We start from the raw sequence: 57,671 nt of genomic DNA on the forward strand, positions 1-57,671 counted from the left end.
CTTCTTTTAACAAATTCATTTTTGCCAATTCTAAATTTTGTATAAGATGTTCTAAAATAGCCTTATTAGTTTCAGCAGAGAATTGAGATTTTTGGGAAGGTACTAGCCTTTGTGCCTGCCGTGTAGGATTTAAGTTTGGTGTAGCATCAATGATTATTGCCGTTGTTGCTATATTCCCATTCATCACTGCCCTGACAGAATCGGTCTTGTGTTGTAAAATTGCAATATTATTAAGGGATTTTTTTGTTTTCGTCTTAATATAAAAATCGTTAACTTCTTTTACTAAACCTTCGTTAAACTCTTTTGCAAAAATTTCATCATTAAACTTAACGTCTACTTTTATGATAGAAAGCTTCTTGTCTGGCTTTACAACACTTAAATATTTTCGATTGATTCTGGATACAGCCTCCAGTACAATAGAATCTTTAGCCCTCTCTCCTGCAGCTGATTTTTTTTCTGAACTCCATTTCCCCAAGTCCTTCTCATTATCTATAAACCTATCCATCAACAATTTAGAAGTATCAGAAGTAGAAGGTAGCATTAAAGCTGCTTCGATCATTTTACGAGATTTATATAATTCAATAATATTATCTCCTTGAAAAATTCCTCCACCTGAACCGCCTAAATCAACTCCGACCATAGAGGCTATTCCCGCGTATTGCGAAAGTCCCATGCCGCTATTTTCTGATGATTCTAAAACAAAGGTGGTTGTTGCCAAATAAGTGATTTGTTTGGATTGAGCATAAAAAAAACCACAAGCTGACCCCAAAATACCCAATCCCAATAATAGATACCAATGCCTCATTAAATACCTACTCCAAATTATCGTTCTTTTTAAAAATTCCTTGAACGTTACTTCTTTCGTCATGCGATTACTTAAATAAACTTATGATAATTGCTAAAGTAGATGCGATACCTGTCCCTATTCCAATCCATGCTTGGGAGCTTAGTTTTTCTCTTGGGGCTCTTTTAGGCACTATGATTTCTGCTCCCGGTTTAATGTCTGGATAACCACTATCTTTTCCTTTGACGGCTCCATTGGCATATTGTACAAATACACGTTTTTTTAACGCATTATCAGTAAATCCGCCAGCCTGATTTATATAATATTTTAGGTTTTTGCCTTTTATATAGACCACATTATTAGGATTCAATACTTCACCAACGACTTTAACTGTTTCTAATTCCTTTGGTACTATAATAATATCGCCATCCAAAACCAATAAATCTCCGCGCTGGTAAGGTTTTTCGAGTATTTTGTTTAGCTCAATCCCTACAAGATCGCTGGGCTCAACATCGGCTGCCGACACTCCCTGCTGCGAAACCTTCGCGAGCGCTTTATTTTTTGCTTTGGAATTGTCCCCATTTTCATCATCAAATTCCTGATCTTGCTGATTTTTTTGCTTATTACGGCCATCATCCTCTAGGCTATCCTTCTCCAGTTCTCTTTTCAGACGCTCTTTCTCTTTCTTCTCCTCCGCCTTCAGCTTAGACATTCCAGTGCGTTTTAACGATGCTCCTTCCGTATACGCATAGGGTGTCAAACCTCCAGCTCGTTTGACAATATCTGAAATACGTTCATCTTCCCTAGTAATGGTATAAAAGCCTGGGTAAAGTACTTCACCTTCAACTTTCACTTGACGTTGAGTCCGAAAACCAGCATCCCCTAAAATGGAAATAACATCATAAGGTTCCAATATGATAGCTGGATCAGTCAAAACACCATCTCTAACGTCTATTAAAATAGTTGTTGATGAGCGATGATCCGCGGCATCAAGATTTTTTAATCTTCTAGCAATCTCAACACGAGCATTTTTCGCCGCCTCTGTAAATCCACCCGCTTTCTGAATAATATCACCTAATGTAGCATTGCTTGCAAAAGGAAAATCACCTGGAAAACGAACCTCTCCCTGAACCGTAAACTTATATTCCTCTCTTAAATCAAAGATCGAAGCAATCTCAATTTTGTCTTCTCTCTTTAAAACAATATCAGGTGCCATACTGCTTAATATCTCACGAACATTGAAATTGATCAATTCGGAGGTATTATCAGCTTTCAGCCGATTGATCAAACCACGTTCCAAAAAAGCATCTTCACGCACACCATCAGCCATTTCTAAAACTTGCTTCAGTGTCATGCCTGGTTCTAGGCCGAAGATTCCTGGTCTAAATACTGCCCCCAAAACACTCACTCGATTCGAAAACCGTTCCAAGATAGGCTCAACTATATATCGATCGCCACCTTTTGGCACATAGTTTGCAAATTGATCGGCGTAGATATCTTGCACGCTACGTTCACGGCCTGTTGTTTGTAAAACTTTGATCTTAGCATTATAGGCATTCTCCGTAAAATCACCCGCGTAACGTAATATATCGGTGAGCGATTCCCCTGTTACGGTTTCGAAGATTGCTGGTCGCTTTACTTCCCCCTCAAATTGCACACGTGCTCCATATACAGGAATATGAATAATATCTTGATCCTGAAGACGTATATTGCCTTTCTGTATACCATTGGCCAGGAAATCATAAATATCAATGGTACTGACAATACGATTTCCCCGGATTACTTGGATTTGACGGTAAGTACCATTTTTATTGGGCCCTCCAGATGCATAAAGCGCATTGAATACGGTTGCTAGAGATGGTAGACTATAAGTTCCCGGTTTTGTGACAGCACCCGTTAAAGTAACACGTATGGTGCGAATATTGCCTATGGTAACACTAACCTGCGTTCTTCCTGAATGAATTGCCGTATAAGTTCCACTCAAGCGTTGTTCAATTTTACTCTTCGCAGCGGCAATCGATAACCCAGATACAGTAATTGGTCCTACATATTCAACTTTGATCGTCCCATCTGGACTTACTGGAAGCTTATACGATGCTTCATTGTCACCACTTATGTCCAATAGTATTTCATCATCCGGCCCAATTATATAATTACTCGGCGTTGCCATTCGAAGATCTGGTTCGAAGGTGATTGTATTATTTTTAAAGAGATCCGAACCGAAAATCTTAAGTTCTTTTTCATCGATAGATAAAGAGTCTCGCAGATCCTTCTTTTTGTCTAAGGAATCCGCTTGATACCCCCCTTTCACATTTCTTGAATTCGAAAAGTTGTTATTCTTTTGATTATTTGATCCCGAAGACTTCTGTTTATCTTTTTTGATCTTTTGAAGGCGATCTTTAAGCTTTTGGACTTCAACTGCTGACACGCCTTGAGCTCGAGCAAACCCATCTAACTGATTTTCTGAATATCCCATCAGCTCAGCTCTCTTAACATATTGTTCTATTTGAGAATCAGTTAGTTCATCAATCTTAATATTAGTAGGATTGATCTGTGCTTGCAAGTTGCCAATAAGGCCTACTATCCAGATCAGCATAAAGATTTTCTTCATTATTATTTGATATTTCTAACAAAAATAGCGAAAACTATTTAATTAAACAGGAATCCTATTGTACCGGAGAACCTAATTATATGAATTAAAATTTGTCTTTGACCTCATTATACACGCTCCGCAAGCCATCAGCCAAAGAAATATTTGCGCACCACCCAAGCGCATTTAGTTTTGAGACATCCATTAATTTTCTAGGAGTACCATCTGGTTTTGAACGATCTAAGACAATTTCACCGTCATAACCAACCACTTCTTTAACTAGATGGGCTAGATCTAAAATGGAGATATCTTTTCCTACACCTATATTTATAACACCGGCTTCGTCATAGGTTTCCATAAGATATACACATGCATTTGCCAAATCGTCAGCATGGAGAAATTCTCGCAAAGGCGTACCAGTACCCCAAATAGTAACTTCAGGCAATTTATTTTTCTTCGCATGAATAAACTTTCTTAACATAGCTGGTAATACATGCGAATTATTTAAATCATAATTATCATGTGGCCCGTATAAATTCGTTGGCATCACAGAGATGAAATTACAACCATATTGTGCTCTATATGCATCACACATTTTTATTCCTGCTATTTTTGCAATTGCATAGGGCTCATTTGTCGGCTCTAGAAGACCTGTCATCAAATATTCTTCTTTAAGAGGTTGGGGGGCCAATTTAGGATATATACAAGATGACCCTAAAAACATTAATTTTTTGACGCCAGATCTATATGACTGTTGTATAACATTACTCTGTATCATTATATTATCATATATAAAATCTGCGCGTTGATTGTTATTTGCAACAATTCCCCCCACCTTGGCCGCAGCCAAAAAAACATAATCAGGACCTTCTGTTTCAAAAAATTCGGCAACTTTAGAACTATCTCTCAGATCTAATTCAGCAGAACTTCTTAAAAGAAAATTATTAAAACCTTTGCTCTTAAGCTCGCGAACAATTGCAGAACCAACCATGCCACGATGTCCAGCAACATAAATTTTACTTGTTTTATTCATGTTGATTTTTAATAGTGAATCCTGCGCTTTTCAACAAAATTTCCTTTTGAAATAACGTTAAATCAGCTTCAACCATCTCCTTAATAAGTCCTTGCAAATTATATTTAGGTTCCCAACCTAATTTTTTCTTGGATTTAGATGGATCTCCAATTAATAGATCTACTTCCGTTGGTCTAAAGTAATTAGCGTCGATAGCCACAACGACCTGTCCGCAAGGCACACAATATTCTTCCTGCTCACAGGAGACAACGTATCCTTCCTCTTGAATTCCTTCTCCCCTAAATTCCACTTTTATCCCGACTTCAGCAAAAGCCATCTTTACAAAATCCCTTACAGTAGTCGTTATGCCGGTTGCTATCACAAAATCCTCAGGATATTCCTGTTGAAGAATAAGCCACATAGCCTCAACATAATCCTTAGCATGCCCCCAGTCTCTTTTAGCATCCAGATTTCCCAGATACACCTTGTTTTGCAGCCCCAATGCTATCTTTGCAACAGCACGGGTAATTTTCCTCGTAACAAAAGTTTCGCCTCTCAATGGGCTTTCATGGTTAAAAAGAATTCCATTGCAAGCGAAAATACCATAAGCTTCTCTATAATTCACCGTAATCCAATACGCATAGAGTTTAGCCACAGCATAAGGCGAACGAGGATAAAATGGAGTAGTCTCACTTTGAGGAACGGCTTGTACTAAACCGTATAATTCCGATGTAGATGCCTGATAAATTCGAGTCTTTTCCTTCAGTCCTAAAATCCTTAAAGCTTCCAATAGACGTAAGGTGCCGATTCCATCTGCATTGGCAGTATACTCAGGTGTATCAAAACTCACTTTTACGTGGCTCATCGCCCCCAAATTGTAAATCTCATCAGGTTGAACTTCCTGTATTATTCGTATGAGGTTCGTCGAATCACTTAAATCTCCGTAATGTAATTTGAACATCACTTCATCCTCGTGAGGATCTTGATAAAGGTGATCTATCCTGTCTGTATTGAATGATGAACTACGTCGCTTTAGTCCATGAACTTCATAACCTTTGCTTAATAAAAAATCGGCTAAATAGGCTCCATCTTGACCTGTTATTCCTGTAATTAGTGCTCTCTTCATAAATTATAAATGCTATTCCATAAAATTACTTTCAATACTTTTTATATTAGAGGTAATTTATATCTTTCTCTTTCTGAAAACATACATATTTCTTTAAAAAGCTTTTTTTGTTAATTCTAACCAAAACACTAAATAGAAGCTAGCAATCAAATTATTGGGGCATCTTTTTAATTAGACATTTAAAGTAGAGAAATTTAAGCGCAAAACTAGGCAGAATTTTCTTTTAACACAAAAAAAAAAGGAAAACAAATAAATACCATTAAAAAAACAAGTTAAAACACATACAATAACTCAATCTTCACACGAAAATTATTTATCGACTGTTAAAGAAACTAGCCACTACTTACAGATGACACTTTTCGCATGAAAAATTAAAAATGGAAAAATAATAGTAAAAAAAACATTTACTATATTGCATTCGAATTTGTATTATTTTTTGACCTTATTTTATATCGGAATATTAATTCTATGAAAAATGCTACGATTGCACTTTTATTATTCTTAAGCGTGATTATACTTTTCAATTGTTCCTGTAAAGACAATACAAAAGGAAAACAGAAAAACAACCTGGCACACCAAAGCGAAAAATCGCTAAGCGCTGCAGATAGCACTTTGTTCCATTTTTGGGATAAATTTGATATGCAGGATACTGCTCAAGTTAAAAATCCGGAAAAAGGAGAACAACAGCTTGCCGATTTTATTCAACTGCTATCACAAAATCCTGATTCAACCACAAGGGATAAAGCAGTTGACCTTATGTTGGACAAGGCAAAAGTCAATCGAACAAGCTTTGATTATTTCATCAAACAATATGAGCATTATCTATACGACGGCAATTCGCCCATGCGTAATGATATTGTGTACGAATCGATTTTGCGCTACCTAATCAAAACAGATTTGCTTTCAGACCTTGAAAAAGAAGCCTACAGACCAACTTATAAATTAGTCCTTCGAAATAAAGAGGGAAAAACTGCCGAAGACTTTACTTATGAACTGGCGAATGGCAAAAAGCAAAAGTTATCGGATACAAAATCAAAATATACCTTCTTGATCTTTTACGATCCGGATTGCTCGCATTGCAAAGAAACTATTCATCAGCTCCGCGATACTCCTCAGTTGGTACAGCTCTTTTCCCAGCTACAAGTACAGGTACTCGCTATTGACCCATGGGGAGATCGCACAAAGTGGAAAAACTATCAATCTGAATTGGCGGATCAATGGATCAACGGTTTTGACGGCGAAAGCAAAATATTGTCTTTCAACTTATACGACCTCAAGGCTTCGCCAACGATTTATCTTTTGGATGAAAACAAAAAAGTAGTATTAAAAGACACCTATTTACAACAAGTCATTGCGTATTTTGTTAAAACCAATTCCTAGCTGATGTCTGAAAACACGAGCGCAAACAAAACACGGGTTATTTCAAACGAAGACTATTTTGCCGAGGTACAACGCATTCTTAATGAAGGAAAGGAAGTCCGCATACGAGTCAAGGGAAAAAGCATGCGTCCGTTTATCCAAGACGGAGACACCGTATTACTGCGGGCATATCAGGGAGAACCCTTAGTTTTGGGCTGTAATATACTCGCCAAGGACAACGATAAATTTGTGTTCCACAGGCTTGTAGGCAAGAAAAAGAACCAATATGTATTGGCGGGAGATGGCAATCTTTTGCTCCGCGAATATGTAGGAGCAAAAGACATCATCGCTATCGGTTATATGCACTATCCGCAAACCGGAGGAGAGGCCGTCGACATCAACCGCAACTGGACAAGATTACGGGGTTTAGGCTGGTACCATCTCCGTCTGCTTCGCCGCATTGTCGCAAAATTGAAACGCTGAGACAAAAAAATCATTAACTTTGACTTAAAAGAACAAAAAGAGCATACAAATTCGTTTATATAGTTGAAAGAATATGCTTTACTTTATGCATAACAATTACAATATGGAGCATCCAACTTTAAAGCATACGCAAGTTTTAAATTCCTTGAATACTTCTTTTAACGATTAAAAAACACATTATTTACATATGAAATTAAGATCGGATTTAGTTTTGAGAACAATTGGTTCAGATCATTTGATTGTGGACCCTAGCCAAGATATGGTTGACCTATCAACAGTATATACCTTGAATAGCTCTGCAGCATGGTTGTGGGAACAGCTCAAAGGAAAAGATTTCACGATTGACACTATCGTTGATTTACTTTGTGAAAATTATGACGTGGACATCGAACAGGCAAAATCTGATGCAGAAATTCTTCTTCAAGACTTCCAAAAACAGGGCCTATTGGAAAAATAACCATTATTTCAAACCGAGACTTTAAATGAAGAGCGTCTGGATATTCCATATAGCAATTAATAAACAAATTGATTGTATGAAATGAATAACAATAGCTTGAAGCAACACTTGCGCTGGGCTTTGTCAATCAGCCAGGGATACCGAAGCCAACTGTTCCTTTATTTCATACTGGAACTGATATGCATTGGCCTTTCCCTCGCTTTTGTGTTTCTGTCAAAAAAGGCTGTAGACACGGCCACATCTCATGGGGATTTACCACTGAAATGGCTGCTTATTGGCATCGTGGGAAGTATTGCCTTAAATGTAGGCATCAAGGGGTATTCGGGTCGCATGATGGAGCAGATCAAATTGAAGCTTACGATCCAGCTCCAACGAACGATGCTCGACGCGCAAATGCTCTCCATATGGCAATTAGTCAAAAACTGGCATACTGGCGATATTCAGATCCGCATCCAGACGGACTGTGAGGAAGTCGCCAATACCATCGCCAATACCTTCTTGTCTTTTATATTAACCACGATCCAGCTATTGGCCTCAGTCGGTTTTCTTTGGTATATGGACCCGATGCTGGCACTGATGATCCTGGCCATATCCCCTCTTTTTGTGTTTTCAAAATTGTATTTCCGCAAGATGCGTAAGCTTAGCAAGGAAGTCAAGGAAGAGGAAAGCAACTTTTCAAAGGTACTGCAGGAAAATCTTCGTTTTCGACTCCTCATTCGGGCCATGGGCATCTTCCCAAAAAGAAGAGAGAAACTCTTAGCGAGTCAGCATCAATTATTATTGTTGAAAATACGCCAGCTCAACTTCTCCACATACACTCAGGGAGCCATGAAAGTAGCGATGAATGCAGGTTATTTAATCGCTTTTATCTGGGGGATCTATCGGTTACAAGCGGGGCAGATTTCATTCGGAACAATGACCGCTTTTCTACAATTGGTTGCACGGATACAATCGCCTATCCTCGCATTGATTGCTTATATACCAGGCTTTGTACGCTTCCGGGTATCTGCAGATCGGCTATTGGAGTTGCAGGCAGGAGAAATCGAACCCCAGGTAACACAACAGCGTCTCCATGAGACACAGGAGCTTCGGATCAGCGACCTCTCCTTCCGTTATGAAGATAAATGGGTGTTACAAAATTTAAATCTTTCCCTAAAGATGGGTGAGCCCACCGCTATTATCGGACCGAGTGGAAAAGGAAAAACAACATTGATCCGTTTGCTGCTTGCACTGCTTAAAGCAGAAAAAGGACAAATTACGCTTTTAGATAAGGATGGTGAAAGAGAGTTAACGGCCAGCCATCGGATCAACCTTGCTTATATTCCGCAGGGAAATTCACTATTCAGTGGTACCATTCGTGAGAATTTACTCCTTCATGTGAAAGAAAAAGGGGCAATGGATATGCAAAAAGCACTTTGGCTTGCTTGTGCGGAATTTGTATTTGACCTACCCGACGGAATCGATACGGTCGTCGGTGAATCTGGCATCGGCCTATCGGAAGGGCAGGCACAACGCGTTGCTATTGCACGCGCACTCATGCACGACGGTGACATATGGCTCTTCGATGAGGTTACTTCCGCATTGGATAAGACGACATCGGATACGTTAATTCAACGATTATTGGAACATGGAAAGCACAAAATCTGCTTGTTTGTAACACATGACCTACACCTGGCCGAAAAATGTCAGCAACGTATTTATCTAGATTAAGTATTGGACGGACAAACATAGTAGATCAATAAAACGCATATCGGCACAATAGACAAATGAAAAGAAGTAGCTGACAACAGCTATGAAATAAAAAGAAATGACCGGCCAATACTTAAGTCTGAATTTCTAACAAGTTTTTAAAAGACAAATCGGGCGAGCCCACGAAATAATTATTTAAACATGAATTTGACGACATCATCCGAATTATCCCAGACACGCTACCGCATCGCGGAATTAATACTGGAGTTTAATCATCCTCCAGATTATCCGCTAACCAAACTTCTTCCTTCGTTTCGCGACTTCCAATGGCTAGCCCCCACCGACAAAACAGACATTAGTATCACTGTCAGTGTAGCAAAAGCACCGATACCTGAGGATATGGGTATACTTCGGACAGACGAATCTATTGCATGGGGAGATCGATTTCGCTTTTATGAAAAAGAGGATACTTTCATCACAACAATCAGCAACGAACAAGGCAATGGACTTTGGTACCTCCAAAGTGACCGCAACTTTGAACGTTCTTTACTTTATGTCCCTGCAAGCACAGCGGATGAACAGAGTGGCGTTATTACCTGGATGGCGATGATGATCTTTGGGCAAGCCAGCCTATTGCATAACACCATCATGATCCATGCTTCTGTTGCAAACCACGCAGGCAGAGGTGTAGCATTTTTAGGCAAGAGCGGTACCGGTAAGAGTACACATAGCCGCCTTTGGTTAAAACATATCCCAAACACCTCTTTACTCAACGACGATAATCCAGCTATTCAAATAACCGATGATGGCGTATTAATTTATGGAACACCTTGGAGCGGCAAGACGCCTTGTTATAAAAATGAACGACTACCATTGCAGGGGTTTGTTCGCTTACAGCAGGCACCTAAGAATGAGTTCGAATGGCAAACTGGACTTAAAGGCTTTATCGCGGTATTGCCAAGCTGTACTTCGATACGTTGGAACAAGGAATTATTTTCCAACATGAATACCATTTTGGAAAAAATCATCGCTCAGGTTTCTGTTGGCTACTTAAAATGTTTGCCTGATGCTGCCGCGGCAGAACTGTGCCATTCTTATCTTTTTTCGAACGAATAAAAGGGATCAGATTCGTACTTTGTTCGTACCTGCTTCGGATGCGGACAGACTTTGACCCAATATGCAACAGACCTTGACCAGATCCTGAACAGGAATTATCTGGTCAGGATCTGCACAAAGTTACTACACGTATTGATCAGCTCCGAACGTTGTCCGAACAAAGTACGAACACAAGGCGAATAAAGTTATAAAAAAATCCCCCAAAGGTCTTGATGACAGATGGGGGATTTTTTTATAGCTTTTTTTGGTTAGCGTTTCTTGAACATGCCCCGCTCGGGACGGGGATTGACCAGCCCTTGGCTAATGCTTCGGCGGCTTTTGCTGCTCACAGTACTTAATGCAGCCTTAGTTGTGATACCGGGCAAAGCATCATTCAATGCCGTAGCCAGCATCGTCTCCTTCTTATCACCAAAGTCGACAAAAACATAATCATCAACATTACTTTTATCGGGACTAAGTCCGTCCCAATACTCAGATACGCCTTTTGAATTGCGGAGCATAAAGGATACTGGCCAAAAGGAGACTTTATTACGAATCACTTCTTCAAAAAATCCTACAGGCTTACCGTAGGTTCGGGTACCCGAAGCGATCACCTCGACGGTCAGATGTGGTTTGAGCACATTGATCAACATCTCTGCCGCTGAGGCAGTACCTTCGCTCACAAGAAAGTAAACCTTAGTCAGATTGAGACTACTGCTCCCGCTGAAATAGGTATTTGCAAATTCCTTGCTGAGCTGTGCATCATTTTTTATGTAATCATTTACATCATAGGTCAACATCAATCGCTTATCCGCGCCGATGGTTCCAGCGATTTTATCGGCAACATAAACGGAGGATTCGACGTAACCGCCACCATTGTAACGCAGATCAACAATCAGGCTCTTGATACCAGCAGTTTGAAACTTCGCAAAGGCATCGTCCATATTCTTTTTGTTGGTCGCACTGCTGCCAATCTCTTCAAACGAAGACAGGGCCAAATACCCGACACTAATGCCATTGTAGGTGTAGACCTCATCTTTATAAATTGGATTGATCGTATAACCATTAGCGTAAGTAAGATCTTCGCTCTTCGTTGTCCCGTCCTGATGTTTCACTTGCAGTTTAAGTGTACCTGCATCCAAGGCGGCATTTAGTTTATTCATCATTTTGTCCCGGGCACTTGCATCATTAATCGAACAACCAGTCGTCGTACAGGTAACAGCAATCGAGTAATCAGAATCGCCGTTGACAGCAGTAATAAAATCGGAGCGTTTGAAACCTGCTTTTTGGGCAGGAGATCCGCCCTCGACAAAATAAATAATAGGTTGTGCTGTTTTTCCATCTTCTGTACCCAGTTGCACATAGATGCCATACCCATCATTCGTATCCATTTTCAGTCTGCCAGATGCAGTTACACCGGTGTTATAACCGTCGAGTCCAACCATATAGGAAAACCGGTCCAATACACCACTTGAATAAGAAGCATGTGCTGGGGTCATCTTCTTCAATGCGTCAAGCACCAAATCTGCTGAGCCATATTTATCGGTGAATTGAGAAGGATCACTGGTATAATCAGGAATGGATTTGTCCCAAAGTGAATATAACTTATAATACTTGTAGATATCATCCTTGATCAGCTGCGCTTCGGTACGCTCCACTGGTTCGGGTTCGGGTTCAGGCTCCGGTTCAGGGCTATCCTTTTTACAAGAGAAAACTAAAAGTCCAGTCAGTGCTAGGATAGCCAAACGTCCTGTTTGTTTTAATGGCGCTAAGTTCATAGTTGAAACATTTGTAAAACAAACATAAATAATTTAAGTTGATATACAATAAAAAAACACGCTGGCCTTGGGGTAGTGCCAGCGTATTTACTACTTATTGAAAAACGTTGTGATAACAATCGACAGATAAAAAAGTTTTAAAAACCATTAATCTATTGCTATTTTAATTTATTGATGTGATAAACCTGCGTAACCCCAGGATCTATTTCAGCTCCTTTTTTAACACTATTATTTTTAATATTGTATTCATAGATAAACCATTTCGCTGCTGGAGTTTTCACCGCGGTATAGAGATTGCCGTCTTGAATCAGGTTGATGGTAGTCGTTGGATCTCCACCAGTCAATTCTGCTAAGTTTGCAACAATTTTTTTATTCGCTACATCAATAACATATGGTCTGATGTAAGCTTTTCCATCACCCAACCAGGCTAAATCTCCTCCTTTGACAGCATAGTCTTTAAGATCATATAAATAGCTCTTATCAAATTCGGTCTGGCCATTGTTCACGCGCAAAATCGCGTAAGTACCATCTGTTTTACCACGTGTCAAGAGGTAAAGATTGTTGTTGTCATCCAGGAAAGAATAATTTTCTCTCTGCCAGTGCCCCGCAACGTAGCTCGCTCTATCGTCACTCATAATATGACCATTTGCCATACTTGGGTAATCACAGATGTAGGCATAAGCTTTTGTATTGACAGGTTTATAATCGAAAGTGTAATAATAAAAGCCAAAATAAGCTTTACCCCCACCCACACGCATACTAGTAACATTAAGTATAGTCGGATCGACAGTACCATCAGCTTTGTAAACTGTGTAATCCAAGGTCGGGATCTGCGCTTTTAAGGTTTTATTGAGTGTCATATCCTTGGTATTCATAAAGTAAATATCTTTTTCAAATACCTTTTTCTCTAGGTTTGCATCACTCGCTCCTGTTGATGTAAATACGATTTCGTCTGTTGTACTAAATTGGCTCGCCACCTTCCCAAGATAGAAGTACCCAGGGAACGCATAGTTATCAACTTCTTTAAACTCCCCTGCATCTGTCAATTGATGCTTGCTAAAACGCGTACCGTCATTGGAAAGATAATAATTACCATTAAAGACATAGGCATAGCCTGCATAACGGGCTTGAGGTAAAAAGGCAGTAATATCTGTACCTTTATTATTCGCAGGCGATAACAACGTATCTTTCATGATCTGGTCAGTTGTTAACAAATACGATCCATTTGCTGTTGCAACCCAAACAGCGTATTTTGATTCAACAGGCTCCGTGACATCAGGAACATTAGGGCTATCTTTGCAAGAAGATATCAACAGTGCAGCTAATGCACAATAGCCAAATAGTCTATTTTTTTTCATGATTATTGATGATGTTTGATTAATTATAGTAAGGAAACTCTAAATTTTATATAAAATGCACGTCCAGGTTTTTGGAGACGAAAATTATCGTAGGCGCGTTCATCAAAGATATTTCTCGCCTCGCCTGAAATATTATAGCGATTGTGATTCCAAGAGTAGCTTAAAAGCAAGGAATGGACAAGTTGTGTCGGAATGTAGCTTTTGGATGCCAAAGAGCCTAAATGACTATCGCTTAAATAAAACCATTTGGTATACTGCGTCGTCCAGTTGATCTGTGTACGGCTACCTTTGCTGAACCAATTATTTTGCGCAAAACCAACATCGAAGTTACCATACACCCAAGGCCGGTTTGGAATCTGATAACCATAAGTTAAGCTAACTTGCTGGTTTGTATCGTCAGTGAACTTCTGATTGTCAATAGCCTTATCATAACTACCATTTAAAGCAGCAGTAATAACATCTTTATAGCCGTAGCGAAACTCAAAACTCCCACCATATAATTTGACCCCAGGAATGTTATAATATTGAAATTTATCACGTTCATTATCGGCTACAACACGGATATTAAGGTAATCTTTTGCCAAACGATAGAATCCAGAAATATCAAAATTCAGATAATGGTTGTCGTTTAAAAACGTATTATAATAAAACCCTGTATTTACGTTGTCGCTACGTTCAGGTTTGATATCCCAGTTCGAAAGGTAATTTTGTCCATCACCGTATATTGCATCCATGGATGGCATATTGTAGGCACGCTCTGCCGACAACTTAACCCCTCCATCCTTAAAAATACGGTAACGTGAAGCAAAGCTATAGCCTGTAAATCCAAGATATCTTGATTGGCCGATAATAGAACCGCTCACAACCTCATTATAATCCCCAAATACACGTTGATCAATTTCTTGATAAGTATCCAACCCGTAATATTTGATGGCAATATTGTTTACAAGACGTTTCTCTAACCACTGATTTTGCCAGGCTAAACCAACGATATGTTTAACCAGATTATTCGGTAGCCCCGAGGTATTATTATTTAATACTTTATCATATGTCTGGCGGTCATTGGTACTAACGTTATAGTTTAGGTTCAAACTGTTGTTACGGCTTTCGTCAAAATCATAGTTAAAATTAGCCCTAGCAAGTATACTACCTGTATTATATTTTGTATGAACCTCATTTCGTACAGCTTGCCCTATTGAATTTGTTATCGGTTTACCGGTCCATTCATAGTTGTATTTTGCCGTATCTCTGACATGGGACACGTCATAACCATAATTTGCATAAATATCTGCATACAGTCGTTCAACAAGAAAATTCTGCTTTTTATAGCTAATGGTAGGCATAATGTAGGCAGATTCTCTCCAGTTACCCCCATATACTGTGTTTATTGTCGCACCAAGTTGATTTTGTTTGTTATTTGTGGCATAAGTTAGGCCAATGAAAAATTGGTCCGCCCAGCTCTTATCCCGAAGCCCCACCTCTACCTGACCCATTGCTGAATAATAGCGGTCGTTGAATCGTTTTGCTTCGTCAATAGATACGAACTTGTTGTTGACCACTTTTTCCAATATCACACCGTATTTCTCCTCGGTATACATTTTGTAGCTATTGTCTGAGTAGTTATAAAATGCATTTGTACGTACAGATAGCTTGTTTTTAGGATTTGTATACATCCCCACCAGGGATGCTTGATGTGTATTGAAGGATCCATAACTATAACTTAAATCCAGAAAGTGTCTATTCCGTTGCTTTGTAATAATATTGACAGCGCCCCCAAGAGCGTCCGAACCCAGAAATGCAGGAACTACACCCTTATAAATTTCAATTCGATCTACCAAGTTTACAGGAATATTATTCAACGACATCGCAGGACCAAAATCATCCATCGGCACTCCATCGATGTAGATTTTCGCCGCCAAACCATTGATACGAAAGACAAAATTGGACCCCAGTCCCCCATCTTCACGAATGGTTACCCCAGGAGCTGTACGAAGAATCTGATTGACAGTAGCCGTTTGATTAGCGTATCGGTTCATATCAATCACACTGACATTGAATCCAGACCTTTTTATTTCGCCAACACGACGTTGATTTTCTGTCTGCCCTTTCACATTGACCAACTCAAGAACATGTTCATCCTTTTTTAGCTGAAAGTCTTTATAAATTTCATTGCCTTTTAAAGGTGCGCTTTGCGTAATGTAACCGACAGAAGTTACTGCTAACTTATAGGGTGGCTTGGAGTCCACACGCAATTTGTAAAACCCGTCCACATCTGTGGAGGTTCTGTTTTCAGTGCCCGTAATACTGACCGTAGCACTTTCAATTCCTTTCCCAAACAGATCTTTAACATATCCTGTAATAGTGGTCTGTGCGTGTGCTGTGGTCGTAAGAATAAATAAAAATAAAAAAACGATGTAGGTAGACTTAAACATATGAGTTGGGTAATAAATAAAAGCATGCTATTCTTTAAACTGGGACAAATATAAATTTATTTAGATTAATTACAAATAATAATTTCAATTATACCCAAAAATCACTTAGATTAAAACACACTATAAATGAATGGGATACAAACATATTAGGTCCCTAACCGAGGAATAAAGTAAACTTACGCATGAGGTTGTAGAAACAAATATAATTAATATATTTGCACTGTTTAAAATCAATCTAAATAAATACAACAATTTTTAACCGCTAAAAAACAGTAAACGATGTATACATTTTTGCTTCTGACTATTTTTACCGGCAGCCTTTTTTGGTACTGTTCTTCGGAAAAAGTCAACATAGAAAAAAGTCATAAACTGATACTAACTTTTGCGAAAGATAAGACCCGTTCGAAAATATTAGGTATTGTACTTCTCGGCCTATCTTGGATATTGACGATGTACCTACAAGGGCTTCTTTCGGGAACATTAGCATTCGGCGCCTATACCATGGGATTTTTCAGCTTGATTGTACTCTTATGGCCTTACCGCTACTTTCAGTGGAAACAGTTGACAATTGTTTTTCTACTTGCTCTTATTTTTGAAACCCTGATCTTCTAAACCATGCCAGCCAATAAAAAATACTTAAGCAGCCCATTTCAAAGATTTCTAAAATTAACCGCAGGATTCTTTGGCGGCTATTTTGTCATGCTATACCTCCATCTTTGCTTAACCAAATTGTTTGATAAAACAGACATATTGATTACGGCCTATGTCACAGGCTATATTGCTTGGGGAATATTATTGCTATTCGCATTTCTTTCAAAAAGCGGATGGCTGATATGGGGCATATATTTGCTTCTGATCGCATTATTCTATAGCATCTTTATATACCTATAATCCTCTCTACCATGAATCTAAGACGTTATAACATCTATTTTAATACCCATACGATCTCAGGGATAATCATCTGTGCCATTTTATATGTAATTTTCTTCGCCGGATCCTTTTCATTTTTTAAAAATGAAATCAATGCCTGGCAAAAAAACGAGTCGGACAAAGGTGGCACGTACCGAAATATGGTTTTTGATCATCTTCTGGACTCAGTTGGCCAGATCAAAGAACTTAAGGGTAGGGATATTACCTTTTATATGCAACATAACGGCCATGCAAGTTATGTCAATATAGGAACCTCGCAGGATACGATAATTGCTAATAAGGCCAAAGAGTTGGCGGCAAAAAAAGAACTGGAGGAAAAAAAGAATAGAAAAGCGAACGTAGAGGAAGGAAAAAAGAAAAAAAGAGGGCGTGGGCGCCGTGGTGCGGAGGACTCGATGTATTTCACCTATGACCTTGCCACAAAAAAACCGTCAGATTATGGTGACGGCTACACGATGGGGGAGTTTCTCTATCGCCTCCATTTCCTTGCCCCACTCAACCAGATCGGAATCAATATCGGACGTCCCTTTGGTTATAGCTTGGCTGGCCTCGTTTCTTTTATCTTCCTTTTTGCACTGATATCTGGTCTCATGCTCCATTGGGACAAGATCAAATCCAACTTCTTTGTATTTAGACCCGGAAACAAATGGAAAACGGTATGGACCGATATGCACACGGCCCTCGGCGTGATCGGATTCCCGTACCAATTTATGTATGCACTGACAGGAATCGTACTGATTGTGAACTCGGTGCTTATTATTCCATTTAGCAAGTACCTTTACGATGGAAAGGAGGATCAAGTATATGAAGCACTTGGCTATAGCGACAATACGAAGTACACGTATTTGTATGAACCACTTACGACAAGCTTTAAAATGGGTGACTTCCTGGATAAGCTGGAGAGCAAATGGCCAAACAGTCATATGAACCGCATATTCATCAAAAATTATGGTGATAAAAGCATGCATGTCGTAGCGCTATATGATGCAGATATCGATAAAAACTTTGCTGGCTCGGGCAAACTGATCTATCGTGTCGCAGACGACAAAATTCTTTTTGAAAAATCTGCCGCAGAAAATGGCTCCTATCTAGATTACATGAAGGGTTTCATCTACCGTTTGCATCTTGCGGATTTTGGCGGATATCCTGTCAAAATCATTTATTTTGTGCTGGGTATAATGGGCTGTTTTGTCATCATCTCCGGCATACTGATCTGGCTAGTCGCACGGGATAAAAATAATATCCCAAAGCGCAAACGTATCTTTAACTTTTGGGCTGCCAATGTATTTATGGCCAGCTGCCTCACGATGTTTCCGGTCACCGCAGGAACTTTTATCGCTGTTAAGCTAGCGACGAAAGTGGACCAACCTTTTATATTCCATGTTTATTTCTATAGTTGGCTGGCATTAGGTGTTTTTTACATTATACGACGTAACATAGGGAAAACAAACTTAGAAACACTCTTACTTGGCTCGGTATTGTCTTTAGCAGTACCTATTGTGAATGGGATAAAAACGGGGAACTGGATATGGGAAACTTATCGCTCAGGCTCAAATGACATTTTACTGGTAGATCTACTATGGCTATCCCTGGGGATAATCGGACTACTCATCTTTAAAAAGATGTTACAAACGGCAAAAAAGGAAAATGCGAATGGCAAAAAAGTTACTGGAGCAACGACCAAAAGCCATACGAAGTCTGGCAATAGCAGCGATGGCGACAGTACAACTGGTACAGGTAGTCAATTGCCACCTAAGAGAGCGTTTGCCCTAAAAAACAAACCTGCTACAGAGATCTAAAATTCGTTGTTCATATCTGCACTGGGCGAGCTTTAACGCTCGCCTTTTGCTATTTTTTGCGAGCTCCTCTTTATGTGACCTCCTCCCTTTAATATCGGTACTTCTCTTTCCATTTATCTCGTAAGTTCTGCCTTATTTTTTCTTCCTGTGGATTTTGGCCGGGTTCATATAATTTGACACCACTCACCTCTTTGGGAAGAAATTCCTGAACGACAAAGTTTCCCGGATAGGCATGGGCATACTTATATTCGGCACCATAGTTTAAGTCTTTCATCAATTTGGTCGGCGCATTACGGATATGCAGCGGTACCGACAGATCTCCAGTTTGTTTCACCAAGGCCTGTGCCTTATTTATTGCTTCATAGGAAGCGTTGCTTTTAACAGAAGTCGCCAAATAGATAACCGTTTGCGAAAGAATGATACGTGATTCGGGCCACCCGATAACATTGACAGCCTGAAAGCAATTGTTTGCCAACAACAAGGCATTCGGATTGGCATTGCCAATATCTTCAGAAGCTAAAATCAACAACCTCCGTGCAATAAAGGATGGATCTTCCCCGCCTTCGATCATCCGTGCAAGCCAATATACTGCTGCATTCGGATCAGACCCGCGAATTGATTTAATAAAGGCCGAAATAATATCGTAATGCTGCTCACCCGCTTTATCATAAATGGCCATATTTTGCTGTACCTGCTTCAATACAAAAGCATTTGTAATTGGCTCTTTGTGCAATACTGCAGCATTCACAACCAATTCGAGAACATTCAACAATTTACGTGCATCGCCACCGGACAACCGCAACAAGGCCTCATATTCTTCTACAACAATCGCTTGTTTCTGTAAATATTCATCTTCATGTAATGCTTTTTGAATCAATCCAATCAGATCTTCTTCCGAAAGATGTTCCAATACATACACTTGGCAACGCGAGAGCAATGCGGAGATGACCTCGAACGATGGGTTTTCTGTTGTGGCACCAATCAGTGTCACAAGCCCGCGTTCAACAGCCCCTAAAAGTGAATCTTGCTGCGACTTGGAAAAACGGTGAATCTCATCAATAAATAAAATGGGTTGATCTTGGTTGAAGTTCATCAGCCGTTCGGCTTTTTCGATGACTTCACGAATATCTTTCACCCCTGCTTGAATCGCACTTAATGAAAAGAATGGCCGGTCGAGCTCTCTTGCGATCAGCAAGGCCAAACTTGTTTTTCCGACCCCGGGAGGTCCCCACAAAATCATGGATGGAATATTTTTTTGCTGGATCGCATGGTAGAGTACCGCATCTGGGCCCACAATATGTTGTTGTCCCACATAATCACTCAATTGCCGCGGCCTAAGTCGTTCTGCTAATGGAATTCGTGTCGCCATAACACAAAGTTAAAAATTAAAACAGCACTAAGGCTAAATATTTTAGCTTTATTCGTCCAAACTCTTCGACGAAGAGTTCTGCAAAGTAATAAGCATCAAGCTTTCACAAGCATAATTTTAAAGGGCATCATTCGCCGTTCGATATTACTTTAACATTTTTTCACACAATTTTTCGTCATATTTGCTCTATTATATATGTAAATTGCTTTTGGCAGAGCATAACCGACCGTACAGGTTTATCGAATTAAGTAGTAGATTGCTCAAATATGTCCTTTAGCTAAATTTATGTAGACGTTAATAATAACGTAATATTTTATGAGAATGACAAAATACTGGATTTCTATATTGACCGCTTTGACTGCATTCATGAATATACCATGTCAGGTAATCGCACAGGATGCCGCCAAAGATTATACTGGCGCAATAAAACAATACGATGCTTCCTTTAAAGGTATCGGTCCAGAGGTCTACTTTTTACCACCTCCAAAAACGGCCAATGAAATACTAGCAGAAAATTATGCAGACAAGAAGTCTTTCAGCAAAGAAATTGCCAGGCAGCTCCTGCTCCAGCGATTGCTGTTGCAACTGCGGAGCACCAATAACTTGGGCCATTTTCAATATTTGATGAACCCCATGCCTACTGCAGCAAATAGCTGGGATAGTGCTATAGAGACGCAAACAAAAGCTGAAAACTGGATTGCTGGCTACGCGCTCGCCAATGAAGCAGCGTTATTTTCAATTAAAAATAACGATAGCAGCAATGCCTCAAAATTTCTATATCAGGCACTTTCCTTGGCAAATCGTACCGATAACAGGGATGATATTGCTACAATTAATATGAACATCAGCAATTTCCAGCTGTACAGTGGAGACTTTGTACGTGCTGAAGAGAGCGCACAAAATTATCATACCTATGCAATGAAGAGCAAAAGCTATGCAGACCAAGCCAGCGCCTGGCTTTTAATTGCTATGGCACGAGCCGGTCAGGGAAATTATAAAGCTGCCGAAAACAATATTATCCGCAGTGCGATCCCTTTGCTCAATAAGGCCAAAGCCTATGAGGGGAAGATTTTCGCATGGGAAATGCTTGCTGAAATTTATTTTAAGCAAAACAAATTTACCGAGGCTCAGTGGTTTCTGCTACAAGCCCGCGACTTGGCCAATGCAAAAAAACTAAGTAGCGAGCTCGCTGAAATCGAATACTTGCTGGCCTCATCCAAGCAAAAAGATGGTAATTATAAGGTGGCAATCAAAGAATTTGTGCAAGCGGCTGAACTCGCTTCAGATGAAAATAATAAACAACTGTCGCTGGCTATATTGGACAAACTTGGTGAAGTATATCTTGTGCTAAAAGATTATCCATCTGCTGATCAGACCTACAAAGCCTATACGCAGTTAAAAAATGAATTGTACAATTGAAACATTTAAAACAATCTACCCCTTTTAGTGGTCTGTTGAAAGAGCAGTCTACAAAGAGATTTTAAGCTTTTTGTAAATATTGAAGGATAAATCAAATAAATTTTTAGATTCTGCCATAATGTGCTATGAATTTCACTAAATTTAGCACGCTCATCAATAGGAGCTGAATATTTTTTAAAAAGAATGATTATTAAAACCGTCGAAAATATGTTTAGGAAACTCATATTTGCACTTTTTGTTGTATCCATTGTTTCTTGTGGTTCAAAACCACGGGTAGCGCTTCCTGATGATGGAGGGCTTAAACCAAGCACACAACATCAAATTATCGCTAAAGAAGTCTCTGGATTATTGGAAAATGCGAGCTACAAAAAGGTCAAAATGAATGATTCGATATCGGGCATCATATACGATAATCTGATCAAAAGTTTGGATCAAGGAAAAAATTACTTGCTTCAATCGGATATTGATGAATTTCAAGCGTACAGAAACAACCTTGCGCAGGATATCAAAAATGGAGATCTTTCTTCGGCATTCCATATTTTTAATGTCTATTCAAAGAGATACCTGGACAGAATGCAATATGCGTTGTCAGAAATTGACAAGAAACAGGATTATACCAAGGATGAGTATTACCAACCTAATCGTGAAAAACTGGGCTGGTTTAAAACTGCAGATGAAGCCAACGACCAATGGCGTAAACGCGTAAAATACGACCTACTGAACTTAGAAACTGCCAGTGGAAAATCTACGGACAGTGCGAAGACCAAACAGGTGGAAACACTAAAAAAACGTTATGTTAATTTGATCTCGCAGGCGAAGAAAACCAATGCCAACGATGCTTTTCAGGTGGTCATGCAGGCATTAACAGATGCTGTTGATCCACATACGTCCTATTTTAACCCTTCCTTTGCACAGGCATTCAATGAAGGAATGGCCAATACATTTGAAGGTATCGGAGCAAGACTTGTCGTCGACAACGAGGCCGTAAGCATCTTCGAAATTATCCCTGGTGGACCAATATTCAAAGACAAGAGCATTCATGTCAATGATAAAATCATTGCTGTAGCCCAAGGAAAAGATGGTGAATTCGAAGACATTATTGGCTGGAGACTTGATGCAGCCGTAGCAAAAATCAAAGGTCCAAAAGGAACCATTGTTCGCCTGAAAATTATACCTGCTGGTCAGCCAATGAACTCTCATCCGCGCATTGTATCTTTAGTACGTGAGAAAATCGTCGTTGAAGAAGAATCTGCGAAAAAAGAGATTATGAACGTCAAAGGTGCCGATGGAAAAACGTACAAAGTGGGTATCATCAATATTCCGAAGTTCTACATGGATTTTGAAGCTTACAGAAGACGCGATCCAAACTATAAGAGCACAACGAGAGACGTTAGGTTAATCTTAGACACGTTGAAACAAGAAAAAGTAGATGCTGTGGTTATCGATTTGCGATTCAATGGCGGCGGTTCCTTACCGGAAGCAATTGATTTAACAGGTTTATTTATCGATAAAGGTCCAGTTGTACAAGTAAGAGACACAAAAAATAACATCGATGTCGAAGAAGATAAAAACGCCGGTGTATCCTGGGATGGTCCATTGGGCATCATGATCAACCGCTTCTCGGCTTCGGCTTCTGAAATCTTTGCTGGAGCTATCCAGGATTATGGAAGAGGTATTATCTTGGGATCTCAAAGTTATGGTAAAGGAACAGTACAATCGGCAATCGACATGTCACGCGTTATCAGCCCAACCAGCCGCTTACTGCTAAAAGCCTCAGGTGAAAAAGATCCGGACACCCCAGAAGGTGCTCCTCAATATGGACAGATCAATATCACACTAGGTAAATTCTATCGTGTAAACGGTAGTAGTACACAACATAAAGGGGTTACACCAGATATCATATTCCCTTCTCAGTTTTCTGCAGAGAAATTTGGCGAGAGCTCAGAAAAATCAGCACTCCCTTGGGATCAGATCCAATCGAGCAACTTCAAAAAAGTAGCTGATCTAAGTGCTGTTGACAAAAAATTAGAAGCAATGCATGAGGCACGCATTAAAAACTCATTGGAATATAAGTATCTGAAAGAGGATATTGAAGAAGCTCAAAAAGATGAGGATGTTAAAATTCCATTGGAACTCAACAAATTCAAAAAAGAGAAAGATGACAACCTCAAGAAAAATAGAGACCGCATCAACGCTTTATTGAAATTGCAGGGTAAACCAGCTTGGGAGGAAGGTAAGTCCCAACCTAAAATCGATCTTGACTTTGTGAAAGATGAAAGTGCCAAAGTGATGACCGATTATATCATCAACTTTCAAGCAAAAAAATAGAACGTATTCTCTCTCTAAAAAAAGGCAACCGTAATCGCGGTTGCCTTTTTTTATGACACTCATCACAATAGGGAGAGTTTAACATTAAATTCACGTTTTCTTTGTAACTTATCGCTACATTCATTGTTTTAGTAATATACCGGTACTGCTTGAAGTCCGAATGATTCCCATAGCCCTCATACGCTAAAGATTTTGCAGGATAGGATGCACCAACCAGGTTATAGAAGTTAAACGTATAAAAAAGAACATCATGAAACGTATCCTCCTGTTAACTGACTTTTCAGAAAATGCTCTTCTAGCAGCACAACAAGTAGCCCTGTGTACAGAAGCCTGGAAAACTCAAAAGGTTATTATCTACCATACTTACAATAGTGTTACCATTGTCAATAACGAACCTATTGTCATTGTCAATGATGAGGTAAAAGAGACCAAAGAGAAAGAACTGACAGCATGGTTTGACCAAATTAGATTATTGTTCCCTCCACAAGTGGAACTAACGCATCAGATGGAAGATGTTGATCTGCCATTGGGAGTCAATGACATGTGCAAATCGCACGACATTGACCTTGTCGCATTGGGTATCACCGGACAAACAGGTTTTGCTAAGATCCTGGTCGGAAGTAATGCCATTACACTGATGGACATCTGCAATAAGCCCATGCTTATCGTTTCCCATAAGGTAAATCCTGCCGTCCCCAAAAATGTGTTGGCTACAACCGATCTGAAGGAGGTAGACAGAAAGCTGGATTTATTCAATTTAGATCAGGTGTTAGATACTTTCAATGCACAATTGTATGTTTTGAATGTTGCTAAAAAAGAAGGTTCAGCCGCAGACTTGGCACAGGAATTAAAGCACCTCCATGAACGCCTAGACAAATATCATCCGATTTATGACTACATCAGCCATGATGATATTGCACTAGGTATTGAAGAATATGCCAAAGAGAAACATATTGATCTCATACTTTCATTCCATAAAAAGCAAGGACTATTAGCGAGCTTATTCAAAACAAGCATTTCTAAAAAAATAGCCTGGAATGGCGCGGCCAACTTACTGGTTATTCCCATGGATAGATCGTAGAAATCTGTGCTTTGTACATATCAACAGCGATGGACTCGTTGTCCAATAGAAACAAATTATACGACAAAAACGCCGCAATTTAGAATACATTGCGGCGTTTTTGTCGTATAGTTCTTCCTCCGGGAAGTCTCCTACCTCAGGGAAGTCTCCTATTTCTTGTCAACCGAATATTTACCCGGCCCAACAAGGATCAGTCCTAAAAACACAAAGCAAAGCTCAATCGCATGTGATGCACCAGAGATACCATCTCCTTTAGAAAGATGCATTAATCCAGCGATGACCATCGTAAATGCAAGCAACAATGCCACTGGTCGGAAAAAGAGTCCCAACAGTAAAAATAGGCCACCAACAGTTTCGGTTGCAGCTGCCATAAAGCCCCAAAAAGTAGGCATAAAATGAATACCAATATTACCCATAGATTTTCCTACACCTGCCCAAAGCTCAGGACCGCCCTGTAATTTGGGCAGACCATGCATGATCATCATCACCCCAAGTCCAACACGCAAGACCAAAAGTCCCGTATCCCTATATTTACCCAATGAATTCCAAATTGCCATAAAAAACGTTTAATTTATTAAAACTTGAATTACCGATCTCCCTAAATTAATGAAATTATTTAAATTGAACAGCTCACAGTACTCACCATAATAAATAAAGCTATTGCATTTATAATACTTAATGCGTAATTTGATGACTATAGACCCGATTATAATGCTTTGGAACGGCTAGGACAGCGTAAAAAAACTTAGCCGCGGATTATGGATCAACAAATAACTAAAGGATGAAAAACCTACTCTTGTTAACAGACTTTTCGGACAATGCCTATGCTGCTGCTCGATATGCCGCACAATTAGCTCCACTTTGGGGCATTGAAAAAGTTGTCCTATACCACACATACGAAGTAATCCCTACCGTGGGAACCGAACCTGTTGTCATAAGCAATTCAGAAATCTTGGAAGAAAAACAAAAAGATCTCAATACCTGGCAACAGGAACTGATGTTGCTTTTCCCTGAGGGCATTGCCTGGAAATCAGTTCTTGAGGAATATGAACTTAGCTATGGCGTAAACCGTACCTGTGCTGAGGAGGACATTGACCTTGTTATCGTCGGAACTGCAGGTAAAAGTGGCTTAAAGAAACTGCTTCTTGGAAGCAATACCCTCAAGCTGATCGAAAATTGTCACACACCATTACTGGTGGTCCCCGCACGAGCAGAATTTCGGGTACCCAAAAAGATGTTGATCGCCACCAATCTCAAAGAGGTAAAACTAAAATTAAACCGTCTTTTGGTTAATGCGTCCGAAGTATTACGGAAAAGTGAGGTCTATGTCGTCCATGTGACTAAAGAAGATCCTGCAAATAAAGCGGTAAATGCCGAAATAACAACCATGCAGGATTTACTGGCTCCTTATCATCCCATTTATAGTTATATCCTCAATGCAGACATTGCTTCAGGGATCAACCAATACATCAACGAAAATCATATCGACATGATGGTCACTTTCCATCGGGACAAGGGCTTATTAAGTCGAATTTTCAATACGAGCATTGCGCAAAAAATGGCCTGGAAGAGTCAGGCTGCCATGATGGTCATCCCTGTACATTCGGGATAATCAATAAATAAAACAACGAGATTCTGTTCAGCTTCCCCTACAAATAGGTTAACTGAACAGCATTTACTGTTGTATTCAAGGCTACTTTTCGCCCAAATACCAGAGCGTGATTATCATCAATATGCCCTGCTGGATAGCCAAATGCTACCGGAAAATCATATTCTTTAACTATATCCCACACAATTTCCTCTACACCCTGCCCAAAAGCAGGATCATTGTCTTTCATAGCAGAAAAGCCACCTACAATTAGACCATTCAATTTTTTTAATTTCCCCGCGCGCTTCAATGCCCTTAGCATTCTGTCTACGGAGTAATAGGCTTCACCTACATCCTCAATAAATAAAACTTTATTCTTGTAATTGACATCCGAATTAGAAGCAAGTACAGATAGTAAGATTGCTAAATTTCCACCGACCAATTTTCCTTCGCCTTTACCCGCACGATTGGGGAATAACGTTTGCTCGTAGGCAAAATCCATATTATGACCAAACAATGCATTTTTTAACGTTTCCAACGATGCTTTTGTACCCGTTTCAAAAGACTTTGGCATCTGTCCATGTATTGTTGCAATTTTATAGTTCCGTTGAATATGACTATGCAATACGGTAATATCGCTAAAACCCACCAACCATTTGGGATCTTTTTCAAAGCTTGAAAAATCTATTTGATCGACAATACGAACACAACCGTAACCTCCGCGCGCGGCAAAAACCGCTTTAATAGACGGATCATCCAATGCCCACTGCAGATCGGCAGCGCGTAAATTGTCATCTCCGGCAAACTGATGGAACGATGTCCCAACAGTCTTCCCGACCACAACCTCCAGCCCCCAGTTCTCCAATGTTTTTATGCCAACATCAATAGAGCCACGTATAAAACTCGCAGGACAAACGATAGCTACTTTATCGCCTTCTTTCAGAAAATCAGGTATTTTGGACATTTTTTTTATCGCTAATGATCAAACATCAGGAGCTCTCCATGGTAGAGTCCGATTATAAATTTACTTGATATATTGTGCTTATATGTACAAATAAACGTAAATTTATCTAAGTTTTCTACCGCTATTTTGAATAATATTTCTACGATAACAAGCTGTTAAATGGAAGCGCATTTTAATCAAGTTGAAACAATCGTAGAAATGAGCCATAACAAGAATTCAAGAATAAATTGTTCGATATGACACGCATTTATATTGCATATAAACAGCAATTTATCTAAGTTTGCCAAAGAAAACAAGTACACACTTTAATATACTTTCAAGCATTGAGTATTCTAGATAAAAAACGTTATACCATCACATCGGCATTACCTTATGCCAATGGTCCTTTACATATTGGACACCTTGCCGGAGCTTATATCCCAGGGGATATCTTTGTCCGCTATTTGCGTCTGAATCAAAAAGATGTAGTCTATGTATGTGGTTCAGATGAGCATGGTGCGGCGATTACCATCCGTGCAAAAAAAGAGGGCATCACCCCGCAACAAATCATTGACAAATACAATAAACAAATCAAAGAAAGCTTTGAGGAGTTTGGTATCTCTTTCGATATATATCACCGTACGTCGGAGCCCATACATCACCAGTTATCGCAGGATTTCTTCTTGAACCTTTACAACAAAGGCGAATTTGTTGAGAAATTTTCGGAGCAGTACTACGATGAGGAATACCATCAGTTTTTGGCCGACCGTTACATTACAGGAACTTGTCCAAATTGTAAGTCCGAAGGTGCCTATGGTGACCAATGTGAAAAATGTGGGACATCACTTAGCCCAACAGATTTGATCAACCCGATTTCAACATTGAGCGGAAAAACGCCAGTTTTGAAAGAAACGAAACATTGGTATCTACCTTTGGATAAATACCAGCCTTGGCTTGAAAAATGGCTGATCGAAGGAAAGAAAAATATCCTTAAATCCAACGTTTTTGGCCAATGTCAATCCTGGCTTAAATCCGGTTTACAGCCGCGTTCAATGACAAGAGATCTGGATTGGGGCGTTGATGTACCTTTGGCTGAAGCAGAGGGTAAAAAACTATATGTTTGGTTAGATGCACCTATCGGTTATATCTCAGCAACAAAACAGTGGGCTTTAGACCATGGTAAAAACTGGGAAGACTATTGGAAAACCCATGAAAACCCAGCAGACGATTCTACGCTGATCCATTTTATTGGAAAAGATAATATTGTTTTCCACTGTATTATTTTCCCGGCGATTCTTCATGCACACGGCGACTATATTTTACCAGAAAATATTCCAGCCAACGAATTCCTTAACCTGGAGGGCGATAAGCTGTCCACGTCTAGAAATCATGCGGTTTGGTTACATGAATACCTACAGGAATTTCCTGATAAACAGGATGAATTGCGTTATGTATTGACATCCATATTACCGGAAACTTCGGATGCCGAGTTTACCTGGAAAGATTTCCAAGCTAGGATCAACAATGAGCTCGTTGCTATTTTTGGAAACTTTGTCAATCGTGTCTTGGTACTTTCCCACAAATATTTTGATGGCAAGGTATTGAACGGTTCGCCACTAACAGCTGTAGATCAAGCGGTACTGGATGAACTAAAATCATACCCTACTTCTATCAAATCGTCTTTGGAGCAATTCCGCTTCCGTGAGGCATTGGCAGAATTTATGAATGTAGCTCGTCTGGGCAACAAATATCTTGCCGATGAGGAACCATGGAAAATCATTAAAACAGATGAGGAACGTGTCAAAACAATCCTAAATGTTGCTGCTCAAATCGTTGCCAATCTTGCCGTTCTTGCACAACCGTTTTTACCAAAAACAGCTATCAAATTATTTGAAATGCTTAATTTTCCACAAGGAAACTGGAACGACGCAGGTTCAGATGCTTTGATCCAAGCTGGACACCAATTGGGTGAAGTGCAATTGTTATTCGACAAAATAACCGATGAACAAGTCGACTTCCAGCTAAACAAACTTGCTGAAGCAAAAGCGAAAAACCTAGCCGATAATGCCAAGGTTGCTCCTGCAAAAGAAAATATTAGCTTCGATGATTTTGTTAAAATGGATATCCGTGTCGGAACCATTGCAGCCGCTGAAAAAGTTGCCAAAACCAAGAAGTTGTTAAAATTGACGATAGACACCGGCTTAGATACACGCACTGTCGTTTCGGGCATCGCAGAGTTTTTCAGTCCTGAGGAGATCGTAGGCCGCCAGGTATCCATCTTAGTCAATCTTGAGCCTCGTGAAATAAAGGGAATTATGTCACAAGGAATGATCCTTATGGCAGAAGACGCAGATGGTCGATTGGATTTTGTCAAACCAGATACAGCAATTAAAGTCGGAAGTACGGTACGTTAATATAAGACCTACCTCCATTCATACAAAAAGCCTGTTCATATGAACAGGCTTTTTTATCATCTAGATAGCATCGATTACCCGCTAAAAGAGTATACTCTGCAACCGCTTCTTAAACGCCTTCTCATCTAGATAATCATAGACGGTATCTTTCAGCTTTTTTATGATCTCTGCCCTGGACTCCGCCACAACTTTTTTCTTTTTGGTCAGCACATTGGAAAATGCGGTATTGGTAATCTCCACCTTTGTGGCAAACATATTTACATTCATACTTGGGATGGATATCCCCATCACTAAGCCCGGGAGTCCGTGTATAAGTTCAGGACCACCGGAGATGGGTATTTGTCCCGCAAAAAACGCAACCACATAGACCGAATCTTGAATAATTCCATTGGCTCTTCTGCAGTCATATCCCGCAATATTTCGGTATTCATCGGTATACTTCCATTTTACAGTAGGCAATGAATCTTTAAGCAAGAGCTGATCATCTCCAAAGGGGAGCAATTTTAAGAATTCCTGATTCTGAAAATTAATGTACGTTTTTGAATCCGGGAGAATAGAATTATAATGAGTCACATTACGATAATTTGCAGGATAATCTTCCTGCACCGTTTCAAACAGGGTTTCATTATCGTAAAATTTCAGAATATGGTGGGTCACCACTTCTGCAGGCCCATTCTTCACCGCATTGTCGACCATCAGCTTATCCCAGGTATCTAAATCGGGTTTGCTGAGATAATTGCGTTTTAAGAAATTCTGCACATGAAACTTCCGTTCATAAGTCACCGTTCCACTGCTCGGAAAATACGCGTGTTGTGCATGGGCTGCTCCTGAGCTCAGCAATAATACCCAGACCATCAACTTTATATACTTACTCATTTGGCATCTCCTTTCATTGTTGTAAAATTGTAGATTACTTTTAGCATTCCATAACGACGCAATACGTTGTTACTGGTCTGGATAAATGAAGTTCCATTCTGATAACGGTACACCCCATTATTTTTGTTTAAAATATCATTGACAAATACCTGTACTTCCAAAGACTTATCTTTCAATAATTTTTTGGAAACATAACCATTCATATTAATGATATTAATGGATTGCAAAGTTTTCGTCGCGGCCTGATAATTTTGGTCTGTAGACAGTGAAATTTTAAAGTCTTTTGGTAGATAGTAAGTAAACTGCGAATAAGAGCGGAATTTAAAGGTTGTCCGATTCAACTCTGGCTGCAAATAGGAACTCATCTGCTCCACACCAGGCATCAAGGAAATGTAAAAATCCATCTTATTTGCTTTATATCTATTAAAGCCTATTTCAGGTGTTATACTCCTTGTCTGATTTCTATTGAGCTTTGGTTCTTCGTTATACGATGATAAATAACTAAATTGGCTATTGTACTGACCGTTGATACCGATATTCATCTTCAATCCCCATTTCTTTTGTAGCACAAAACTGTAAGATCCACTACCATAAATACGCCAGTTATCCTTATCAATATTGACATAGGAAATTTGTTGCGTACCCTCATCCAGGTTATAGCGTACATTGGTATTAATATTCTTCTTACCCTGATCTGCACTCGCATAAAAATAGAATCCCTGGTCTTTCAACTGCTTATAGCTATTGTAATTGATCGAATAGGAGTTGTTAAATCCTGCTTTCAGATTTGGATTATCCAAATATTCTACAAGCGGCTGTGCGTTTTGCTTTAAAGGCTCAATTTGTGTCAAGGAAGGTTGTGTTGTACGTCCGCTATAACGAAATCCAATGTTTTTACTCTTCGAAATTTTATAATTCACTGAAAAGTTGGGGTTCATTGAGGTCTGATTACGCTGCAATGTTGTGTTGAGATTATTATATGTTCTCTTTACATCCTCAAAATCGACTCTGTTACTCAGATTTACGGTTAATGTATTCGACTTGTAATTCAGGGAAGTATTAATTCCATTTTTCAAACTGGAGAAATCGAAATCATTTAATAGATTTTGATCCAGGACAGTGTATTTACCTGTAGCAGGATCTTTATCGAATGACTGATTAAGGGTCTCCGATTTATTGCTATTGAATGAGTAGCCAACAGCGGCGGTCAGTCGTTTTGACAGCGGCTCTGAATATGTTACTGAAGCCCCGTACGTATTATTTGATAGCTTATCATTTTTATATTGATCGATCACGGTTGTGTTACCCGAACTTTGGAAAAAGTTCTCAGAAAAATATTGGGTTTTTGACCTATTCTGATCGGTATTTGCATTTACATTAAAGGTAACGGAGCGACGTTCTTTTTTGAAACGACGTGTTAACATCGCATTGACATTAAATCGATCCTGATCGCCATTCAAATCGGTTTTCGAGGTCGTCTTTGTGATCAGGGTTCCATCCAACGTGCGCTGATCAGCATCAGAATTGGAGGAATTATCACGGCTAGACTTGGTAAAACCCATATTGACGGTCAAATCGGAAAGTGAATCTAATTTCAAATCATACCTTACATTTGCAACATTTGACTTGTTTTCGTTCTCAGATTTAGTCACATTATTATCCACCTGTGCGCGTTCAGGAAGGTTATTCTGCGCGTTATACGTACTTGTATTGTTTACATTGATCTGATTCCGCTTGAAATTTGCATTGATCTTATGCTTATCATCTTTGGATTTATCGGAATAACTTGCGCCCATGTTTATGGCCTTAGGCACGCCACCACCATAGTATTTACCATCCCATCCCCCATCAGAACCATCACCACCGGAAATCATAATACCACCACCGTCCATCATCTGTACATTGCTGCTTCCGCCCACACCATATTTTTGGCTATCTTCAAATCCTAATCCGACCATTCCATCATTAGCCAGAATGCCATAAGCAGCGATTTTCTGCGAGCCCTTAAACTTATTGAGCATGACTTTTCCACCATAATATTTATCTGTACCAGCTCCCGCAACAGCTTGGCCGAACATTCCTTTTTTCTTATCTTCTTTAAGCTTAATATCAATTGTTTGCGTTCGTTCACCATCATCTACTCCTGTACGTACGGCAAGATCTGATTTCTTCTCATAGACTTGTACTTTGCTGACCATATCTGACCGAATATTCTTGGTAATCAGGGTTGGATCATCACCAAAAAACTCTTCCCCATCAAGCAATACTTTTTTTACCTCCTTACCTTGAGCGATGATCTTGCCTGACCCATCCATCGTAATACCCGGCAATACCTTCAACAGATCCTCCACTTTAGCATCCTTCTCTACTTTAAAGCTAGCGGCATCGTATTCGATGGTGTCGCCTTTAATAACCACAGGAATTTTACCGTTCACCTGAACCTCTTCCAATAGTAGAGCTGCTTTGGATAGCTTTACAATACCAATATCCAAATCTTCGGCGGCCACATGGATATCTTTTACCAGGTCAGCATACTGCGGATAGGAAACCACCATTTTATAGGTACCTGTGTCGAGATTAGCAATTTGGAATGTTCCATTTTCCTTCGTTCGACCGAATTTAATCAAAATCGAATCTTTGGGACTGAGCAGCGCGATTGAAGCCTGGTGTAGTTTTGCAAGATCTTTGATATCTGCCACCGATCCCACAAGTTTATGTTGCGCATAAGACTTGGAACTCAGTACGGATAATAAAAGAAACAAAACTAGGGAATAGGTTAGTTTCATAAATTTCGTTTATATATTGTCGAGGTAAATATATAAATGTTGCTACGGAAAATTCGTAAAATAATGTTAAATAATTATGTAATTAATAAATGAAACTTGACCCACTCAAATAAAACACGGTAATTCACGCTATACCAATAACTTAATCTCATAAAAAAAGAGGCGTAACTTATTTGTTACGCCTCCAGTCTAAATAGAAAAATATATTTTATTTCCTTTAATCTACATTCAGGTTCAATTCTTTTTCCTTATTGATTAAATGGGCAATACTTGTATCATTTAAAATCTGCAACATGGCATTTCTCACCTCTACAAAAGTATCGCGTATGCCACAGGCATGTTCTTGGGTACACTCTTCGCAGGAGCGGTAGAAGTTCAAGCTCACGCAGGGTAACAAAGCGATAGGTCCATCAATCAGGCGCATCACCTGCGATAAAAAAACGTCTTCGGGAGCCTTATTGAGGCTATAACCACCTCCAGCACCTTTTTTGCTATAGAGAATTCCGGCATTTCGCATTTCAAGTAGAATTTGTTCCAAGAATTTTTTTGGAATATTCTCCTCCTGCGCAATCTTCACGATTTGCATAGGCTCATTACCGTAATTACGACCAAGCACCATCAGTGCCTTTATTGCATATTTTGTCTTTTTGGAAAGCATAATTTGTTAACCCCCTGTTGAATTGCAAATTTACGTTTTTTATTCAATAGAATAAAACCTTCATGATTTCACGCATGCAGCAACAGGCTCCTTATTGCCCCAATACCGCCGTGATCGGTTTTCCGATGCTACCATTGGGCTCAGTAATGTGCAATAGTGAAGAAATTGTCGGTGCAATATCCACAATATTTACCTCTGTATTAGATACACCCGGTTTAATTCCCCAACCCATAAATACCAAAGGAATATGGGAATCATAACCAGACCAGGTACCATGTGTTGTACCAGTCGAGCGCGGCGTACCGTCATACCATTGTGGTTCACAAACAATCTGAATAGCACCACTACGTTTAAAGTTGTAACCATTGATCATTTTTTCGCGAATAGGCGCCGGAATCATCAGACTTTCCCCTTTTTCCATATCAGCAACATAAGCGACACCTTCTGTATGGCGAAGCTCACGAATAATGGTCTCTTTTATTTTATCACGATCCAAGTTCAAAGAATCAATCAATTGATTATTTAAGTGCACCTGATAGTTCATCATGCTTTTAACAAGCTTCTCTTGTCCAAATTTCTCTTTAAGGGTTTTGTTAAGCCCTGTGATAATCTGACGGGAATAGAAATAGCCACCATTTCCTTTCATATCCATAAAGAACCGAGAGTTATAAGAAGCGCCATGATCTGCTGTCAGGAAGAACGTGTAGTTACCCTTGCCCACCGTCTTATCGAGGTAGTTGAAGAAATCGGCAAGCTGTTTATCGAGCTGTAGATAGATATCTTCAATCTCCACTGCTGTCAATGAGTAACGGTGTCCAACGTAGTCCGTTGCAGAAAGACTCACACAAAGGAAGTCGGTATTTTTAGTTGGGTTATTTCCCATCTGCTCATTTTTGATTGCTTCCATAGCAAGATCCAACGTAAACTGATTTCCCATTGGTGTGGTTTTGATCAGCTCATAGCCTTCGTCTTTCATTAGCTTAGAAGTCGCACGCGGCAAAGTCGGTTTTTCTTCACCAGGGTACTTACCTTCGTAGATGTTATCATCTGCAATACTGTTGGCAGCATAGGTGCTGATATCATACATTGGTTTCCAGTCGCCTTTCAGGTATTTTTCAGCCAATTTTTTCTTGTTGAAGTCTACCACCCATTTTGGCAGTTTATCCATGTAGAAATTAGAGGTGATCCAATCACCTGATTTAGCTTCAAACCAATACGCTGCATCGGCAAAATGCCCCGCCGGTAGAATACCTCCACGGTCTTTGATTGCAATACCGATCACTTTGGATTTAAAGTTAGAGGCGAGCTTCAATTGGTCCGTTACGGTCGAAGCAAGCAAATTGCGTGGAGACTGCTGTCCCTCCTTGGCTGTAGTACCTACACCAATGACATTGTCGTCCTGCGTACAGTACATGTTCTTGCCCGTCTGTTCTTCGATCCAGTCATTGCCTGCAATACCATGTATGGAGGGAACCGAACCTGTATATACCGAACTGTGCCCAATGGCGGTGTATGTCGGAATATAATTAATCAATGTATTTTCACAGGAGAATCCTTCTTTCAAAAGTCGTTTGAAACCATCATTTCCATATCGATCTGCAAAACGATATAAATAATCCCAACGCATTTGATCCACCATCAGGCCGACAACCAATTTTGGTCTTTCCGGTTGTTGCGCCATGGACGAAAGCGCCGCTATTCCAAGGACGACACTTAAAAAAAATCTTTTAATCATAATCGTATTAAGTATTGAAATATTAGTTTTTTATTTACTGCATAGTATTCTTTCAGACCTTAACAAAAGGAACAATAAATCGGAACTTATTGGCAGCCCAGTTGCCCTGATACAGATTACTTCACTTCGCTAAAGTAGGGTTTAATCTTTTAAATGTGCTTTTAAAAATTGGCCTGTATAAGAATCTTTACAATGAATAAGTTCTTCAGGAAGTCCCGCAAAGACTAGCTTTCCACCTTTATTACCGCCCTCAGGACCAATATCGATGACCCAATCTGCCGATTTGATCATATCCATATTATGCTCAATCACCAAGATACTGTTTCCTAGGGCAATCAGTGCATCAAATGATTTCAATAGCTTCTTAATATCCTGAAAGTGTAAGCCTGTCGTTGGTTCATCAAAGATAAAAAGTGTCTTCTTGCTGTTATTTCCCTTAATGAGGAAGGAGGCCAGTTTAATCCGCTGTGCTTCACCGCCAGACAATGTACTTGACGATTGCCCGAGTTTAACGTAGCCTAGTCCAACGTCCTGTAAAGGTTGCAATTTCGCCAATATTTTAGGCTGGTCTGCAAAGAATACGATCGCTTCATCAACACTCAGCTCAAGGACATCTGCTACCGACTTGTTCTTATAAAGTACATCAAGCACAAATTGTTTAAATCGTTTGCCCCCACATGCCTCACATGGCAAAACGATATCGGCCATAAATTGCATTTCAATTTTAACTTCACCTTCACCCTGACAGACATCACAACGTCCACCTTCAACATTAAATGAAAATGCCGCAGGTTTCAGTCCAGCAGCTTTAGCTGGTGCCTGGTTGGCATATAAGGCCCTGATTTCATCCCAGGCTTTCACGTAAGTCACCGGGTTGGATCGCGAAGAACGACCGATCGGGTTTTGATCGACCATTTCAACTTGTTCGATCTGGGTAATATCCCCCTCGATCGCATCATAGACCCCAGTCTGTTCACCGGAGTAATTGCCTATCGACTTCTGCAATGCTGGGTACAGGATACGTTTAACCAATGAGGTCTTGCCTGATCCCGAAACACCCGTTACCACAGTAAATGTATTCAATGGAAATTGTACATCAATCCCTTTGAGGTTATTCTCATGTGCTCCTTTAATGGTCACACTATTGGACCATGGGCGGCGTTTTTTGGGTACCTCAATCTGGCTTTTGCCACTGAGGTATTGACCAGTAAGACTTTTTGTATCTTTCAGAATCTGCTGATATGTACCTGCGAAGACCATTTCGCCGCCATTGATCCCGGCTTCCGGTCCGATATCGATCAGGTAATCAGCGGCCTCCATCATCTCCTGCTCATGCTCGACCACCACAACCGTATTACCGACATCGCGCAGGGATTTCAGCACAGAAATCAGACGCTGTGTATCACGTGGATGAAGTCCAATACTTGGCTCGTCCAACACATAGATAGAACCTACGAGTGAACTTCCTAATGACGTTGCCAGATTGATCCGCTGTGATTCCCCTCCGGAAAGGGTATTCGATAGCCGGTTCAAGGTCAGGTAACTTAATCCAACATCGCACAAAAATTGCAATCTATTATTAATTTCAGCAAGAAGTCTTTTGGCAATGACCAGTTCATTACCCACCAGCGGTAAAGTTGTAAAGAATTCCAAGGCTTCTTCAAGCGGCATCAAAACGATATCGGTGATAGACTTGCCCCCTACTTTCACGTAAGTAGCATCTTTACGTAGTCTGGTTCCGCGGCAGTCCGGGCAATCTGTCTTCCCACGATAGCGAGACAACATCACACGGTATTGAATTTTATAAGTCTGCTCTTCAAGCTCTTGGAAGAACTGTGTCAGGCCAGCAAAATATTTATTTCCCGTCCACAGCAGCTCTTTCTGTTCCGTGGTCAGATCCATGTATGCACGATGTATTGGAAAATCAAATTTCAGGGAACTTTTAACAAGCACCTGTAACCACTCGCCCATTTTCTCCCCTCGCCAAGGTGCAATTGCGCCATCGTAGACCGAACGGCTTTTGTCTGGAATAACAAGATCAGGGTCAATACCGATGATCTTGCCATAACCTTCACATCGGCGACAGGCACCATAAGGATTATTAAAACTGAAGAAATTTGGTGTAGGTTCTTCAAATGTTATTCCATCAAGTTCAAATTTATGGGAGAAATGATGTCTTTGACCATTTTCTTCCATATAGAGCTCCCCCTTACCTTCGAAAAAACCTGTTTGGACAGAGTCGGAAAGTCGATTGACTGTGTCATCGTCCTGTTCAATGCGAACCCGGTCAACCACAATAAGCACTTCACCATCCTGGAGGTCTTTATTGGCAACGGCCTTATCATCGATAATTGTTTCGATTTTCTGCATGCTATCGCCATAGACGACACGCACAAAACCTTTCTGCAACAAGAGAGACAGCTCTTCCTTGAGTTTACGTCCATGAGAAGGAATAAGTGGCGCGAGAAGCGTCAACGTTGTCCCCTCTTCCAAATTCAACGCAAAATCCACCACTGAACTCACACTGTCTTTGGTCACCTCGCGACCAGATACAGGAGAAATTGTCTTTCCGATTCGGGCATATAACAATTTCAGATAATCATAGATCTCGGTGGATGTTCCTACCGTCGAACGGGGGTTGGAAGTAATAACACGTTGCTCAATGGCAATCGCGGGAGCAATACCTTTGATGTAATCCACCTCTGGTTTATTCATCCGTCCCATAAATTGTCTTGCGTACGAAGAGAGACTTTCGACATAACGTCGCTGTCCTTCGGCATAGAGCGTATCAAAAGCTAAGGAGGATTTTCCTGAGCCCGACATTCCAGTGATAACAACTAATTTATTTTTAGGGATATCAACGTCAATATTTTTTAAGTTATTAACTCTTGCTCCCTTTATCTGAATATATTCTTTTGGAGTGTGCTCCACCTGTTTACTCATAATAATCCTTATCTCACACAAAGTTACGTATTCTTGGCTGATTATATTCCTGCGAATTAAAAAGCAATTCGCTTTTCTATCACCTGAATTTCATAAAAAGAGGAACTGTTCCAAAGTCGGCAAAATTTTGATGAAAGGCTTCATACACGGCAAACAAGCAAATCTACGACCAGCTATAAATTGAAATACATCAGCCAATTTAGTTTCCCAAACAATTATTTTTTAATATTTTGCGATTTACGATTAATCCTTCCAAAAACAATACAGTCCTATAGGTGTTATATCTGTTATAAGCGTGTAGCATTTTTCGCAGATAGCGCGTTTAAAAAACAATTAAAAATAAGAAAATGAGGTATTCGAGTTTACAACACATACAAAACCGGAATATTTCATGGCCATTAAAATTAAATAATTGCATATATGAAAAAAAATGTATTTCAAGTAATGATGCTATTGATGATCGCATTAGTATCCTCAACAACTATTAGTAGAGCACAAATGGTTATCGACAAAATTGACTTAGGCATTTTTCCTAGCCCAGAAAAAGGGTATAAAAAAATGGTGATTGAAGTTCCCTATTCAGAAAGTGATAAAAACAAAAAAATAGAGTTTTCGGTGGGAAAATGGATGGAAGTAGACGGATGTAATACTTTTAATTTATCGGGCACTTTAGAGAAGAAGGATCTTCAAGGCTGGGGTTATGACTATTATGTATTCAAAACAAATGGCAATGTCGCCAGCACCATGATGGCTTGCCCAAACAAAGAAAAAAGAAACCTTTTTGTTTCAGCACAACCTGAGACTGTGCGTTACAATGGCAGAATGCCGATTGTGATTTATGTACCTGAAGCTTATGATGTGCAATTCAAAATCTACACAACTGACGGCGACACCTATCGTGCTGCAGAGGTAAGAACAAAAAAGTAAACCACTACAGCTATTTGGTGAACAAATATCCATGCAATAAAAAAAGCCCTCGAACAATGTTCGGGGGCTTTTCTTTTATCGCGTTTCGCTATTGACTATTGAAATTTCTTCGCGTTTACTTTACGCTCGTTTTCAGTCAAATAGATTTTACGTAGACGCATTGATTGTGGTGTCACCTCGATATACTCGTCAGCTTGAATATACTCCATACATTCTTCCAATGAGAATTTGATTGCCGGTGCAATACGTGTGTTATCATCAGAACCAGAAGCACGCATATTTGTCAACTGTTTTCCTTTAGTAACGTTGATCGTTAAATCATTATCACGGATGTGTTCACCTAAAATTTGTCCTTCGTATACATCCACACCTGGATCTACGAAGAAACGACCACGGTCTTGTAATTTATCAATGGAGTACGCAGTTGTTGAACCCGTATCCAAAGAGATCAATACACCTGCCAAACGACCAGGAATTGTACCTTTCCAAGGCTCGTAACCTTTCAAACGGTGCGCCATAACAGCTTCACCAGCTGTTGCTGTCAACACGTTGTTACGTAAACCGATGATACCACGAGAAGGAATAGAGAACTCAAGATGTTGCATATCTCCTCTAGCTTCCATAATCAACAATTCACCTTTACGTTGTGTAACCAACTCAATTACTTTTCCTGACACATCAGAAGGTACGTCAACAACAAGTTCTTCGATAGGTTCACATTTTTGACCATCGATTTCTTTGATGATAACTTGTGGCTGGCCTACTTGCAATTCATAACCCTCACGACGCATTGTTTCGATCAATACAGACAAGTGAAGGATACCACGTCCGTATACCAACCAAGCATCTGGAGATTCAGTAGGAACTACGCGTAGTGCCAAGTTTTTCTCCAACTCTTTTTGCAAACGATCGTAGATATTACGTGATGTTACCAATTTACCTTCTTTACCGAAGAAAGGCGAGTTATTGATGGTGAACAACATGTTCATTGTTGGTTCATCAATGCTGATAACTTCCAATTGCTCTGGATTTTCGAAATCTGCGATTGTATCACCGATATCGAAACCTTCGATACCTACTACAGCACAGATATCACCTGCATGTACTTCAGATACTTTGATACGGCCCAGACCTTCAAATACCTGTAGCTCTTTAACTCTTGATTTTACAACTTTTCCGTCGCGTTTCACCAAAGAAACAGGTTGGTTTTCTTTGATTGTACCACGAGCAACACGACCGATAGCGATACGTCCTACGAAAGTTGAGTAATCCAACGATGTTACCTGCATTTGTAAAGTACCTTCAGATACTTCTGGTGCAGGGATATATTTGATGATAGCTTCCAATAAGTCAGTGAAGTCTTCAGTACGATTTTTCCAATCGGTAGACATCCATCCTTGTTTTGAAGAACCGTACAATACTGGGAAATCCAATTGCTCTTCAGTAGCGCCCAAGTTGAAGAATAAGTCAAAAACATGTTCGTAAACTTCGTCAGGACGACAGTTTTCTTTATCGACTTTATTGACAACAACGATCGGTTTGATACCTAAACCTAAAGCTTTACCTGTAACGAAACGTGTTTGAGGCATTGGGCCTTCAAAAGCATCTACCAATAGTACTACACCATCGGCCATCTTCAATACACGTTCAACCTCACCACCGAAATCGGCGTGACCTGGTGTATCGATGATGTTGATTTTAACACCTTTATATGTTACTGATACGTTCTTAGATACAATAGTGATCCCGCGTTCACGCTCTAAATCATTATTGTCTAGGATTAATTCACCAGCATTTTCATTTTCTCTGAATTGATTGGTAAAATATAAAATTTTGTCTACAAGCGTAGTTTTACCGTGGTCGACGTGAGCGATGATCGCAATGTTTCTAATGTTTTGCATTGAGCAAGAATATTTTTATAAAATTTTAGGGTGCAAAGATAAACATTTTGCACCATAAAATTTATAACTATGTGTATTTTATTTAATTACACCTAATTCTTTACCTACTTTGGTAAAGGCGGCGATTGCTTTATCCAGGTGAGCAACTTCATGTCCTGCCGAAATCTGCACACGGATACGAGCTTTTCCCTGAGGTACAACAGGATAGTAAAAGCCTATCACATAAATTCCCTCGTCCAACATCTTGGATGCGAACTCCTGCGCTAATTTCGCGTCATACAGCATTACAGGCACGATTGGATGGAAACCTGGTTTGATATCAAATCCAGCAGCCGTCATTTTTTCACGGAAATAAGTTGTATTTGACTCCAATTTATCGCGCAATGCAGTTGTCTCGCTCAGCATGTCCAAGACCGCAACAGAAGCTCCGGCAATTGCTGGTGCTAGGGTATTCGAAAATAAATAAGGACGTGAACGCTGACGTAACAAATCGATGATTTCTTTTTTACCGGAAGTAAAACCACCAGAAGCACCACCTAGCGCCTTACCCAAAGTCCCTGTAATGATATCTACACGATCAATTACATTGAAAAGCTCGTGTGTACCACGTCCAGTTGCACCGATAAATCCTGTACAATGCGATTCATCGATCATCACTAACGCCTGGTATTTATCGGCTAGATCACAGATCTGGTCCAATGGAGCTACAGATCCATCCATCGAAAATGCTCCATCTGTAACAATGATTTTATGTCGAGCACCGGATGCGGCCTGCAATTGCGCTTCCAGATCAGCCATATCCGCATTTTTATAACGGAAACGTTGTGCTTTACATAAACGAACACCGTCTATGATAGAAGCATGATTTAATTCGTCTGAAATGATGGCATCTTCGGCACCAAATAATGGTTCAAACACACCACCATTAGCGTCGAATGCTGCCGCATATAAAATAGTATCTTCAGTTCCAAGGAACGTAGAAATTTTTGCTTCTAATTCTTTATGCACATCTTGGGTACCACAGATGAAACGGACGGAAGACATTCCATAACCGTGTGTATCAATCGCTTTCTTAGCAGCTTCGATTACTTTTGGGTGCGAAGACAGTCCCAAATAATTGTTAGCACAAAAATTGACAACTTCCTGTCCTGTGCTTACTTTGATGTCTGCTCCTTGTGGAGTAACGATCACCCGCTCTTGTTTATACAATCCCGCTTCTTTGATTGCTTCCAATTCCTTTTCTAAAACTGGTTGTAATGTATTGTACATAATTCGATTTTATTTTTTTATACAATATTACAGTTTTTTCATTGGAATAAGTTGCTTTGCTTTTCGAGAAAAGGGCTATTCACGGAGAATTCACCCCAAATCAATGATTTGGTAACATTAAACCGATTGCATAAAATTCCTTTTTTCAATCGATCTACTTTTTCCTTTTGCTTTAATAGCGAGCAACTGGGCGACAAGCCCCAGATATCTTCGTCCTGCAAGCAGGGTGCATGAGCAATCTCTCAATGGTAAATCCACTTAAAAAAGGTGGACTCAACGTGGACTCAAGGTGGACTCATTGTGCTTGCAGTCCGAAGTTGGTATAACCTTATCTCAACTTTGGTCTCTCGCATTTTAGACGAAAAGCGCCTGAATTTTAATAGCAGATAGGAGCGAAAGCTAGCGGATTTAAGCTATCGCATAAGAAAAGGTCTTATCTATAAGAATTTCATGAAAACAGAGCGGTAGGCGCCCCTATGTGAATTACTCGTAACGAAGTGCGTCGACTGGATCCAATTTAGATGCTTTTGAGGCCGGGTAATAGCCCGATAACATACCGACGAGTCCACATACCGCGAAACCTAAAATAATCGCTCCCCAAGGTATAATAAAGGATGTGCCGAGCTGCAGCGCCAGAATATTACCAATCAAAATGCCTATAAAGATCCCGGCGACACCTCCAATCATACAGATCACAATTGCTTCCATCAGAAATTGTTTACGTATAACACTCGGTGTTGCACCGATTGCCTTACGAATACCGATCTCTCGTGTACGTTCAGTGACCGAAACTAACATGATGTTCATCAATCCGATTGAAGCTCCCACAAGGGTTATAAAAGCAATCACGACCGCTCCCAAAGTAACCATAGCCATATTTTGCATCAGCATCTGGGCAACCGCATCTGATTTGGTGATTTCAAAATCATTTGACTGCCGTGATGCCAATCCGCGAATATTCCGAAATACGATTGTAGCTTCGCCGATTGCGGCTTCCAATCGCATGGGGTCATTGGAAGAAACAGTGATCACATAGGAAGGCTCGGTACCCTGCATCACTGCCCGGGCCTTGATCAGGGGAATAAAGCAGGCTCTGTCCCCGCCCATCCCGGCAGAGGAACCTTTACTTTTTAAGACTCCTATCACCAAATAGCGGATATTGTTAACAGTAATAAACTGTCCTATTGGATCAATAATTTCGTTGAATAGCATTTTACTCACTTCACTACCGATGATGATCACGCCACTACCTGTTTCAACCTCCCGCGTAGAAAAATTACGGCCTTCGCTGACAACATACCCTGATGTCTGCAGATAATTTTCATCTGTCCCGATCAGGCCGATATTGGGGTTTGTCTTTTTGGATTGATATTTTGCGGTCGTATTCCAACTCACATTGGCACTGATTGATGTCAATGCATTAAAGTGAAAATCCTGTCTAAATCTTGCAGACTGTGCGTAGGTAATATTAGCAAAGACTTTTGAGCGAGTCCCTTCATTACCGATCCGAACATTCAATCCCCTGTTGCGTATGTTGAAGGAATTTGATCCCATCGATGAAAAGGAATCAGTCAGCGAGTTTTTCATGGCATCAATTGAGGTCAATACCCCTATTAATGCCATCATCCCTATGGCAATGATCAGTGCTGTTAAAAATGTCCGCAGCTTATTCCCTACAATGGACTGCAGTGCAAGCTTGACATTTTCAACATAAGACATTTTTACGGCCATAGAGCTGGTATTTATAATTTGTAGGGATGAAAATACTGTAATTCCAGCACAAAACCAAAAAGGCAATTTACTTCCTAGAAATAAATTGCCTTTTTGGTGGAATCTGACCTATCCATGCAAGCGGACTATGCTAGTCTCACGGCCATTTTCTATCTTAATTAATTCTTTTCCATGTCTCGGTGCGCCCAAGCAAGCTCACACCCACATAACCTCTGATATCAAGCTTATCGCCTTTTAAGGTCATCTTGCAGCTATACGTTTTGCCCGACTTCGGATCATAGATCTTTCCGTCAACATACGTATTGCCATCTTTATCAAAATTGGTCAGGATTTCGAGCCCTTGTACATTTCTACTCTGCAGTGCTTTATCTGGATTTTTTATATCTTTCTTCGGCTGACCGGCTTCATTATTTGGAAATTTCAGCCAATAGAGCTTACCAAAAAACTTATCGCCTTTCTTGTAAATTTCAACGCGGCCTTCACCGCTTGGGTTTTCCCACTTTCCGATGATGGGATCTGTTTGCGCAAATAATGCTACTGTAGTCAGCAGCATTATGAATGACATCATAATTTTCTTCATGGGTCTATTATTTTATGAACTTAATTCTCTCAATTTCCACGCTATTGTTAATATGATCGCTTTTAAACCACCCAAGTACTCCTATCAACCCTTTTCCGTCATCAGCAATCGCCCTACTTAACGAGTATAATGATTGACCACCAAATAACAACAGCATCATAGCTTCTGAATAAATATACAAAATATTTACTATGCTTGCATATATTTTTATTTCTAAAACTGCTCATCGCCAATCAGACGGCCCGCATTGATCCACGCTAACGGCCCATCTATGCCCGTTTCTCCAGAATACTTAAATTCATAATCTAAACAAAGTTTGGCATCGGGTTTGCACGATAGTTATTATATTATTACTTTATTTACTCTTTATAAATTAGCACATATTATGAAATTTATTATTAGTCTTTTACTTACTGGTGTAGTCGTCGCAATAGCGTGTTGGATTGTTCCCGGCGCTCATGTTGCTGGATTCGGTTGGGCTATCGTTACAGGACTCGTCATTGGATTTGTCAATGCGACTGTGGGATCGATTTTAAGGTTATTTACGTTCCCGTTGAATTGGCTTACCCTCGGCCTGGTTTCCTTTATTATTACTGTATTGATGGTCTTGTTATCAGACTCGCTACTCGGCTCCAAATTTGATGTCGATGGATTCTGGACTGCCGCACTGTTTGCCATTGTCGTTGCCATATTGGAAATGATTATTGGCAGTACTTCGAAAGATTAAAAATACATTCATCAAATAGCAGCGGGCGTCCACATCAATACATGTGGACGCCTTTTCATTACTCAACGATTTTCCCCTTCCTTGCTGACATCATCTTTCCTTGCTGACATCATCTGTCGTTTGAAAAACAGCTTGTTTACTGTTCCAATTCCTTTAAAATAATCGTCTAAAATAATTGTCCTTCAGGGTGAGTTTATCCTCATTTCCCTCGCTTTTTACAGCAGAATTCGCTAAATTTAATTCTTTAAAAGAACCGCTGATATATGTGCGAACACAACCACGAGCATAGCCATGACACACAGGAGCACGGCCTTCCAACAAAAGACCGTCCTTGGTGGATTACCCAAAGCAAGCTCCTCATGGCCCTTGTCATTCTACTTACTTTACTCCTATTGAAATATGCTTTTAAGATCAGCCTACCCTTTGGCATCAACTTGACCTTAAATAGCATTGCCTATCTTCTTTCCGGAATCCCCGTTATTCAAATGGCATTGCGCAAGGCAAGCCGTGGCGATATTTTCAATGAGTTCTTTTTGATGACCGTTGCGACCTTGGGAGCTTTTGCCATTGGAGAATTTGAAGAGGGCGTCGCGGTAATGGTGTTCTATCAAATCGGAGAATGGTTTCAGGATACTGCCGTCGACAATGCCAAGAAATCAATCAAATCCTTATTGGATATCCGCCCAGACACAGTAACGGTCATACGCAATGGGCAACAAGCGCAGGTAAATCCAAAAACTGTCACAATTGGCGAGACTATCCTTGTGAAAGCAGGAGAAAAAGTGGCTCTGGATGGTACATTGAAAACGGAAAAAGCGGCATTTAACACTGCTGCTTTGACTGGGGAGAGTAAACCCGATACAAAATATTCCGGTGATGCTATCTTTGCAGGTATGATCAATTTGGAAACAGTTGTTCAAATCGAGGTATCCAGCGTATTTGAAGATAGCAAATTGAGCAAAATTCTGGAAATGGTTCAGGACGCCACTGCACGTAAATCCAAAACACAATTGTTTATCGCCAGATTTGCTAAGATATATGTTCCTATTATTTTCGGCCTTGCGCTTTTGGTCCTTATTTTACCCCTATTTTTTGTTCATGACTATAGTTTTAAGGACTGGTTCTACCGGAGTTTAGTCTTTCTGGTGATCAGCTGTCCCTGCGCCCTGGTCGTTTCTATTCCCCTGGGTTATTTTGGCGGCATAGGCTTAGCTTCCCGAAATGGTATATTATTTAAGGGCGGCAACTTCCTCGATGCCATCACTTCAGTCGATACCGTTGTCATGGATAAAACGGGCACGCTTACAGCCGGTGTCTTTGAGGTAACTGAAGTTTTTGCCGTCAATGGAGATCCAGAGGAATTACTGAACTATGCGAAAGCCATTGAGGCACATTCAACACACCCCATTGCGAAGGCGATCGCCAGTTATCATCCCGGCACTGCCGCATTTCAGGCTGAGAAAATCCAGGAAATAGCAGGCCACGGACTTTTCGCCACTGTTAACGGAAAGCCCACACTCGCGGGCAACAGCAAATTAATGGACAAATTCGATATTAGCTATCCGGCAGATCTAAGGCAAATGGCATACTCCGTTGTATTACTCGCCATCGAAGGTCAATATGCGGGTTATATTACTGTTGCGGATCGAATTAAACCAGATGCCAGGGAAGTGATCCAAGCCATGCATGCTCAAGGTTTGTATACAGTCATGTTATCTGGAGATAAAACAGCGGTAGTAGATGAAGTCGCCAAAGAACTTGGACTCGACAAAGCCTATGGCGATCTTCTTCCTGAGGATAAAGTAAGCCATGTACAGCAGCTGATTGATCAAGGACGCCGCGTTGCCTTTGCCGGCGATGGCGTAAATGACGCCCCTGTAGTTGCCTTAGCACATGTAGGTATTGCTATGGGTGGACTGGGAGCTGATGCAACTATTGAAACTGCTGATGTTGTGATCCAAAACGATGAGCCACACAAGATTTTGTCGGCCATAAAAATTGGAAAAATAACCCGAAGTATTGTCTGGCAAAATGTCATCTTGGCGATGGGAATAAAAATCATTGTTTTGATCCTAGGCGCCGGAGGCATTGCAACACTATGGGAAGCAGTCATTGCCGATGTGGGGGTAGCTCTTCTGGCGATTTTAAATGCCATTCGGATCCAGCATAAAAAAGTTTAAAAACTGAGCGATCATGTAATGCCATAAAAAAGCACTGCCCCCAAAAAGTTAGATACTTTCTGAGGGCAGTCCTGTTGTATAAAGGATCTCTTTTAGATCCTAGTTAGAAATTTAATCCCGCCAAGCTTTATATGCATTGATCAATCCATTGGTAGAAGAGTCATGACTCGTAACCGTATTGGCGTCACTTAATTCCGGAAGGATTTGATTGGCCAATTGTTTACCTAGCTCCACCCCCCATTGATCAAAACTATAAATATTCCAGATCACACCCTGCACAAAAATCTTATGCTCATAAAATGCGATAAGTCGTCCTAAAGTACGTGGCGTCATTATTTTGAACAGGATGGAATTCGTTGGGCGATTGCCTTCAAAGACTTTATAGGCTTTAAGCGCTTCTATTTCTTGGTCCGATTTGCCTGCTTTCTTGAATTCGGCAACTACTTCTTCCTCCGTTTTGCCATTCATCAAAGCCTCCGTCTGTGCAAAAAAGTTAGACAATAGCAATTGGTGGTGGTTTCCGATCGGATTAAGGCTATTGGCAGGCGCAATGAAATCACACGGAATCAATTTGGTTCCCTGGTGAATCAACTGATAGAAGGCATGCTGCCCGTTCGTACCAGGTTCACCCCATATAATCGGTCCAGTCTGATAATCCACCTGTTGGCCATTACGGTCAACATATTTGCCGTTACTCTCCATATCCCCTTGTTGGAAATATGCAGCAAAACGGTGTAGATATTGATCGTAAGGGAGAATTGCATGGCTTTCGGCTTTGAAAAAATTATTGTACCATACACCAAGCAAAGCCAATATCACGGGAATATTGGATTCGAAAGAAGTTTCCTTAAAATGAACGTCCGCATCGTAGGCACCTTTCAAAAGTTCCTCGAAATTATCAAAGCCTATTGCCAAGCTAATTGAAAGACCTATAGCAGACCACAGGGAATAACGTCCTCCTACCCAGTCCCAAAACTCAAACATATTTTGAGTATCTATTCCAAAAGCACGTACTGCCTCTGTATTCGTGCTCAATGCTGCAAAATGCTTAGCGACATCCTCCTGAAGGGCTCCGCTCGCCAAAAACCAGTCTTTAGCTGTATGCGCATTGGCCATCGTTTCCTGCGTTGTGAAAGTTTTTGAAGCAATCAGAAACAAGGTTGTTTCAGGATCCACAGCTTTCAATGTTTCAGCAATGTGTGTACCGTCTACGTTGGAAACAAAATGTACATTTAAGCGCGTTTTATATGCTTTTAAGGCTTCTGTTACCATCACAGGACCTAGATCTGAACCACCGATACCGATATTAACCACATCTGTAATTTCTTTACCCGTATATCCTTTCCACTGACCAGATATAATCTTTTCCGTGAAGGCTTTCATTTGTGCCAGCACGCGTTTAACATCAGGCATAACATCCTTTCCATCCACATAAACGGGCTGATCGGATTGATTTCGCAAAGCGGTGTGTAACACCGGTCTATTTTCGGTCGCGTTGATGCGCTCACCCGAGAACATCGCTGCTATCGCATCAGCAAGGCCACATTCTTTAGCCAACTGGACCAAGAGCGCTTTTGTTTCTTCGGTAATCCGATTTTTGGAGTAATCCAAAAGTATATCTTCGAAAGCGATCGAGAACTTCTCAAAACGTGCGGGATCTGCGGCAAAAAGTGCGCGTAGATCATTTTTTTCGCTATTGTTGGATAGACCTGATAAAGAACCAAAATGCTGCGCTAGATTCTTATAGGCCTCAGTCTTTGTAAAATTAATTTTTGGGAACATACTGTTTTTACTGAAATTATTTGTTTTAAACATCAATAAGAGCCTTCAGTATTTCATTGTTACACATTGTGTAGATCCTTAAATGAAGGTTTATTCCGTTGACAATACCAAAACTAAAAAAAAAAGGTCAAATTATCCCTATTGGGCAATCTATATTGGGCGCGAAGTTATTCGATAGAAGCACGAATTTATTAATTAAAATTTCTACTTTAGCGGATATGACAAAAGAACAAATTCAAGACTTGAGGGATCGTGTTACTTCCCTGAGGAGGCATCTTTGACATCGATGCACGCAAAGAAGAAATAGAAAGAGATCAAGCTATTACGCTTGAAGCAAGCTTTTGGGATGATTCCAAAACTGCAGAAAAAATACTCTTGGCCATAAAAAACCAAAAGGTATGGACAGACCACTTCGATGAAGTTGCAGCGGCGGTTGAAGACGCATATGTCATGTATGAATTCTTCCAATCTGGCGACGCGAGTGATAAGGAAGTGGATGACCAATATAAACTAGCTTTAGCGCAAGTCGAGGAACTCGAATTCAAAAACATGCTTAGCGCCGAAGAAGATCAGCTGGATGCAATTTTACAGATTACAGCTGGTGCCGGCGGGACTGAAAGTTGTGACTGGGCTGCCATGCTGATGCGTATGTATATTATGTGGGGCGAGAAAAATGGGTATAAAGTGACCGAACAAGATTCGCAGGAAGGTGATGTTGCAGGCATTAAGAGTGTAACCTTACAGATATCAGGCGATTTTGCTTATGGTTACCTTAAGGGAGAAAACGGTGTACACAGGCTTGTTCGGATTTCTCCGTTTGATTCCAATGCAAAACGCCATACTTCCTTCGCGTCTGTTTATGTCTACCCCTTGATTGATGATAATATTGAGATTGATGTTAAGGATTCGGAAATCGAGTGGGACACGTTCCGCTCAGGTGGTGCAGGTGGCCAGAACGTAAATAAGGTGGAAACAGCTGTTCGATTACATCACAAACCTACTGGCATTATTATTAAAAATCAGGAATCCAGATCGCAATTACAAAACAAAGAAAATGCGATGCGCTTATTGAAATCACAGTTATATGAGATTGAAATGCGTAAACGCCAGGAAGCTACCGCTGCTATTGAAGGAAACAAAAAGAAAATAGAATGGGGATCCCAAATTCGAAATTATGTCCTACATCCTTACAAGTTAATTAAAGATTTACGGACCAATTACGAAACATCCAATACACAAGCTGTGCTGGATGGTGATCTAAATGATTTTCTAAAAAATTATCTAATGGAATTTGGCGGATAAAGACGATTTCGAAACTTGATGATATTGGAGACGCTCTCTTTTGGGAGCGTCTTTTTTTTGCGCTATCTTTTGTTTTTTTTATTTGACTTAAGCAGAATTTCTTCAGCCCACCCATTGCCCCCTTTCCTACACAGTTTGTCACAAAAATTGTCAATTTCTCTTAACAATCTGCAGGCAAATGTTAAAAAACCTTAAAAGTCTACTGCCCATATCGTTATTATATTTTAATCGATTTTTATTACAAAATAAAATTAAAACACTGAAAAAGAACAACTTACTTAATGCTATTTTGTATCAAGAACGTTACAATTTAAACAGTCGGATCATTTTTGGCACAAAATAAAGGCATGTGTTTTGCGTTTATGGAATCGTAATATTTTCATTACAAATGATACCGATTGCGGTATCGATTAAATATAGAATGAACGAATGTATATCTAAAATAGAACGGTTATGAATTACATGAAAGAAAACTCGATCGTATCCAAGCAGATGACCAAACAATGGAAGCCTGCTGTATATGATGTAAATGCAGGAGAAAAGCGATCTGATAATACAGTGAGCAAAAACGAGGAAAGCAACTTTGGTCCAAAAGAATATGGTATTTTTGGAGCGACTTTTTTTATATTATTTGCGTCAGTTTTTGGCGTATACATGCTTCAGCCTGATTTTGATGCATTACGTTTCCAACGTTTGGACAGCATCGGCGGAACATTTCTGATCGTCTTAGGTATATTTTTAGCTGCTATCGCTGTCAGCTTTTTGATTTTTTTGATTGTACTGCACCGTAAATATAAACCCATTGCTTCTGTATCGGACGATGAGCTGCCTACTTGTACGATTATTGTTCCGGCTTATAATGAAGGACAGTTAGTCTATGATACCTTACATAGTTTGGTCAGCAGCGATTATCCGGAGAAGAAACTTCAGATCATTGCCATTGACGACGGTAGCAAGGACAATACCTTTGCCTGGATACAACGTGCCAAAATGGAATTGGGCGATCGTGTTGAAATTTATCAACAGCCCAAGAATATGGGTAAGAGACATGCTTTATACCGTGGATTTAAGTTAGGTACCGGAGAAATCTTTATTACGGTTGATAGTGATTCTATTGTTAAAAAGGATACTATACGTAATATGGCGAGTCCTTTTGTAACAAACAAGGAGTGTGGAGCAGTTGCGGGCAACGTGCGCGTATTGAATAATAAAAAAGCGATTATACCTCGTATGTTGAACGTTAGCTTCGTATTCAGCTTTGAGTTTGTGCGTTCTGCGCAAAGTATGTTGGGTACGGTCATGTGTACACCAGGAGCCTTGTCCGGCTATCGTAAAGAGGCTGTCATGAACTGTTTGGAGGATTGGATCAACCAGACTTTTATGGGGCAACCGTCTGATATCGGTGAAGATCGTGCGATGACCAATATGATCCTAAAACAAGGTTATCATGTGTTATTTCAATCCAATGCATACGTTTATACCGACACGCCGGTCCGTTACAAAAATCTGTACAAGATGTTTATCCGTTGGGAACGAAGCAACGTGCGCGAAAACATTGCGATGAGTCAATTTGCATTTAAGAATTTCCGTCAAGGACCTAAATGGGGAGCACGTATCTTATTGCTTATGCAATGGAAAAAAGTATTATTGTCTTATCCAATGATGTTATTGATGCTGTGGACAGTATTTCATTATCCATTGATGTTCTTAAGCTCAACGTTGGTCGGTATCTTAATATTTTCCAGCATTCAGGCCTATTTCTTTGCTTCGAAAAACTCCGACGCCAAAGAAGCTTTTTGGGCTTATAGTTACAGTATATTTTATGCTTTCAGCTTATTCTGGATTACACCGTATGCTATAGCGACAGCTGGACGCAGAGGTTGGTTGACAAGGGGTTAAATCATAAGACCACACGGCGGTTTTTCTGTTACTTTCTATGATCTGCAACAGGAAAACCGTCGTTTTTTTATATTAAAAATCCAATGCAATCGTTTGATTAAAAAAAACATTATCATATTTTTTGTTTTTAATACTAACTTAACACCACAATTATAAATTTGGCCTAAATTAAACTAAGGGAGTACACAAATTGCGGTAATTATGGAACAGTTAGATGACACCGTGCTATTCGTTGGGATTCAAGCCAATGACCGTCATGCTTTTTCGGAATTAGTCAATCGCTATTCTGCTATACTTTTTCGATTTATACAGCGCCGTATTTCCTGTGTTGAAGACTGTGAAGATATCCTGCAGGAGGTATTTGTCGCCCTTTGGAACAATAGACACAAAATAAACATTGAGTCCTCCCTCTATCCGTATCTTTTTAAAACAGCCAAGTACAAAATCATTGACTGGACTATTCATGAACAAAGGAAAGTTGTCCGTGCTGAAAACCTCTCCAAGACCTTTCAAACACAAACTTTAACCACCACATCTGAAGAAGAGCTATTGGCAAAGGAACTCGCTGTACTTATCGAGCAAGAAATTGACAAGATGCCTTCAACAATGCGATCTGCTTTCTCGCTTAGCAGAAAAGAATCCATGTCTATTAAAGATATCGCCACGGAACTTGCACTATCAGAACAAACCGTAAAAAACAATATCTCCCTGGCTTTAGGCTGGCTCAAGCTTCGATTTAAATAATATCCGCTAGACGAACTTGTGTCATGCAGTCTCATTTTTCAATACTTTCTAATTTAAAAACACTGTAATACAATAATTTATATTTTTTTTGATTTTTCTTCGGTACTTCTCTTCGCATAAGGGGATTATAGGTTTGTATGAAGGAACAAGAATCATCAGATCAAGCCAAAGCCTTGCTTAAAAAATACTTGGAAGGCCAATGTACAGCCGCGGAAGAACAACAGGTACTCCGTTGGTTTTATACATTGGACCAATCCGAGAACGAGCTGTCAGTGAACGAAAATCCACCCGACCTGGCATCACGTATCAATGCAAGATTAGATGACCAACTATTTGATGAACCCGTACCGCTCAAACGAATGAGCTGGATACGATCTAAATGGATGGTTGCAGCCACGCTTATCGCCATTCTAGGGTTTAGCTTCTGGTTCTATCAAAAATTGTCCTCGCCAGCACAAATACCGCTTACATTGGCAGCGGAGGTTCGTTCCCACAACAAGACTTTTCACAATGACATCCTTCCAGGAGGGCATTATGCAAAACTTATAACACCGACAGGAAAAGAGCAGCAGCTCGCAGATCCATTTGTCCAACAGCATAATTCAACAACAGCTATAGCCGGGAAAAATTTCCGTGTTGATGTACCCAAGGCCGGTACTTATATGGTCATTTTAGAAGATGGCACAAAAGTATGGCTCAATTCGCTCACGCAGCTTTCTTATCCAACACATTTTGAGGCAGATCAACGTCAAGTTACATTAACGGGAGAAGCTTATTTTAAGGTCGCTAAGGATGCTAGCCGACCTTTCCGCATCCACGCCAACGGTACAACAATCGAAGTATTGGGCACCACATTCAATGTAAATGCGTATCAGAATGAAGTATCCACGTCACTCGTGGAGGGAAGTGTAAAAGTTCTTAAAGAAGGTAAGCAGACCATTATTAAGCCCGGTGAGCAAGCGACAACATTGACGAATGATATTGAGGTCAAAGTAAGTGATCTAGCGAAAAATACAGCATGGCAGCGTGAAGAATTTTATTTCGACGGCAGCAATTTCAACGATATCACGCAGCAAATTGCACGTTGGTATAATGTTGAATTTAAAAATATCGAAGCCATCACTAACGCTTCTACCTACAAAGGCTCCATAAGCAGAAACAGTAAGCTTTCAGAAGTATTGGAGATCCTTGCTTTAGCAACGGGACGAAAATTCGACATCAACGGTCGGAAAGTAATCGTGCAATGAAATTGATTATCTACCTAAAAAATATATCTATGGCATAAACATCGACTTATCGCCTGGCAATAACAAAAGAAGGGGATGTTGACGCATCCCCAGTTAAATCCAAGGCTTATTTTACTGATTACCAACAGAAATTTAAAACCTCAAAAATCATTCTAATTTATGAATTTTTTTTCTCCAATGAAAAGGCAGGAGAAAACACGGGAATTCCGGATCCCTCCAGCCTTCAAAACTTTATGTATGATAAAGTTAAGCACTCTTTCTTTGCTTTCCCTTGCTTTGGGAGCACATGCCTCGGGAAATGCACAAACAGTCAATCTCTCCTTGAAAAAAGTAAAGGTTGAGAAAGTTTTACAAGAAATTTCTAAGCAAACAGACTTACGATTTTTTTATGATGAAAAACTGCTGAATAATCTGCAGCCCATCAGTGTGGATGCAAATCATGCTTCCATTTCACAAGTGCTATCCAAAGCACTTAAAGGACAGAATCTAAGCTATCAGATTCTCAACAACACCATTGTAATTTCCGAAAAACAACGTACAGATATCGAAATTACAGGTACAGTTCGCGATTCAAAAGCAGTACTTGCCGGTGTAACGGTGTCTGTAGAGGGAAATTCCGCATTATCTACAAAAACAGATGCCAACGGGCACTTTTCGCTTCGGATACCTGAGAAGGCAGTATTGGTATTTCAATATATGGGCTACACGGCGGAACGCATACAAGTAGGGGATCAACGTATTTTCAATGTAACATTACAAGCAAGCAACTCTCAATTAGATGAGGTGGTGGTCGTGGGTTATGGTACACAAAGGAAAGTCAATCTTACGGGTGCTGTTGATATGGTTTCTTCAAAACAATTAGAAAGCCGCCCTATCGCCAACTTGGGTGCCGGATTACAGGGTTTGATTCCAAATCTTAATATCACAAGTGCCAATGGGCGCGCAACCACAAACCCTTCCTTCAACGTTCGTGGTTTTACAAGTTTAAATGGTGGAGAACCATTGATTTTGGTTGATAACATTCCTTACTCATCCGACGAAGTAGCCCGCATCAACCCAAATGACGTGGAGAACGTAACTGTATTGAAAGATGCGGCTTCTGCGGCAATCTATGGTGCCCGTGGGGGATTCGGCGTGGTATTGATTACCACTAAAAAAGCCAAAAGTGACAAATTAGATATTGCTTTTAGTAGCAATGTGGGATACAGAACACTAGGAAAGCTTCCTAAATTTATTACGGATCCTTATCAGGTCATGGACATTAAAACAGAAGCTGGAAAGCCTTTGTATAATCTCTACCCGGAATCTGCACGTGAGTATGCAAAAAAACGTTCACTGGACCCATCATTACCTGCCGTAACCCTGTCTGACAATGGTCAGGATTGGGTATATACAGGCACTACAGACTGGCTAAAAGAGGCTTATAACAATACTGCTCCCACCTATAATGCTAATTTAAGTATTGCGAAGAAATCCGATAAGATCGGTTATTATTTATCAAGTGACTACTACAGACAGGACGGGCTTTTAAAATATGGCAATGATATTTACAAACGTTACAACATCAGGGGAAAAGTCGATCTTGATGTGACAAATTGGCTACAGATTTCCAATAATACTCTATTAACGAGTACAAACTATGAAGCTCCTGTATTTTTGGATGGTGATTTTTTCTGGAATGTCAACCGCACAAACTCTTTAGATGTTCCCTTCAATCCCGATGGAACCTGGACAAAAGCAGGAGCACAAGTACTCGGTGCTTTACAACAAGGGGGCAGAAAAGATAACCGCATCAATGAGTTTGTCACAACCTTTTCCGCTAAAGCAGCGCTAATAAAAGGCGTATGGGATTTAAATGCCGATGCAACCATCCGTAGAACCGCGGGAACAACTCGTTCGTACGATGTGCCCTCCATGTATAAGACTGGCCCACAAGCTGTATTAACACCGACATTCTCCAATACCTACGCGCGAAATGATAATTCAACGACCCGATATAATGTGTATAATATCTACACAGATTTTCATAAAGAGATTGGAGATCATTATTTCCAGGCCATGGTGGGTTACAATCAAGAATATTACTATGCGAACAACAATTGGGTAAAAGCACTTAACTTAATATCTTCATCCGTCCCGTCGATAGGCACTGCAACGGGAAATGTCACGAAAGATGAGCAAATCAAAGATTGGGCAGTACAGGGGATTTTCTCTCGTGTAAGTTACAATTACAAAGAGAAATATCTGGCGGAATTCAACGGTCGTTTTGATGGATCTTCCCGTTTTCCTGCTGGCAATCGCTGGGGCTTTTTTCCATCCATTTCTGCAGGTTGGGCCGTTTCAAAAGAGA

The 57,671-nt window shown here is 40.2% G+C and carries 40 protein-coding genes (2 of these 40 only partly in view); 20 read left to right on the forward strand and 20 right to left on the reverse strand.

Annotated elements, in window-relative coordinates; all coding sequences use genetic code 11:
• The 4 genes from ACHWSC_RS10715 to gmd form a co-directional block, all read right to left on the reverse strand.
• Nucleotides 1-868: the 5' portion of a lipopolysaccharide biosynthesis protein gene (locus ACHWSC_RS10715; protein ID WP_394676766.1), read on the reverse strand. The gene continues 152 nt to the left of window position 1, outside the view; 868 of the gene's 1,020 nt are visible here — the first part of the coding sequence; the start codon lies at nucleotides 866-868; the stop codon falls past the left edge of the window.
• A gap of 4 nt (nucleotides 869-872) precedes the next feature.
• A complete protein-coding gene (locus ACHWSC_RS10720) occupies nucleotides 873-3,395 on the reverse strand; it encodes an SLBB domain-containing protein (RefSeq protein ID WP_394676767.1) in 2,523 nt (840 codons plus the stop codon).
• An 85-nt stretch (nucleotides 3,396-3,480) separates the two neighbouring features.
• Nucleotides 3,481-4,407: a GDP-L-fucose synthase family protein gene (locus tag ACHWSC_RS10725; RefSeq protein WP_394676768.1), complete on the reverse strand. Its 927-nt coding sequence runs from the start codon at nucleotides 4,405-4,407 to the stop codon at nucleotides 3,481-3,483.
• Nucleotides 4,400-5,512, reverse strand: a complete 1,113-nt coding sequence (gene gmd / locus ACHWSC_RS10730; protein WP_394676769.1) for a GDP-mannose 4,6-dehydratase — start codon at nucleotides 5,510-5,512, stop codon at nucleotides 4,400-4,402. Before gmd ends, ACHWSC_RS10725 begins: the two co-directional genes overlap by 8 nt.
• Before the next feature lie 468 nt (nucleotides 5,513-5,980).
• Between gmd and ACHWSC_RS10735 the strand changes: the two genes are divergently transcribed.
• The 5 genes from ACHWSC_RS10735 to ACHWSC_RS10755 all read left to right on the forward strand — a co-directional run bounded on the left by ACHWSC_RS10735 (nucleotide 5,981) and on the right by ACHWSC_RS10755 (nucleotide 10,616).
• Nucleotides 5,981-6,892, forward strand: coding sequence for a DUF5106 domain-containing protein (locus ACHWSC_RS10735; RefSeq protein WP_394676770.1), 912 nt, complete (start codon nucleotides 5,981-5,983; stop codon nucleotides 6,890-6,892).
• Between the two features lie 3 nt (nucleotides 6,893-6,895).
• The gene (locus ACHWSC_RS10740; protein ID WP_394676771.1) at nucleotides 6,896-7,354 is read left to right on the forward strand and encodes a S24/S26 family peptidase; all 459 of its coding nucleotides are present in this window, start codon (nucleotides 6,896-6,898) and stop codon (nucleotides 7,352-7,354) included.
• A 187-nt stretch (nucleotides 7,355-7,541) separates the two neighbouring features.
• Nucleotides 7,542-7,811: a PqqD family protein gene (locus ACHWSC_RS10745; RefSeq protein WP_333887976.1), complete on the forward strand. Its 270-nt coding sequence runs from the start codon at nucleotides 7,542-7,544 to the stop codon at nucleotides 7,809-7,811.
• A gap of 81 nt (nucleotides 7,812-7,892) precedes the next feature.
• Nucleotides 7,893-9,521 (forward strand): ABC transporter ATP-binding protein, encoded by a 1,629-nt coding sequence (locus ACHWSC_RS10750; RefSeq protein WP_394676772.1) that lies wholly within the window; start codon nucleotides 7,893-7,895, stop codon nucleotides 9,519-9,521.
• A gap of 180 nt (nucleotides 9,522-9,701) precedes the next feature.
• Entirely contained in the window at nucleotides 9,702-10,616 is a 915-nt protein-coding gene (locus ACHWSC_RS10755) for a hypothetical protein (RefSeq protein WP_394676773.1), read from the forward strand.
• Between the two features lie 248 nt (nucleotides 10,617-10,864).
• Here ACHWSC_RS10755 and ACHWSC_RS10760 read toward each other — a convergent pair whose 3' ends face one another.
• The 3 genes from ACHWSC_RS10760 to ACHWSC_RS10770 form a co-directional block, all read right to left on the reverse strand.
• Nucleotides 10,865-12,373, reverse strand: coding sequence for a S41 family peptidase (locus ACHWSC_RS10760; RefSeq protein ID WP_394676774.1), 1,509 nt, complete (start codon nucleotides 12,371-12,373; stop codon nucleotides 10,865-10,867).
• A 158-nt stretch (nucleotides 12,374-12,531) separates the two neighbouring features.
• On the reverse strand, nucleotides 12,532-13,731 hold the full coding sequence (locus ACHWSC_RS10765; RefSeq protein WP_394676775.1) for a hypothetical protein: 1,200 nt from the start codon (nucleotides 13,729-13,731) through the stop codon (nucleotides 12,532-12,534).
• A gap of 23 nt (nucleotides 13,732-13,754) precedes the next feature.
• The gene (locus ACHWSC_RS10770) at nucleotides 13,755-16,163 is read right to left on the reverse strand and encodes a TonB-dependent receptor plug domain-containing protein (protein WP_394676776.1); all 2,409 of its coding nucleotides are present in this window, start codon (nucleotides 16,161-16,163) and stop codon (nucleotides 13,755-13,757) included.
• A gap of 279 nt (nucleotides 16,164-16,442) precedes the next feature.
• Between ACHWSC_RS10770 and ACHWSC_RS10775 the strand changes: the two genes are divergently transcribed.
• Together ACHWSC_RS10775 and ACHWSC_RS10780 are read left to right on the forward strand one after the other, a co-directional pair.
• A complete protein-coding gene (locus tag ACHWSC_RS10775; protein WP_394676777.1) occupies nucleotides 16,443-16,775 on the forward strand; it encodes a hypothetical protein in 333 nt (110 codons plus the stop codon).
• Between the two features lie 290 nt (nucleotides 16,776-17,065).
• Nucleotides 17,066-18,892, forward strand: a complete 1,827-nt coding sequence (locus tag ACHWSC_RS10780; protein ID WP_394676778.1) for a PepSY-associated TM helix domain-containing protein — start codon at nucleotides 17,066-17,068, stop codon at nucleotides 18,890-18,892.
• Nucleotides 18,893-18,980: 88 nt separating this feature from the next.
• Here the strand turns inward: ACHWSC_RS10780 and ACHWSC_RS10785 are convergent, their stop codons facing one another.
• Nucleotides 18,981-20,261: a replication-associated recombination protein A gene (locus ACHWSC_RS10785; RefSeq protein WP_394676779.1), complete on the reverse strand. Its 1,281-nt coding sequence runs from the start codon at nucleotides 20,259-20,261 to the stop codon at nucleotides 18,981-18,983.
• Between the two features lie 315 nt (nucleotides 20,262-20,576).
• Between ACHWSC_RS10785 and ACHWSC_RS10790 the strand changes: the two genes are divergently transcribed.
• The 3 genes from ACHWSC_RS10790 to ACHWSC_RS10800 all read left to right on the forward strand — a co-directional run bounded on the left by ACHWSC_RS10790 (nucleotide 20,577) and on the right by ACHWSC_RS10800 (nucleotide 25,089).
• A complete protein-coding gene (locus ACHWSC_RS10790; protein WP_394676780.1) occupies nucleotides 20,577-21,680 on the forward strand; it encodes a tetratricopeptide repeat protein in 1,104 nt (367 codons plus the stop codon).
• Between the two features lie 183 nt (nucleotides 21,681-21,863).
• Nucleotides 21,864-24,008, forward strand: coding sequence for a carboxy terminal-processing peptidase (locus ACHWSC_RS10795; RefSeq protein WP_394676781.1), 2,145 nt, complete (start codon nucleotides 21,864-21,866; stop codon nucleotides 24,006-24,008).
• 250 nt (nucleotides 24,009-24,258) lie between these two features.
• Nucleotides 24,259-25,089 (forward strand): universal stress protein, encoded by an 831-nt coding sequence (locus ACHWSC_RS10800; RefSeq protein WP_120335708.1) that lies wholly within the window; start codon nucleotides 24,259-24,261, stop codon nucleotides 25,087-25,089.
• A 149-nt stretch (nucleotides 25,090-25,238) separates the two neighbouring features.
• On the opposite strand, the gene ACHWSC_RS10805 is transcribed toward ACHWSC_RS10800, so the two are convergent.
• A complete protein-coding gene (locus ACHWSC_RS10805; protein ID WP_394676782.1) occupies nucleotides 25,239-25,646 on the reverse strand; it encodes a DoxX family protein in 408 nt (135 codons plus the stop codon).
• Between the two features lie 224 nt (nucleotides 25,647-25,870).
• Here ACHWSC_RS10805 and ACHWSC_RS10810 point away from each other — a divergent pair, with 224 nt between their 5' ends.
• Nucleotides 25,871-26,701 (forward strand): universal stress protein, encoded by an 831-nt coding sequence (locus ACHWSC_RS10810; protein ID WP_182983029.1) that lies wholly within the window; start codon nucleotides 25,871-25,873, stop codon nucleotides 26,699-26,701.
• 37 nt (nucleotides 26,702-26,738) lie between these two features.
• On the opposite strand, the gene ACHWSC_RS10815 is transcribed toward ACHWSC_RS10810, so the two are convergent.
• Nucleotides 26,739-27,641, reverse strand: coding sequence for an LD-carboxypeptidase (locus tag ACHWSC_RS10815; RefSeq protein ID WP_394676783.1), 903 nt, complete (start codon nucleotides 27,639-27,641; stop codon nucleotides 26,739-26,741).
• Nucleotides 27,642-27,964: 323 nt separating this feature from the next.
• Here ACHWSC_RS10815 and metG point away from each other — a divergent pair, with 323 nt between their 5' ends.
• Complete coding sequence (gene metG / locus ACHWSC_RS10820) at nucleotides 27,965-30,034, forward strand: methionine--tRNA ligase (RefSeq protein ID WP_120335704.1); 2,070 nt, start codon at nucleotides 27,965-27,967, stop codon at nucleotides 30,032-30,034.
• Nucleotides 30,035-30,115: 81 nt separating this feature from the next.
• Here the strand turns inward: metG and ACHWSC_RS10825 are convergent, their stop codons facing one another.
• The 5 genes from ACHWSC_RS10825 to uvrA all read right to left on the reverse strand — a co-directional run bounded on the left by ACHWSC_RS10825 (nucleotide 30,116) and on the right by uvrA (nucleotide 39,032).
• Nucleotides 30,116-30,910: a GLPGLI family protein gene (locus ACHWSC_RS10825; protein ID WP_236590154.1), complete on the reverse strand. Its 795-nt coding sequence runs from the start codon at nucleotides 30,908-30,910 to the stop codon at nucleotides 30,116-30,118.
• Nucleotides 30,907-33,696 carry an outer membrane beta-barrel protein gene (locus ACHWSC_RS10830; protein WP_394676784.1) on the reverse strand — a complete coding sequence of 930 codons (2,790 nt, stop codon included), beginning with the start codon at nucleotides 33,694-33,696 and terminating at the stop codon, nucleotides 30,907-30,909. Before ACHWSC_RS10830 ends, ACHWSC_RS10825 begins: the two co-directional genes overlap by 4 nt.
• A gap of 217 nt (nucleotides 33,697-33,913) precedes the next feature.
• Complete coding sequence (locus ACHWSC_RS10835; protein ID WP_046673766.1) at nucleotides 33,914-34,354, reverse strand: Rrf2 family transcriptional regulator; 441 nt, start codon at nucleotides 34,352-34,354, stop codon at nucleotides 33,914-33,916.
• Nucleotides 34,355-34,445: 91 nt separating this feature from the next.
• Complete coding sequence (gene pafA, locus ACHWSC_RS10840) at nucleotides 34,446-36,089, reverse strand: alkaline phosphatase PafA (protein WP_394676785.1); 1,644 nt, start codon at nucleotides 36,087-36,089, stop codon at nucleotides 34,446-34,448.
• A 141-nt stretch (nucleotides 36,090-36,230) separates the two neighbouring features.
• A complete protein-coding gene (gene uvrA, locus ACHWSC_RS10845; protein ID WP_394676786.1) occupies nucleotides 36,231-39,032 on the reverse strand; it encodes an excinuclease ABC subunit UvrA in 2,802 nt (933 codons plus the stop codon).
• 420 nt (nucleotides 39,033-39,452) lie between these two features.
• Here uvrA and ACHWSC_RS10850 point away from each other — a divergent pair, with 420 nt between their 5' ends.
• Nucleotides 39,453-39,959: an ecotin family protein gene (locus tag ACHWSC_RS10850; protein WP_394676787.1), complete on the forward strand. Its 507-nt coding sequence runs from the start codon at nucleotides 39,453-39,455 to the stop codon at nucleotides 39,957-39,959.
• A 95-nt stretch (nucleotides 39,960-40,054) separates the two neighbouring features.
• Here the strand turns inward: ACHWSC_RS10850 and typA are convergent, their stop codons facing one another.
• The 4 genes from typA to ACHWSC_RS10870 form a co-directional block, all read right to left on the reverse strand.
• The gene (gene typA, locus ACHWSC_RS10855; protein WP_120335699.1) at nucleotides 40,055-41,860 is read right to left on the reverse strand and encodes a translational GTPase TypA; all 1,806 of its coding nucleotides are present in this window, start codon (nucleotides 41,858-41,860) and stop codon (nucleotides 40,055-40,057) included.
• A gap of 78 nt (nucleotides 41,861-41,938) precedes the next feature.
• Entirely contained in the window at nucleotides 41,939-43,129 is a 1,191-nt protein-coding gene (gene kbl / locus ACHWSC_RS10860; protein WP_120335698.1) for a glycine C-acetyltransferase, read from the reverse strand.
• 483 nt (nucleotides 43,130-43,612) lie between these two features.
• Complete coding sequence (locus tag ACHWSC_RS10865; protein ID WP_088159803.1) at nucleotides 43,613-44,860, reverse strand: ABC transporter permease; 1,248 nt, start codon at nucleotides 44,858-44,860, stop codon at nucleotides 43,613-43,615.
• A 154-nt stretch (nucleotides 44,861-45,014) separates the two neighbouring features.
• Nucleotides 45,015-45,440, reverse strand: a complete 426-nt coding sequence (locus ACHWSC_RS10870; protein WP_046673759.1) for a DUF2147 domain-containing protein — start codon at nucleotides 45,438-45,440, stop codon at nucleotides 45,015-45,017.
• Nucleotides 45,441-45,825: 385 nt separating this feature from the next.
• Here ACHWSC_RS10870 and ACHWSC_RS10875 point away from each other — a divergent pair, with 385 nt between their 5' ends.
• Nucleotides 45,826-46,167: a phage holin family protein gene (locus ACHWSC_RS10875; protein ID WP_075990513.1), complete on the forward strand. Its 342-nt coding sequence runs from the start codon at nucleotides 45,826-45,828 to the stop codon at nucleotides 46,165-46,167.
• A gap of 263 nt (nucleotides 46,168-46,430) precedes the next feature.
• Nucleotides 46,431-48,347: a heavy metal translocating P-type ATPase gene (locus tag ACHWSC_RS10880; RefSeq protein WP_394676788.1), complete on the forward strand. Its 1,917-nt coding sequence runs from the start codon at nucleotides 46,431-46,433 to the stop codon at nucleotides 48,345-48,347.
• Between the two features lie 111 nt (nucleotides 48,348-48,458).
• Here the strand turns inward: ACHWSC_RS10880 and pgi are convergent, their stop codons facing one another.
• Complete coding sequence (gene pgi / locus ACHWSC_RS10885; protein WP_394676789.1) at nucleotides 48,459-50,129, reverse strand: glucose-6-phosphate isomerase; 1,671 nt, start codon at nucleotides 50,127-50,129, stop codon at nucleotides 48,459-48,461.
• Between the two features lie 218 nt (nucleotides 50,130-50,347).
• On the opposite strand from pgi, the gene prfB reads away from it, so the two are divergent.
• The 5 genes from prfB to ACHWSC_RS10910 form a co-directional block, all read left to right on the forward strand.
• A protein-coding gene (gene prfB, locus ACHWSC_RS10890) for a peptide chain release factor 2 (RefSeq protein ID WP_394676790.1) occupies nucleotides 50,348-51,431 on the forward strand; the annotation gives its coding sequence in 2 pieces (ribosomal slippage) (nucleotides 50,348-50,407 and nucleotides 50,409-51,431; 1,083 coding nt in all).
• Nucleotides 51,432-51,884: 453 nt separating this feature from the next.
• On the forward strand, nucleotides 51,885-53,330 hold the full coding sequence (locus tag ACHWSC_RS10895) for a glycosyltransferase (RefSeq protein WP_394676791.1): 1,446 nt from the start codon (nucleotides 51,885-51,887) through the stop codon (nucleotides 53,328-53,330).
• Nucleotides 53,331-53,531: 201 nt separating this feature from the next.
• On the forward strand, nucleotides 53,532-54,074 hold the full coding sequence (locus ACHWSC_RS10900) for an RNA polymerase sigma factor (protein ID WP_201666893.1): 543 nt from the start codon (nucleotides 53,532-53,534) through the stop codon (nucleotides 54,072-54,074).
• 137 nt (nucleotides 54,075-54,211) lie between these two features.
• Nucleotides 54,212-55,321 (forward strand): FecR family protein, encoded by a 1,110-nt coding sequence (locus tag ACHWSC_RS10905; protein ID WP_394676792.1) that lies wholly within the window; start codon nucleotides 54,212-54,214, stop codon nucleotides 55,319-55,321.
• 237 nt (nucleotides 55,322-55,558) lie between these two features.
• Nucleotides 55,559-57,671: the 5' portion of a TonB-dependent receptor gene (locus ACHWSC_RS10910; protein WP_394676793.1), read on the forward strand. The gene runs 1,313 nt beyond the window's last position; 2,113 of the gene's 3,426 nt are visible here — the first part of the coding sequence; the start codon lies at nucleotides 55,559-55,561; its stop codon lies off the right edge, out of view.

Origin of the sequence: uncultured Sphingobacterium sp. (assembly GCF_964277905.1) — a bacterium.
GTDB classification, from domain to species: Bacteria; Bacteroidota; Bacteroidia; order Sphingobacteriales; family Sphingobacteriaceae; genus Sphingobacterium; species Sphingobacterium siyangense.

Bases quoted from the DNA above. Each gene is read 5' to 3' on its own strand.
- ACHWSC_RS10720 (WP_394676767.1), bottom strand. From the start codon at position 3,395: ATGAAGAAAATCTTTATGCTGATCTGGATAGTAGGCCTTATTGGCAAC.
- ACHWSC_RS10725 (WP_394676768.1), bottom strand. From the start codon at position 4,407: ATGAATAAAACAAGTAAAATTTATGTTGCTGGACATCGTGGCATGGTT.
- gmd (WP_394676769.1), bottom strand. From the start codon at position 5,512: ATGAAGAGAGCACTAATTACAGGAATAACAGGTCAAGATGGAGCCTAT.
- ACHWSC_RS10735 (WP_394676770.1), top strand. From the start codon at position 5,981: ATGAAAAATGCTACGATTGCACTTTTATTATTCTTAAGCGTGATTATA.
- ACHWSC_RS10740 (WP_394676771.1), top strand. From the start codon at position 6,896: ATGTCTGAAAACACGAGCGCAAACAAAACACGGGTTATTTCAAACGAA.
- ACHWSC_RS10745 (WP_333887976.1), top strand. From the start codon at position 7,542: ATGAAATTAAGATCGGATTTAGTTTTGAGAACAATTGGTTCAGATCAT.
- ACHWSC_RS10750 (WP_394676772.1), top strand. From the start codon at position 7,893: ATGAATAACAATAGCTTGAAGCAACACTTGCGCTGGGCTTTGTCAATC.
- ACHWSC_RS10755 (WP_394676773.1), top strand. From the start codon at position 9,702: ATGAATTTGACGACATCATCCGAATTATCCCAGACACGCTACCGCATC.
- ACHWSC_RS10760 (WP_394676774.1), bottom strand. From the start codon at position 12,373: ATGAACTTAGCGCCATTAAAACAAACAGGACGTTTGGCTATCCTAGCA.
- ACHWSC_RS10765 (WP_394676775.1), bottom strand. From the start codon at position 13,731: ATGAAAAAAAATAGACTATTTGGCTATTGTGCATTAGCTGCACTGTTG.
- ACHWSC_RS10770 (WP_394676776.1), bottom strand. From the start codon at position 16,163: ATGTTTAAGTCTACCTACATCGTTTTTTTATTTTTATTTATTCTTACG.
- ACHWSC_RS10775 (WP_394676777.1), top strand. From the start codon at position 16,443: ATGTATACATTTTTGCTTCTGACTATTTTTACCGGCAGCCTTTTTTGG.
- ACHWSC_RS10780 (WP_394676778.1), top strand. From the start codon at position 17,066: ATGAATCTAAGACGTTATAACATCTATTTTAATACCCATACGATCTCA.
- ACHWSC_RS10785 (WP_394676779.1), bottom strand. From the start codon at position 20,261: ATGGCGACACGAATTCCATTAGCAGAACGACTTAGGCCGCGGCAATTG.
- ACHWSC_RS10790 (WP_394676780.1), top strand. From the start codon at position 20,577: ATGAGAATGACAAAATACTGGATTTCTATATTGACCGCTTTGACTGCA.
- ACHWSC_RS10795 (WP_394676781.1), top strand. From the start codon at position 21,864: ATGATTATTAAAACCGTCGAAAATATGTTTAGGAAACTCATATTTGCA.
- ACHWSC_RS10800 (WP_120335708.1), top strand. From the start codon at position 24,259: ATGAAACGTATCCTCCTGTTAACTGACTTTTCAGAAAATGCTCTTCTA.
- ACHWSC_RS10805 (WP_394676782.1), bottom strand. From the start codon at position 25,646: ATGGCAATTTGGAATTCATTGGGTAAATATAGGGATACGGGACTTTTG.
- ACHWSC_RS10810 (WP_182983029.1), top strand. From the start codon at position 25,871: ATGAAAAACCTACTCTTGTTAACAGACTTTTCGGACAATGCCTATGCT.
- ACHWSC_RS10815 (WP_394676783.1), bottom strand. From the start codon at position 27,641: ATGTCCAAAATACCTGATTTTCTGAAAGAAGGCGATAAAGTAGCTATC.
- ACHWSC_RS10825 (WP_236590154.1), bottom strand. From the start codon at position 30,910: ATGAGTAAGTATATAAAGTTGATGGTCTGGGTATTATTGCTGAGCTCA.
- ACHWSC_RS10830 (WP_394676784.1), bottom strand. From the start codon at position 33,696: ATGAAACTAACCTATTCCCTAGTTTTGTTTCTTTTATTATCCGTACTG.
- ACHWSC_RS10835 (WP_046673766.1), bottom strand. From the start codon at position 34,354: ATGCTTTCCAAAAAGACAAAATATGCAATAAAGGCACTGATGGTGCTT.
- pafA (WP_394676785.1), bottom strand. From the start codon at position 36,089: ATGATTAAAAGATTTTTTTTAAGTGTCGTCCTTGGAATAGCGGCGCTT.
- uvrA (WP_394676786.1), bottom strand. From the start codon at position 39,032: ATGAGTAAACAGGTGGAGCACACTCCAAAAGAATATATTCAGATAAAG.
- ACHWSC_RS10850 (WP_394676787.1), top strand. From the start codon at position 39,453: ATGAAAAAAAATGTATTTCAAGTAATGATGCTATTGATGATCGCATTA.
- typA (WP_120335699.1), bottom strand. From the start codon at position 41,860: ATGCAAAACATTAGAAACATTGCGATCATCGCTCACGTCGACCACGGT.
- kbl (WP_120335698.1), bottom strand. From the start codon at position 43,129: ATGTACAATACATTACAACCAGTTTTAGAAAAGGAATTGGAAGCAATC.
- ACHWSC_RS10865 (WP_088159803.1), bottom strand. From the start codon at position 44,860: ATGGCCGTAAAAATGTCTTATGTTGAAAATGTCAAGCTTGCACTGCAG.
- ACHWSC_RS10870 (WP_046673759.1), bottom strand. From the start codon at position 45,440: ATGAAGAAAATTATGATGTCATTCATAATGCTGCTGACTACAGTAGCA.
- ACHWSC_RS10875 (WP_075990513.1), top strand. From the start codon at position 45,826: ATGAAATTTATTATTAGTCTTTTACTTACTGGTGTAGTCGTCGCAATA.
- ACHWSC_RS10880 (WP_394676788.1), top strand. From the start codon at position 46,431: ATGTGCGAACACAACCACGAGCATAGCCATGACACACAGGAGCACGGC.
- pgi (WP_394676789.1), bottom strand. From the start codon at position 50,129: ATGTTCCCAAAAATTAATTTTACAAAGACTGAGGCCTATAAGAATCTA.
- ACHWSC_RS10895 (WP_394676791.1), top strand. From the start codon at position 51,885: ATGAATTACATGAAAGAAAACTCGATCGTATCCAAGCAGATGACCAAA.
- ACHWSC_RS10900 (WP_201666893.1), top strand. From the start codon at position 53,532: ATGGAACAGTTAGATGACACCGTGCTATTCGTTGGGATTCAAGCCAAT.
- ACHWSC_RS10905 (WP_394676792.1), top strand. From the start codon at position 54,212: ATGAAGGAACAAGAATCATCAGATCAAGCCAAAGCCTTGCTTAAAAAA.